The sequence below is a fragment of the Sphingobium sp. RSMS genome (genome assembly GCF_005406185.4).
Classification (GTDB): domain Bacteria; phylum Pseudomonadota; class Alphaproteobacteria; order Sphingomonadales; family Sphingomonadaceae; genus Sphingobium; species Sphingobium fuliginis.
In genome coordinates, this window is record NZ_CM191257.1 from 3,250,228 (window position 1) to 3,305,609 (window position 55,382).

General features: G+C 65.4%; 56 protein-coding genes, 1 tRNA gene, 2 pseudogenes and 1 riboswitch (2 of these 60 only partly in view). Of the genes and pseudogenes, 21 read left to right on the top strand and 38 right to left on the bottom strand.

Annotated elements, in window-relative coordinates:
* The 6 genes from EGM87_RS15820 to EGM87_RS15845 all read right to left on the bottom strand — a co-directional run.
* Positions 1-256, bottom strand: partial view of an undecaprenyl-diphosphate phosphatase gene (locus tag EGM87_RS15820; protein WP_137709602.1) — the start only. It extends 554 nt beyond the left edge of the window; 256 of the gene's 810 nt are visible here — the first part of the coding sequence; it begins with the start codon at positions 254-256; its stop codon lies beyond the left edge, outside the window.
* 157 nt (positions 257-413) lie between these two features.
* On the bottom strand, positions 414-1,352 hold the full coding sequence (locus EGM87_RS15825) for a complex I NDUFA9 subunit family protein (RefSeq protein ID WP_137709601.1): 939 nt from the start codon (positions 1,350-1,352) through the stop codon (positions 414-416).
* Positions 1,353-1,455: 103 nt separating this feature from the next.
* Positions 1,456-2,034: a TMEM165/GDT1 family protein gene (locus EGM87_RS15830; protein WP_137709600.1), complete on the bottom strand. Its 579-nt coding sequence runs from the start codon at positions 2,032-2,034 to the stop codon at positions 1,456-1,458.
* Between the two features lie 94 nt (positions 2,035-2,128).
* Positions 2,129-2,246: riboswitch (yybP-ykoY riboswitch) on the bottom strand.
* A gap of 111 nt (positions 2,247-2,357) precedes the next feature.
* Entirely contained in the window at positions 2,358-3,257 is a 900-nt protein-coding gene (locus tag EGM87_RS15835; protein WP_025549942.1) for a UTP--glucose-1-phosphate uridylyltransferase, read from the bottom strand.
* Between the two features lie 87 nt (positions 3,258-3,344).
* The gene (locus EGM87_RS15840; RefSeq protein WP_025549941.1) at positions 3,345-3,773 is read right to left on the bottom strand and encodes a hypothetical protein; all 429 of its coding nucleotides are present in this window, start codon (positions 3,771-3,773) and stop codon (positions 3,345-3,347) included.
* A 198-nt stretch (positions 3,774-3,971) separates the two neighbouring features.
* Positions 3,972-4,145 (bottom strand): DUF1674 domain-containing protein, encoded by a 174-nt coding sequence (locus EGM87_RS15845; protein ID WP_064485884.1) that lies wholly within the window; start codon positions 4,143-4,145, stop codon positions 3,972-3,974.
* A 104-nt stretch (positions 4,146-4,249) separates the two neighbouring features.
* Here EGM87_RS15845 and htpX point away from each other — a divergent pair, with 104 nt between their 5' ends.
* Entirely contained in the window at positions 4,250-5,182 is a 933-nt protein-coding gene (gene htpX, locus EGM87_RS15850; protein WP_171010011.1) for a zinc metalloprotease HtpX, read from the top strand.
* A 145-nt stretch (positions 5,183-5,327) separates the two neighbouring features.
* On the opposite strand, the gene EGM87_RS15855 is transcribed toward htpX, so the two are convergent.
* From EGM87_RS15855 to EGM87_RS15880, 6 genes are all read right to left on the bottom strand, one after another.
* Positions 5,328-6,563 carry a murein hydrolase activator EnvC family protein gene (locus tag EGM87_RS15855; protein ID WP_137709599.1) on the bottom strand — a complete coding sequence of 412 codons (1,236 nt, stop codon included), beginning with the start codon at positions 6,561-6,563 and terminating at the stop codon, positions 5,328-5,330.
* A gap of 154 nt (positions 6,564-6,717) precedes the next feature.
* Positions 6,718-7,140, bottom strand: coding sequence for a 23S rRNA (pseudouridine(1915)-N(3))-methyltransferase RlmH (locus EGM87_RS15860; RefSeq protein ID WP_061939557.1), 423 nt, complete (start codon positions 7,138-7,140; stop codon positions 6,718-6,720).
* Positions 7,141-7,298: 158 nt separating this feature from the next.
* Positions 7,299-7,688: a ribosome silencing factor gene (rsfS, locus tag EGM87_RS15865; RefSeq protein ID WP_044661265.1), complete on the bottom strand. Its 390-nt coding sequence runs from the start codon at positions 7,686-7,688 to the stop codon at positions 7,299-7,301.
* 12 nt (positions 7,689-7,700) lie between these two features.
* A complete protein-coding gene (locus tag EGM87_RS15870; RefSeq protein WP_255309038.1) occupies positions 7,701-8,333 on the bottom strand; it encodes a nicotinate-nucleotide adenylyltransferase in 633 nt (210 codons plus the stop codon).
* A 190-nt stretch (positions 8,334-8,523) separates the two neighbouring features.
* Positions 8,524-9,957, bottom strand: coding sequence for a DNA recombination protein RmuC (locus EGM87_RS15875; RefSeq protein WP_048577402.1), 1,434 nt, complete (start codon positions 9,955-9,957; stop codon positions 8,524-8,526).
* A gap of 86 nt (positions 9,958-10,043) precedes the next feature.
* Positions 10,044-11,231: an aminotransferase gene (locus EGM87_RS15880; protein ID WP_137709598.1), complete on the bottom strand. Its 1,188-nt coding sequence runs from the start codon at positions 11,229-11,231 to the stop codon at positions 10,044-10,046.
* Between the two features lie 103 nt (positions 11,232-11,334).
* Between EGM87_RS15880 and EGM87_RS15885 the strand changes: the two genes are divergently transcribed.
* Positions 11,335-11,595 carry a DUF6356 family protein gene (locus EGM87_RS15885; RefSeq protein ID WP_137709597.1) on the top strand — a complete coding sequence of 87 codons (261 nt, stop codon included), beginning with the start codon at positions 11,335-11,337 and terminating at the stop codon, positions 11,593-11,595.
* A 178-nt stretch (positions 11,596-11,773) separates the two neighbouring features.
* Here EGM87_RS15885 and guaA read toward each other — a convergent pair whose 3' ends face one another.
* The 10 genes from guaA to rpsM all read right to left on the bottom strand — a co-directional run bounded on the left by guaA (position 11,774) and on the right by rpsM (position 21,646).
* A complete protein-coding gene (guaA, locus tag EGM87_RS15890) occupies positions 11,774-13,333 on the bottom strand; it encodes a glutamine-hydrolyzing GMP synthase (RefSeq protein WP_044661270.1) in 1,560 nt (519 codons plus the stop codon).
* A gap of 42 nt (positions 13,334-13,375) precedes the next feature.
* The gene (locus EGM87_RS15895; protein ID WP_137709596.1) at positions 13,376-14,629 is read right to left on the bottom strand and encodes a TCR/Tet family MFS transporter; all 1,254 of its coding nucleotides are present in this window, start codon (positions 14,627-14,629) and stop codon (positions 13,376-13,378) included.
* 145 nt (positions 14,630-14,774) lie between these two features.
* A complete protein-coding gene (locus EGM87_RS15900; protein WP_137709595.1) occupies positions 14,775-15,422 on the bottom strand; it encodes a YoaK family protein in 648 nt (215 codons plus the stop codon).
* Positions 15,409-15,822 (bottom strand): OB-fold-containig protein, encoded by a 414-nt coding sequence (locus EGM87_RS15905; RefSeq protein WP_253719090.1) that lies wholly within the window; start codon positions 15,820-15,822, stop codon positions 15,409-15,411. The genes EGM87_RS15900 and EGM87_RS15905 overlap by 14 nt, the downstream gene beginning before the upstream one ends.
* Before the next feature lie 89 nt (positions 15,823-15,911).
* Positions 15,912-16,454, bottom strand: coding sequence for a hypothetical protein (locus EGM87_RS15910; RefSeq protein WP_137709594.1), 543 nt, complete (start codon positions 16,452-16,454; stop codon positions 15,912-15,914).
* Between the two features lie 136 nt (positions 16,455-16,590).
* Positions 16,591-18,783 (bottom strand): prolyl oligopeptidase family serine peptidase, encoded by a 2,193-nt coding sequence (locus EGM87_RS15915; protein ID WP_503345416.1) that lies wholly within the window; start codon positions 18,781-18,783, stop codon positions 16,591-16,593.
* Between the two features lie 209 nt (positions 18,784-18,992).
* The gene (gene rplQ / locus EGM87_RS15920; RefSeq protein ID WP_044661277.1) at positions 18,993-19,418 is read right to left on the bottom strand and encodes a 50S ribosomal protein L17; all 426 of its coding nucleotides are present in this window, start codon (positions 19,416-19,418) and stop codon (positions 18,993-18,995) included.
* 182 nt (positions 19,419-19,600) lie between these two features.
* Positions 19,601-20,665 (bottom strand): DNA-directed RNA polymerase subunit alpha, encoded by a 1,065-nt coding sequence (locus EGM87_RS15925; RefSeq protein ID WP_044661278.1) that lies wholly within the window; start codon positions 20,663-20,665, stop codon positions 19,601-19,603.
* A gap of 122 nt (positions 20,666-20,787) precedes the next feature.
* Complete coding sequence (rpsK, locus tag EGM87_RS15930) at positions 20,788-21,177, bottom strand: 30S ribosomal protein S11 (RefSeq protein ID WP_004208752.1); 390 nt, start codon at positions 21,175-21,177, stop codon at positions 20,788-20,790.
* 100 nt (positions 21,178-21,277) lie between these two features.
* Entirely contained in the window at positions 21,278-21,646 is a 369-nt protein-coding gene (gene rpsM, locus EGM87_RS15935; RefSeq protein WP_025552414.1) for a 30S ribosomal protein S13, read from the bottom strand.
* 316 nt (positions 21,647-21,962) lie between these two features.
* On the opposite strand from rpsM, the gene EGM87_RS15940 reads away from it, so the two are divergent.
* Entirely contained in the window at positions 21,963-22,502 is a 540-nt protein-coding gene (locus EGM87_RS15940) for a hypothetical protein (RefSeq protein ID WP_137709593.1), read from the top strand.
* Between the two features lie 644 nt (positions 22,503-23,146).
* Here the strand turns inward: EGM87_RS15940 and scpC are convergent.
* Positions 23,147-24,658, bottom strand: coding sequence for a succinyl-CoA:acetate CoA-transferase ScpC (scpC, locus tag EGM87_RS15945; protein ID WP_137709592.1), 1,512 nt, complete (start codon positions 24,656-24,658; stop codon positions 23,147-23,149).
* A gap of 100 nt (positions 24,659-24,758) precedes the next feature.
* Here scpC and EGM87_RS15950 point away from each other — a divergent pair, with 100 nt between their 5' ends.
* Positions 24,759-25,661 carry a LysR family transcriptional regulator gene (locus tag EGM87_RS15950; RefSeq protein ID WP_137709591.1) on the top strand — a complete coding sequence of 301 codons (903 nt, stop codon included), beginning with the start codon at positions 24,759-24,761 and terminating at the stop codon, positions 25,659-25,661.
* Between the two features lie 143 nt (positions 25,662-25,804).
* Here the strand turns inward: EGM87_RS15950 and EGM87_RS15955 are convergent, their stop codons facing one another.
* From EGM87_RS15955 to EGM87_RS15965, 3 genes are all read right to left on the bottom strand, one after another.
* On the bottom strand, positions 25,805-26,074 hold the full coding sequence (locus tag EGM87_RS15955) for a 3TM-type holin (protein ID WP_044661281.1): 270 nt from the start codon (positions 26,072-26,074) through the stop codon (positions 25,805-25,807).
* A gap of 9 nt (positions 26,075-26,083) precedes the next feature.
* Positions 26,084-26,623 carry a glycoside hydrolase family 108 protein gene (locus tag EGM87_RS15960; RefSeq protein ID WP_044661282.1) on the bottom strand — a complete coding sequence of 180 codons (540 nt, stop codon included), beginning with the start codon at positions 26,621-26,623 and terminating at the stop codon, positions 26,084-26,086.
* Positions 26,624-26,763: 140 nt separating this feature from the next.
* A tRNA-Pro gene (locus EGM87_RS15965) sits at positions 26,764-26,840 on the bottom strand.
* Between the two features lie 189 nt (positions 26,841-27,029).
* On the opposite strand from EGM87_RS15965, the gene yajC reads away from it, so the two are divergent.
* The 10 genes and pseudogenes from yajC to EGM87_RS16015 all read left to right on the top strand — a co-directional run bounded on the left by yajC (position 27,030) and on the right by EGM87_RS16015 (position 35,625).
* The gene (yajC, locus tag EGM87_RS15970) at positions 27,030-27,365 is read left to right on the top strand and encodes a preprotein translocase subunit YajC (protein WP_044661323.1); all 336 of its coding nucleotides are present in this window, start codon (positions 27,030-27,032) and stop codon (positions 27,363-27,365) included.
* Positions 27,366-27,374: 9 nt separating this feature from the next.
* Entirely contained in the window at positions 27,375-28,976 is a 1,602-nt protein-coding gene (gene secD, locus EGM87_RS15975) for a protein translocase subunit SecD (protein ID WP_025551592.1), read from the top strand.
* A gap of 15 nt (positions 28,977-28,991) precedes the next feature.
* Positions 28,992-29,978: a protein translocase subunit SecF gene (gene secF, locus EGM87_RS15980; RefSeq protein ID WP_025551591.1), complete on the top strand. Its 987-nt coding sequence runs from the start codon at positions 28,992-28,994 to the stop codon at positions 29,976-29,978.
* A gap of 53 nt (positions 29,979-30,031) precedes the next feature.
* Positions 30,032-30,376, top strand: coding sequence for an MTH938/NDUFAF3 family protein (locus EGM87_RS15985; protein ID WP_076605755.1), 345 nt, complete (start codon positions 30,032-30,034; stop codon positions 30,374-30,376).
* 103 nt (positions 30,377-30,479) lie between these two features.
* The gene (locus EGM87_RS15990; protein WP_025551587.1) at positions 30,480-31,598 is read left to right on the top strand and encodes a Ppx/GppA phosphatase family protein; all 1,119 of its coding nucleotides are present in this window, start codon (positions 30,480-30,482) and stop codon (positions 31,596-31,598) included.
* 10 nt (positions 31,599-31,608) lie between these two features.
* On the top strand, positions 31,609-32,280 hold the full coding sequence (locus EGM87_RS15995; protein WP_044661324.1) for an RlmE family RNA methyltransferase: 672 nt from the start codon (positions 31,609-31,611) through the stop codon (positions 32,278-32,280).
* Positions 32,281-32,414: 134 nt separating this feature from the next.
* Positions 32,415-33,053: pseudogene (locus EGM87_RS16000) on the top strand (magnesium chelatase domain-containing protein); the annotation flags it as partial.
* 50 nt (positions 33,054-33,103) lie between these two features.
* On the top strand, positions 33,104-34,717 hold the full coding sequence (locus tag EGM87_RS16005) for a recombinase family protein (protein WP_503345424.1): 1,614 nt from the start codon (positions 33,104-33,106) through the stop codon (positions 34,715-34,717).
* A gap of 60 nt (positions 34,718-34,777) precedes the next feature.
* Positions 34,778-35,104, top strand: coding sequence for a hypothetical protein (locus tag EGM87_RS16010; RefSeq protein ID WP_137709589.1), 327 nt, complete (start codon positions 34,778-34,780; stop codon positions 35,102-35,104).
* Positions 35,105-35,118: 14 nt separating this feature from the next.
* Complete coding sequence (locus EGM87_RS16015; protein ID WP_171010009.1) at positions 35,119-35,625, top strand: hypothetical protein; 507 nt, start codon at positions 35,119-35,121, stop codon at positions 35,623-35,625.
* A 723-nt stretch (positions 35,626-36,348) separates the two neighbouring features.
* Here EGM87_RS16015 and EGM87_RS16020 read toward each other — a convergent pair.
* From EGM87_RS16020 to EGM87_RS16030, 3 genes are all read right to left on the bottom strand, one after another.
* The gene (locus EGM87_RS16020) at positions 36,349-38,727 is read right to left on the bottom strand and encodes a hypothetical protein (RefSeq protein WP_137709587.1); all 2,379 of its coding nucleotides are present in this window, start codon (positions 38,725-38,727) and stop codon (positions 36,349-36,351) included.
* Between the two features lie 3 nt (positions 38,728-38,730).
* Positions 38,731-39,411, bottom strand: a complete 681-nt coding sequence (locus EGM87_RS16025; protein WP_137709586.1) for a hypothetical protein — start codon at positions 39,409-39,411, stop codon at positions 38,731-38,733.
* Positions 39,412-39,704: 293 nt separating this feature from the next.
* Positions 39,705-40,268: a BRO-N domain-containing protein gene (locus EGM87_RS16030; protein WP_137709585.1), complete on the bottom strand. Its 564-nt coding sequence runs from the start codon at positions 40,266-40,268 to the stop codon at positions 39,705-39,707.
* A 713-nt stretch (positions 40,269-40,981) separates the two neighbouring features.
* Between EGM87_RS16030 and EGM87_RS16035 the strand changes: the two genes are divergently transcribed.
* Positions 40,982-41,539 (top strand): recombinase family protein, encoded by a 558-nt coding sequence (locus EGM87_RS16035; RefSeq protein WP_137709584.1) that lies wholly within the window; start codon positions 40,982-40,984, stop codon positions 41,537-41,539.
* Positions 41,540-41,722: 183 nt separating this feature from the next.
* Here the strand turns inward: EGM87_RS16035 and EGM87_RS16040 are convergent, their stop codons facing one another.
* Positions 41,723-43,042 (bottom strand): hypothetical protein, encoded by a 1,320-nt coding sequence (locus EGM87_RS16040; protein ID WP_137709583.1) that lies wholly within the window; start codon positions 43,040-43,042, stop codon positions 41,723-41,725.
* 216 nt (positions 43,043-43,258) lie between these two features.
* Between EGM87_RS16040 and EGM87_RS16045 the strand changes: the two genes are divergently transcribed.
* Positions 43,259-43,558: an excalibur calcium-binding domain-containing protein gene (locus EGM87_RS16045; RefSeq protein ID WP_253719091.1), complete on the top strand. Its 300-nt coding sequence runs from the start codon at positions 43,259-43,261 to the stop codon at positions 43,556-43,558.
* A gap of 301 nt (positions 43,559-43,859) precedes the next feature.
* Entirely contained in the window at positions 43,860-44,069 is a 210-nt protein-coding gene (locus EGM87_RS16050; RefSeq protein ID WP_137709581.1) for a hypothetical protein, read from the top strand.
* Between the two features lie 199 nt (positions 44,070-44,268).
* On the opposite strand, the gene EGM87_RS16055 is transcribed toward EGM87_RS16050, so the two are convergent.
* Positions 44,269-44,547 carry a hypothetical protein gene (locus EGM87_RS16055; RefSeq protein WP_137709580.1) on the bottom strand — a complete coding sequence of 93 codons (279 nt, stop codon included), beginning with the start codon at positions 44,545-44,547 and terminating at the stop codon, positions 44,269-44,271.
* A gap of 388 nt (positions 44,548-44,935) precedes the next feature.
* The gene (locus tag EGM87_RS16060) at positions 44,936-45,724 is read right to left on the bottom strand and encodes an MltR family transcriptional regulator (RefSeq protein ID WP_216614566.1); all 789 of its coding nucleotides are present in this window, start codon (positions 45,722-45,724) and stop codon (positions 44,936-44,938) included.
* Positions 45,725-45,901: 177 nt separating this feature from the next.
* On the opposite strand from EGM87_RS16060, the gene EGM87_RS16065 reads away from it, so the two are divergent.
* Positions 45,902-46,309, top strand: a complete 408-nt coding sequence (locus EGM87_RS16065; protein WP_137709579.1) for a hypothetical protein — start codon at positions 45,902-45,904, stop codon at positions 46,307-46,309.
* A 32-nt stretch (positions 46,310-46,341) separates the two neighbouring features.
* Here the strand turns inward: EGM87_RS16065 and EGM87_RS16070 are convergent, their stop codons facing one another.
* The gene (locus tag EGM87_RS16070; protein ID WP_137709578.1) at positions 46,342-46,863 is read right to left on the bottom strand and encodes a hypothetical protein; all 522 of its coding nucleotides are present in this window, start codon (positions 46,861-46,863) and stop codon (positions 46,342-46,344) included.
* 269 nt (positions 46,864-47,132) lie between these two features.
* On the opposite strand from EGM87_RS16070, the gene EGM87_RS16075 reads away from it, so the two are divergent.
* Together EGM87_RS16075 and EGM87_RS16080 are read left to right on the top strand one after the other, a co-directional pair.
* The gene (locus EGM87_RS16075) at positions 47,133-47,588 is read left to right on the top strand and encodes a hypothetical protein (protein ID WP_137709577.1); all 456 of its coding nucleotides are present in this window, start codon (positions 47,133-47,135) and stop codon (positions 47,586-47,588) included.
* Between the two features lie 349 nt (positions 47,589-47,937).
* Positions 47,938-48,816 (top strand): annotated as a pseudogene (locus tag EGM87_RS16080) (YifB family Mg chelatase-like AAA ATPase); the annotation flags it as partial.
* A gap of 24 nt (positions 48,817-48,840) precedes the next feature.
* Here EGM87_RS16080 and EGM87_RS16085 read toward each other — a convergent pair.
* The 5 genes from EGM87_RS16085 to EGM87_RS16105 are packed head-to-tail and all read right to left on the bottom strand — an operon-like array spanning position 48,841 to position 54,937.
* Entirely contained in the window at positions 48,841-49,596 is a 756-nt protein-coding gene (locus EGM87_RS16085) for a FadR/GntR family transcriptional regulator (protein ID WP_025551582.1), read from the bottom strand.
* An 18-nt stretch (positions 49,597-49,614) separates the two neighbouring features.
* Positions 49,615-50,538 carry a Gfo/Idh/MocA family protein gene (locus EGM87_RS16090; RefSeq protein WP_137709575.1) on the bottom strand — a complete coding sequence of 308 codons (924 nt, stop codon included), beginning with the start codon at positions 50,536-50,538 and terminating at the stop codon, positions 49,615-49,617.
* Entirely contained in the window at positions 50,535-51,512 is a 978-nt protein-coding gene (gene araD1, locus EGM87_RS16095; protein ID WP_137709730.1) for an AraD1 family protein, read from the bottom strand. Before araD1 ends, EGM87_RS16090 begins: the two co-directional genes overlap by 4 nt.
* A gap of 20 nt (positions 51,513-51,532) precedes the next feature.
* Positions 51,533-53,110: an aldehyde dehydrogenase (NADP(+)) gene (locus EGM87_RS16100; RefSeq protein ID WP_137709574.1), complete on the bottom strand. Its 1,578-nt coding sequence runs from the start codon at positions 53,108-53,110 to the stop codon at positions 51,533-51,535.
* Between the two features lie 24 nt (positions 53,111-53,134).
* Positions 53,135-54,937 (bottom strand): IlvD/Edd family dehydratase, encoded by a 1,803-nt coding sequence (locus EGM87_RS16105; RefSeq protein WP_099186380.1) that lies wholly within the window; start codon positions 54,935-54,937, stop codon positions 53,135-53,137.
* 122 nt (positions 54,938-55,059) lie between these two features.
* On the opposite strand from EGM87_RS16105, the gene EGM87_RS16110 reads away from it, so the two are divergent.
* Positions 55,060-55,382, top strand: partial view of a 2-dehydro-3-deoxygalactonokinase gene (locus EGM87_RS16110; RefSeq protein ID WP_137709729.1) — the 5' portion only. The gene runs 580 nt beyond the window's last position; the window shows 323 of its 903 coding nt (coding positions 1-323); it begins with the start codon at positions 55,060-55,062; its stop codon lies beyond the right edge, outside the window.

Here is a 55,382-nt window from a genome sequence, read left to right on the forward strand (position 1 = left end):
TGCGCAGGAAACGCCAGCTCGTCGGCTCCTTGCGCAGCAGGCCCATGCCCACCGCCCAGAATGTGCGCCAGTACAGCACCACCACCGCCAGGATCGCGCCCAACTGGATGATGACGTTGAACATCGCCCAGGTGGACGCGTCATAACCCAGCAATTCGCTCGCCAGGATCAGGTGGCCGGTCGAGGATACGGGCAGGAACTCGGTCAACCCCTCGACGACGCCAAGCAGGATGACTGTCAGATAATGCAGGTCCATGGAGGGATGCAGTCCTTATGGGGCGAACAAAGGGAAACCCTCCCCCGGGGCGGGAGAGGGCGTTGGGTGCGTTGCGCCCATTGTGCAGAAGCGAATGGCCCGCGCAAGACGGCCCGTCGCGGCCCGGTGTCGGTCCGGCTGATCGGATTCCGGCCGATCAGGCCTGAACCCGGCCCGCGAAACGGCCATGCTTGCGGTAGCGGACCAGCCATTTCTCCGCGACGGCCGGCATCGGCGTGGGCGCGACGCCCAGTTCGGCCAGCCCGTCCGCGCCGGGCGCGACGACATTGTCCTTGGCCAGCATGGACAACTGGTCCCGCGTGATCGGTCCGCCCGGCAGCATGGCGATCAGCGAGGCGACCGAAGCGGGAACGGCGCACAGGCTGCGATCGCGGCCGATGGTCCTGGCGATCCAGGCGTTGAGTTCCCGCATCGTATAGGTCTGCGGCCCGCCCAGTTCATAGGTCTTGCCGCCATGCTCGCCGGGATTTTCGGCGGCGTTGGCGACGGCCTGCGCCACGTCCGCGACATAGACCGGCTGGAACCGGGTGTCGGCGGCGATCACCGGCACCACCGGGGCGATGCGGACGATCTCCGCAAAGCGATTGAGGAACCGGTCCTCCGGTCCGAAAATGATCGAGGGGCGCAGGATGGTCGCATTGGGGAAGGCGGCCTTGACCGCCGCCTCGCCCTCGGCCTTCGACCGGCCATAGGCGGAGGGGCTCTGCGCATCCGCGCCGATGGCGGAGATGTGGACGAGCGCCTGGACGCCCGCGTCCGCCGCCGCCCTGGCGACGTTCGCCGCGCCGTCATGGTGCGAACCCTGGAAATCGCCGGAGAGCACCCCCACCAGATTGATGACGATGTCGCTGCCGGCAATGGCGCGGGCGACGCTTTCGGGCTTGCGGATGTCCGCCGCGACGAACTGCGTCTGGCCAAGGGCGCCCAGCGGCTTGACGCGCACGGCGGTCGACAGATCGCGCTGCGCCACGCGCACCCGGGCGCCGCGCGCCATCAGCGCCTGGGCGACCTGCCGCCCCACAAAGCCGCCGCCGCCGAACACCGTAACCAGACTGTCCTTCATCACGCGTCCCATGCCTGTCTGTTCAAAGGGAATGACTCTGCGCATCCCCTGTCATCCGATAAGGAATGGCTTTCCGCCATCCCCTTGCAACAGCCGCGGCCCGCTGACAACTGCTTTACCCGATCCAGCCCCGCAAATCAGCAATCATCCACAGGCCCAGGCCCAGGAACAGCAGGGCCGCCCCGATCTGGAGCGCGCGCATCGGCACCTTCTTCGCCAGCACCTCGCCGAACAGCACGGCGGGCACGTTGGCGATCATCATGCCCAGCGTCGTGCCCGCGGTGACCGCCAGCACATTGTCGAACCGCGCGCCCAGCATCACCGTCGCCACCTGCGTCTTGTCCCCCATCTCCACCAGGAAGAAGGCGACCAGCGTGGTCAGGAATACCCCCGCCTTCGACGGCGCGCGCGCCGGCTCATCCTCGTCGATCCTGTCGGGGATCAGCGTCCACGCGGCCATCGCGACGAAGCTGGCGGCGACGGCATAGTGGAACCATGGCTCCGTCAGCACGCCGGCGACCGAATGGCCCACCAGCGCGGCGAGGAAATGATTGGCCAGGGTGGCGGCGAATATGCCCGCTATGATGGGCGCCGGCTTGCGAAAGCGGGTGGCGAGCAGCATCGCCAGCAATTGCGTCTTGTCCCCCATTTCCGCGAGCGCGACGAGGGCGGTGGAGGTGAGAAATGCTTCCATCAGGGTCTGTCCGGGCCGGGCGAAGGTGAAGACGCAATGCCACCATCCCCTCCCGCCCGGCTGGACGGAGAAGATGATGCCATTGGTCTCGCCCGATGCGGAAGGACGTTGAAGGTCTCCCGCATCCCGCCCGCCATGGCCTCTCGGCCAAATATGTTGACGAACGGCCCGCTCCCTCGGGAACGGCTGGCTACTCCCCAGATGACGCAGGGGCCCATAGGATGAATCGGCGGCAGAGGCAAGACCGCCCGGCGCTGTTGCCGCGCGCCGCAGAAACGGGAAAGGCGTAGCGGCCGGCCACGCCTTTCCTCTCCATCGCCCTGTCAGGCCGCGGCGGCGATCCCGCTGACGCCCAGTTCGGCCAATGCGAACTTGCGGATATGCTCGCCCATATCCTCGCGGTCCAGCGCGAGGGCGAGGTTCGCCTCGATATATCCTGCCTTCGATCCGCAGTCGAAGCGGCGTCCATCGAAGGTCACGCCATGGAAGGGCTGGGTGCCGATCATCGACGCCATCGCATCGGTAAGCTGAATCTCGCCGCCGGCGCCCTTCTCCTGCGTCTCCAGGATCTTCATCACTTCGGGCTGGAGGATATAGCGGCCCGGCAGGATCAGGTTGGACGGCGCCGTGCCCGGCGCGGGCTTTTCCACCAGTCCCTTCACCTCGGTCAGCGCGCCGTCGCGCTGGCCCGGATCGATCACGCCATAGCTCGGCGTGTCGGCCATCGGCACTTCCAGCGCGCAGACCAGATTGCCGCCGACCCTGTCATAGGCATCGACCATCTGCTTCAGGCATCCCCGGCCCGGCGCGCCCTTCATGAATTCGTCGGGCAGCAGGATCGCGAAAGGCTCATCGCCGACAATGTCCCGCGCACACCAGATGGCGTGGCCCAGGCCCAGCGGCTCCTGCTGGCGCAGGAACACCGCATTGCCCGGCGACAGCCGCGTGCCGTCCAGCGCGGACAGGTCCTTGCCCCGCTCGCGCTGCGTCGCCTCGGCCTCGAAGGCCATGTCGAAATAATCCTCGATCGCGCCCTTGCCGCGGCCGGTCACGAAGATCATCTGCTCGATCCCCGCCTCCCGCGCTTCGTCCACCGCATATTGGATCAGCGGACGGTCGACCACCGGCAGCAATTCCTTGGGCACCGACTTGGTCGCCGGAAGAAAGCGCGTGCCAAGACCCGCGACAGGGAAAACGGCTTTGCGAATCGGTTTGTAGGACATGAGGCTCCTGTTTCTTGGCTCGCGCGCGGAATGAAGGCTTCGCCCTCCGCCGCATAAAGATCAAGCGTGGAAGATTACTTAACCCGTTCAAACAGCCAGCAGGCGCTGCGCCACCCTTTCGAGGGAAGCAATTTCCGCTTCCAGTTGCTCAAGCGAGACATGCGTCTGATTGTTCCGCGCATCGCGGCATGTGAAGCCGCCGGGCGCGGGCTGCTGAAAGCCGCCGATGATGAGCGACCGGAACCGGTCGATCCTCTGCATGTCGCGCTCGATATCCGCTATTTCCGTCAATGCGCCGGCATTGCGCCTGTCCCGCATCGACACCATGGTCCGCAGTTCGGTCATCAGCTTCGTCATGCCCGGACGGGTCCGGGCACCCACGGTCCGCACATCCCCCATGGCTTCCCGCATCATCGCGATCTTCGCCTCCAGGCTCTGTTCCAGCATCGTCCAGGCACAGACCAGACGACCCACTGCACACAGAAGCGCCGCATCCTCCGGCGCGTAATCCGACACTGACCTCACATTGACTTCGGCAACCACGTTCACTTCATCCGCGCCCCGGTATGTTATGCTTTCCGCTCGGATAAAAGCCTGCCCGTTTTGCAGCGCAAAAGGCTAGGGGGGCGTTCGGTGCCGCCCGCATCCGCGGCACAGGCCATCGCCAACTGTGCCCAAACAGCGATGAACCGTTAACCGTCTTTCGCGGCCGGATCAGAAATCGATAGCGATTCCCTTGCGTTCCCAGTCGCCGTAGCGAACGGGGCTCAATAACTCGTCATGGCGGGAGGGACTGTCGATCGGGTCGGGCTGCGGCACCGGCGGGCTCTTGGAAAGGTGCGCGGGCGGCTTCACATGCGCGGGGCGCTTGCCGTTGAAGGTTCCCATCGGTCCATCCTTTCGATTGCGGGGGCGTCATCGCCACCCCATATTCAGGGCGCCCCATATTCAGAGTAAGGCCGCTATCTGGGCCGTAAAGGAGACTTTCGCAAGTGAGTGGGATGAAGACGGTGATGCTGCTGTCGGCGCTGACGGCGCTGTTCATGGCATTGGGCTACACGCTGGGCGGCGGCGGCGGCGCGGCGATCGCGCTGCTGGTGGCGGCGGGCATGAACCTGTTCACCTTCTGGAACGCCGACAGGATCGTGCTGTCGATGCATCATGCGCGGGAGGTGGATGCGCGGAGCGCGCCCGAATTCTACAGCCTCGTCGCGGACCTCGCCCGCCGCGCCGATCTCCCCATGCCGCGCGTCTATCTGATCGATGAGCCGCACCCCAATGCCTTCGCGACGGGCCGCGACCCGAAGCATGCGGCCGTAGCCGCCACCACCGGCCTGCTGTCGATGCTCAGCCGGGACGAAGTGGCGGGCGTGATGGCGCATGAACTGGGCCATGTTCGCAACCGCGACACGCTGATCATGACGATGGTGGCGACCATTGCGGGCGCGATCTCCATGCTCGCCAATTTCGGCCTGTTCTTCCGCGGCGGCAATCATGACAACGGCCATGGCAATGTCGCCGCGACGCTGCTGGCGGTGATCGTCGCGCCTTTCGCCGCGATGATCGTGCAGATGGCGATCAGCCGCACGCGCGAATATGGCGCCGACCGCGCCGGCGCGGAGATCAGCGGCAATCCCCGCGCGCTCGCCTCCGCCCTCGCCAAGATTTCCGGCCGTGCGGAGGCGATTCCCAATCCGGTGGCCGAACGCAATCCCGCCGCGGCCCAGCTCTATATCGTGCCGGTGTATGTCAGCGAGCTTTTCTCCACCCACCCGGCAACGGAAAAGCGCATCGCCGCGCTGGAGGAGATGGCGGGCGGCCCATCCCTGCCGCCGCGCGCATCCGCCCTATCCCCGTCAGTCCAGTCCCCGGCAGCGACCCGAGCCCGCAAGTCGAGCGCGCTCGATCCGCTGCGCCGCGATTAAGCATCGCACGCCGCTGGCATCCTTGCACCCCGTTCCCACGAGCCGCTTGTCCCGTGGGAGTGCGCGGCCTGCGTCCGATTTAACGCAGCGCGCTCTGGCGCCGCCATTCCGGGACAGGGGATCACCTCCCGACTTGCGCGACGGATCAGTCAGCGCCCACCAGCGGCACGATGTCGACAGGGCGGCCGTTCCGTCGCAGTTCGACGGTGATGCTGGGCCGCCCGGGCCCGGCATTGCCGAGCGGATCGCCTTGCCGCACCACATCCCCCACGGCGGCGTTGAGGCGCAGCAGGCCGGTGATCAGCGTCGTCCAGCCGCCGCCATGGTCGATGATGACGATCTGCCCATAGCCGCGATAGGGGCCGGCAAAGACGACGCGACCGGCCGTCGGCGCCACGGCCAGAGCATCGGGGCGCGTGGCGATGGTCAGGCCGCGTGAGCGGACGCCGCCTTCCGACACTTCGCCCATGCCCGTCACCAGCTGGCCGACGACCGGCAGGCGATAGGGCGGCGGCGCGCCAGGGCTGCGCGGACGGGCCGGTGCGGACGCGCGCGCCTGATCGGGCCGGGCGGGGCGCAGCAGGGGACCGGGCAGGGCAGCCAGCCGGTCGCGCAGGTCGCCCGCCTCCTCCAGCCTGTCCATCAGGTCGACGATGTCGCGCGCCCGCTCGCCAAGGGCAAGCGCGCGGTCGCTTTCCAGATCGGCATTGGCCCTGTAATCCTGCGCTGCCAGCCGCTTCTGCGTTTCCAGCCTTTGCAGGGCCGCCTGCCGCTGCTTCAGGTCCCGCTGGCTTTGCGCAAGCGAATCCGCCGCCTGCTCGGCCGTCGCGCGCAGGGCGCGGCTGCGCTCCAGTTCCGCGCGCAGGCCGGCGGTCCGCTCCCGGATGACGGGCAGCACCTGCCCCAGCACGGCGCGCATATGGATGGCGTCGTCGATCGATCCCGGCTGGACCAGCGCCAGCGCCAGCGGCCGCTGCGCCATCATCTGCAAGGCGGCGGTCAAGCGGACGACCGGCTCCTGCCTCGCGGCCAGGCGAACGGCCTGTGCGCGCTGGAGCCGGGCGACGATGGCGATGCGGGCCTGCGCGGCCTGTATGTCCGCCTCCGCCTGCTGGATGCGGGCGGCCATGGCGGCGGCGCGGCGGCGGGCCTGGTCGGCTTCGTTGCGGGCGGCGGCGGCCTGCCGTTCCAGCCGTTCGGAGCGCGACCGCGCTTCCTCCGACTGGCGGCGCGCGGCCTTCAGGGCGGCCTGTTCCTCGCTGAGGCTGGTGCCGCCAGTGCCGGTCAGGATGATGGCCTGCCCCTCGGCGGCGGGCAGGCGCGATCCGGCGAGCGCTGCCGCGCCGGCAAGAAAGGCCGCGATGATCGCCGTCCGTTTCAACTAAAACCCCCTGCCGGTTCCGCGGTTCGGCGCCGACCGTCCCTGACTAGGCTGTGTTCCGGCGGAATGAAAGAACCTCCATTCCCACAGGTTCCTGCGCAGGCAGCAACCCGGCTCTTGCGCTCCCTGTTCAGAGCAGGAGAAACTTCAGACCCTACCCTTCGCGATGATAGGGATGCCCGGCCAGGATCGAGCAGGCCCGCCACAATTGCTCGGCCAGCATGGCGCGGGCCATCATATGGGGCCATGTCATCGCGCCAAAGGCGATCAGCAGGTCCGCATTGTGCCGATCCGCATCGTCGAAGCCGTCCGCCGCGCCGATCAGGAAGCGGCATTCGCGCTTGCCGGAATCGCGCCACCCCTCGATGCGGCGGGCGAAATCGATGGAACTGAGCTGCCGGCCCTTTTCGTCCAGCATGACGGTGACGGTGCCCGGCGGGGCCGGCGGCAGCTTGCCGCCCCGATCGGGCAGTTCGGTGATCCTGAACGGCATGGTCAGCCGCTTCGCATAACGGTCGACCAGTTCCGCCTCGGGCGAGCGCCCGATCTTTCCGCGCGCGATGATGTGGAGGAGCATGGTCTGCCCCCTTAGAGCATCGTGCAGAAAAATCGTGCAGAAAAGTGGGAACCGGTTTCCGCTTAATGATGCGACGACGAAAATTAGGGCGCGCGACCTGCGCCCGATGGAACGCAGCGCGCTCTAACAAGGCGGGACGCGCTTGTCGAAGCGGCGGGTCAGGCGGTTCCCGCCACCGGCGCGTCGACGAAGCCCCACATCCGCTCCAGATTGTAGAAGCTGCGCACCTCCGGCCGGAACAGATGGACGATCACGTCGCCGGCATCGATCAACACCCAATCGGCCACGGGCAGGCCCTCTATGCGGGCGGAGCGCCCGGTCGCCTGCTTGATCCGCTCAGCCAGCTTCTGCGCCATCGACGCCACCTGACGGGACGAACGCCCGCTGGCGATCACCATGTGATCGGCGATGCTGCTTTTGCCTTCAAGGGGGATGGAGATGGTTTCCTGCGCCTGGTCGTCGTCAAGCGACTTCAAGACAAGGTCATGCAGGGCGGCAACGCTGTCGGCATTATGAGCCGTGTCGTTGGCGGGATGCGGTCTGGTCAAAGATGCTCCATTCTAGACAATCAACCGGCGCGTGAGCGGGTCGCGCACGCGTTTGTGTTCATATTCGCGATGCCAGAGGGGGTCTGCCTGCCGCAGCAGGGTCGCCGATCTTGGATCAGGGCGAAAGCGCAGAAGCACAAGCGCCGGCGGTCTCCAATCCGTCCATGCTGCACTCTGGCGTGCGGGCCGGACGAAGCGCCGCAGCCAGCCCATGGCCGGTGAGCCACGGGCGGCCTCATCATAGCCGGGCCGGGCGATCACGGCAATGGGCATAATCCGGGCTATGCCGCGCCAGTCCCTCCACTGGCCGAATTGCGCGAGATTGTCCGCCCCCATCAGCCAAAGGAACCGGTGGCGCGGATAGCGCCTTCGCAAGGCCTTCACCGTGTCGATGGTGTAGCGGGTGCGCAGCTGCGTTTCTATGGCCGTGGGCCGGATGAGGTTGCGCCGCGCGACTTTTCGGGCGTGGGCGAGACGGGCGGGGAGGGGCGCCATGCCGGCCCGGGGCTTCAGCGGATTGCCCGGCGAAACCAGCCACCAGACTTCATCCAGCCGCAAGGCGTGGATCGCGAACCGGGAAATGTCCCGATGCCCGTCATGCGCCGGATTGAAGGAGCCGCCGAGAAGGCCGATGCGTTTCATGATTCGCCCATGCCATTTGGCGGGGCGGGGAGCAAATTTCCTGCCGAGCGGGCATGATGCTTAGCCAGCTAATAAATAGATCGAGCGACAAACAGGCCTACTTCGGTTCGTGCTGCTGAGACGGCAGCAGCCCAGTTCCCGAATCCCGCTTCATCCCAAAATAATTAGCCTCCTAACCTCATGCGCAGGAAATCTACTCCGCCGCATCCGGCAGCGCCTCCGGCAAAGCCCGCACGGCCTCAGCCGAGGACGGTTCGCGAACCAGCGCCTCCACGGGCTCCAGTTCTTCCAGTTCCTTGCCCCCCGTCTCGATATTCAGGTCGCGCAGCTTGCGGCCCGTCACCAGCACGCGACCCTCGAAGCTGCCGACGAAGCTGTTATAATCCGCAACGGCCCCGTTCAGCCGATTGCCCAGCTTCTTGAGGGACGCCGCCGCTCCGGCCAGCCGCTCGTAAAGCTCCTTGCCCAGCATGCCGATCCGCTTGGCCTCATCCGCCATCTTCTCCTGCCGCCAAACCGCCGCGACGGTCCGGGCAATGGCGATGAGATTGGTCGGCGTGGCCAGCAGCACCCGCTTCCCGAAGGCATGGTCCCAAAGCTGCGGATCATGCTCCAGCGCGGCGGAGAGGAAATGTTCGCCGGGCACGAACATGATCACATAATCGGGCGCTTCGTCGAACTGGTCGGCATAGCTTTTCCGCCCCAGCGTCTCGACATGCGCGCGCATCGCAGCCGCATGGGCGGACAGGAGCCGCTTCCTCTCCTCCTCGCCCTCCGCGCCATAGGCGTCCTGATAGGCATTCAACGACACCTTGGCGTCAATCACCAGCGCCCGCCCGCCCGGCACGCGCAGGATCGCGTCGGGGCGCAGCCGGCCGTCCTCGCCCTCCACGCTCACCTCGGTCCGGAAATCCACATGCTCGGAAAGGCCGCATGTCTCCAGGACATTGCGCAATTGCTGCTCGCCCCAGCGGCCCCGCGCCTTGGGCGCATGGCGCAGCGAATCGACCAGCCGCTGCGCCTCGGCCCGCACCGCCTCCTGCCCCGACTTCATCGATTCGATCTCGCCGCGCAGTATGCCATAGGCCTCCGTCCGCTGCTGCTCGATCTGGGTGATCTTCTGGTCGTAACGCTGGATCGTCTCGTTGACCGGATGCAGCAATTGCCTCAGCTGCGCCTCACTCTTCTCATGCGCCTGCATCATGCGCTGGTCGGCGCGTTCCAGGAAATGGCTCTGCGCCTGGTGCAGCAGCTTGCCGCCAATTTCGCTGAACTGGGCCGAAAGCTGCTCCTTCGCATCTTTGAGCGCCGCGATCTGCGCTTCGAAGGCTTCCGCCCGCGCCTGCGTGTCGGATCGCAAGGCCGCCAGTTCCCGCGCCGCCGCTTCGCGCGCCGTGCGCTCCGCCTCCAGCTTCTGCGCCAGATCCGCCGCCTGCGCCGCGCGCTCCTGCGCCACCACCAGTTCCTGGATCGCGGCGTTGCGCTGGGCCGCCGCCATGTCCAGCTTGCCCGCCAGATCGGCCTTTTCCGTCAGCAGCGGCGCCACGGACCGGCCCCGCGCCAGCCAGCCGATCGCCAGCCCCGCGACCAGAGCGACAATGATGAGAATGGCGGCAAGGCTGTCCATATATGCCCCTTTGCAGAACGAAAGGTGAACCTAGCCGCATGACGTCACCGCCGCAAGCGGCATGCGGCATCCGCCGGCCAGGCGTTTCAGGTCAGGGACGTTCGGAAAGCCGCCAGCCGCGCCACCGCCTCGTCCAATATTTCATCCGCCTTGGAAAAGCACAGGCGGACGAGATGCGTCACCGGCTCTGCGGGATAGAAGGCGGAAATCGGGATCGCCGCCACGCCCGCTTCGTCGATGATCCGCTCGCAAAAGGCGACGTCGTCCATGTCGATGCCGGAAGCGGGCAGGTCGACGGTCACGAACCATGTCGCCGTGCTGGAATTGACGACATAGCCTGCCCCGCGCAGCCCGGCGACGAGGCGATCGCGCGAAGCCTGATAGGCGGCGCGCATCGCGTCGAACCAGCTTTCCGGCTTGGCCAGCCCCTCGGCCACCGCCCATTGCAGATGGGGCGGGGTGGTGAAGGTGATGAACTGGTGCGCGCGGGCAAGCAGCGTCGCCAGCGGCGGGGCGGCGCACATCCATCCGACCTTCCATCCGGTGACGGAGAAGATCTTGCCCGCCGACCCGATCTTCACCGTCCGATCCCGCATGCCGGGAAAGCCGATCAGCGGCTTGTGGGCGATGCCGTCATAGGCGATATGCTCCCACACCTCGTCGCAAATGGCGATCAGGTCGTTTTCCACGCAAAATTCGGCCAGCAGCGCCAGTTCCTCTTCGCGCAGGGCGATGCCCGTCGGGTTCACCGGATTGTTCATCAGCAGGAACCGGGTTTTTGGCGTGACCGCCGCCGCCAGCGCCTGCCGCCCGATCCGCCATTCGGGCGGGGTGAGCCGCAGCACCCGCGCCGCCCCGCCCGCCCGCTCGATCAGCGGCAGATAGGCGTCGTAGAGCGGCGCCAGCACCAGCACCTCGTCGCCGGGCCGGACCAGCGCCAGCAGGCTGGCCGCGATCGCCTCCGTCGCGCCGGAGGTGACGATCACCTCCTGCGGCGACAGGTCCAGCCCCTGATGCCGCGCATAATGCGCCGCCACCGCCTCGCGCAGTTCGGCAAGGCCCGCCATGGGCGGATATTGGTTGGACCGGGTCAGCAGCGCGTCGGCGGCGGCGCGGAGTATCTCTTCCGGCCCCTGGGCGTCGGGAAAGCCCTGCCCCAGGTTGATCGCACCGGTCTCCCGCGCGCGGCCGGACATTTTCTCGAAGATGGTGGTGGGCATGTTCCGATAGACGGGATGGCCGAGAGGATCGCGTTCGCTCATGCCGGTGGACATGCCGGTTTTCGGGGTGGGGGGTCAAGTTCCGTGCAATCGGCCCTCTGCTTCGGCCCGCTTATGTATTAGAATGCCGCTTTCCCATGGCCATGAGCGAGCAGACATGATCGACCGCCTGTTCCTGAAGCATCCCAGAGAGGTCAATGAAAGCTATGGCGAGCATTTGGAGGTGGCGACGCGCTTCGGCTTCCTGATGGTGCGGGCGGGGCTTGCCTGCATGATCCACGGGCTGGTCCCGGCTTTCTTCACCCGCACCGGCAGCGCAACGGTGAAGCGGCTGTGCGATGAAATGCGCCAACGCCAGCCGGACCTTCCCGAACCCGCTTATCTCAACCCGAAATGGCGCCCGGAATATGAGATTTGAAGGAAGAAGGCGACCGGCAGGGCGCGGCTTCGCTTATAGGGCGACGCGCTCCTGCCAAGGCGGGAGCCCAGTCCTGACGGTGCGCTAAAACGGCGACGCTTGGACTGGCTCCGCCCTTCGCAGGCGCAGTTGCATCTATTTCCCCGGCGCTCTGCAACCGCTCCGGCGCCGCACGGCTTTACTCCCACTCGATCGTCCCCGGCGGCTTGGAGGTGTAGTCGTAAACCACCCGGTTGATGCCCTTCACCTCATTGATGATCCGCGTCGCCACCCGGCTCAGGAAGGCGGCGTCGAAGGGATAGATGTCCGCCGTCATGCCGTCGGTCGACGTCACCGCCCGCAGGGCGCACACGCTGTCATAGGTGCGGTGATCGCCCATCACGCCCACGGTGCGGACGGGCAGCAGCACGGCGAAGGCCTGCCAGATCGCATCGTACAGCCCGGCGCTCCGGATTTCCTCCAGATAGATGGCGTCGGCCTTGCGCAGAATGTCGCAGCGCTCCTTCGACACTTCGCCCGGAATGCGGATGGCGAGGCCGGGACCGGGGAAGGGGTGCCGCCCGACGAAAATCTCCGGCAGCCCCAGTTCGCGGCCCAGCACGCGCACCTCGTCCTTGAACAGTTCGCGCAAGGGTTCGACCAGCTTCATGTTCATGCGCTCGGGCAGGCCGCCGACATTATGGTGCGACTTGATCGTCACCGAAGGCCCGCCGGTGAAGGACACGGACTCGATCACGTCCGGATAGAGCGTCCCCTGCGCCAGGAAGTCCGCCCCGCCGATCTTCTTCGCTTCCTCCTCGAACACGGCGATGAACTCGCCGCCGATGAATTTCCGCTTCTTCTCGGGGTCGGTCAGGCCCGCCAGCCCGCCCAGGAAGCGTTCCTCGGCATTCACATGGACCAGCTTGATGCCATAATGCTCGCGGAACAGGCTCACCACCTGCTCCGCCTCGCCCAGCCGCATCAGGCCATGGTCGACGAACACGCAGGTCAACTGATCGCCGATCGCCTCATGGATCAGCACCGCCGCGACGGCACTGTCGACGCCGCCGGACAGACCGCAGATCACCCGGCCTTCGCCCACCTGCGCCCGGATGTCCGCGATCTTGGTCGCGCGGAATTCCGCCATGGTCCAGTCGCCCTTGAGGCCGCAGACATGGCGCACGAAATTGGCGAGCAGCTTCGCGCCATCCGGCGTATGCACGACCTCGGGGTGGAATTGCGTCGCGTAGAAACGCTTTTCCTCATTCGCCGTGATCGCATAGGGCGCGCCCTCGCTGACCGCCACCACCTCGAAACCGGGGGCGAGCCGCGTCACCTTGTCGCCATGGCTCATCCAGACCTGATGGCGCTCGCCCTCCGTCCAGAGGCCGTCGAACAGCGCGCAGCCCTTCTTCACCTCGATAAAGGCGCGGCCGAACTCGCCGCTCTCGCCGCCTTCGACATGGCCGCCAAGCTGCTGCATCATCGTCTGCTGGCCGTAGCATATGCCCAGGATCGGAATGCCCGCCTCGAAGAAATGCTGGGGCGCGCGGGGGCTGTCCTCCCACATGACGGAGGAGGGGCCGCCGGAAAGGATGATGCCCTTGGGCTTCAGCCGTTCGAAGGCTTCGGCGGCGCTGTTGAACGGCGCGATCTCGGAATAGACGCCCGCCTCGCGCACCCGCCGGGCGATGAGCTGCGTCACCTGGCTGCCGAAATCCACGATAAGGATGGAATCCTGAAGGGGCAGCGTCATCGAATCGCCTTTATATGTCCAGAGGAAGGGATTCGCGCCCGGTTAGTGCGCTTGCGCCCCCTTGTCCAGCGAAGCCGCGTCCTCGCGCCGCCCCGCCGCCCATCCCAGCACGGCCCCGCCCGCCAGCACCGCCGCGGCGATCAGGAAGGCGCTGCCGATGAAGGGCAGCAGCGGCTTCGCGCCCACCGACAGGGAATAGACCGTGCCGAAGAACAGCGGCGACACGATGCCCGCGATGGAGCCGACGCTGTTGTTCGCGCCCTGCAACTGGCCCTGTTCGGATTCCGACACGCGCTGCGTCATCAGCGACTGGATGGTCGGCATGGCAAGGCCCCAGAGCGCGTTGGGGAACATCGCCGCGACGAACAGCCAGCCGGTCGGCGCCAGCCCCATCGCGAAAATCCCGACCGCGCCGAAGCCAAGCCCGATCACCATGGTTGTGCGGTCGCCCAGCCGCTTCACCACCGGCCCGACCAATATTCCCTGCACGCCCATGTCCATCAGGCCCACCAGCGCCAGCAGCGTCCCCACCTGCCACGCCCCCCAGCCATAGCGGTCCCCCGCATAAAGCACGAACACGGCGGAGAAGAGGTGATGCGCGAAATAAAGCAGGAAATTGACCACCGCCAGGCTCGACAGCTCGGGATGCGACCGCAGCAGCCGCAGCGCCCCGAACGGATTGGCCCGCCTCCACGAAAAATCCATCCGCTTGTCGGTGGCCAGCGATTCCGGCAGCACGAACAGCCCGTAGAAAAAGGCCAGCCCCGACAGCCCCGCCGCCGCCCAGAAGGGCGCCCGCAGCGAAATCTCCCCCAGCACCCCGCCCAGCAGCGGCCCGGCGACGAAGCCGCCGCTGAACGCCGCCCCGATCAGCCCATAACCCCGCGCCCGGTCTTCGGGCGGGGTGATGTCGGCCATATAGGCGAAGGTGGAGGTGAAGCTGGACGACGTCACGCCCCCCAGCATCCGCCCCACCGCCAGCCACCACAGATTGGGCGCGATCGCCATCAGCAGGAAATCGAGCGCGAGTCCCGCGACCGAGACCAGGATCACCGGTCGCCGCCCGAACCGGTCGGACAGCGATCCGATGACCGGCGAACAGAGGAACTGCATCCCGGCCCACAGCGCGACGAACAACCCGTTCCACATCCCCGCCGCCCTGCCGGAACCCGACAGCGTCTCGACCAGTTGCGGCAGCACCGGGATGACGATCCCCATCGACATCACGTCGAGCAGCGCCGTCACCAATATGAAGGCGATCGCGGCCTTGCGGCGATGGGATGGGCGCGGTGACATGATGGACTCCTGGGTGTCGATCGGGACAGAGCTTGTTCCGAGCCGACTGCATCGGATCGAATGCCACAGCCTGATGTTTTACCGCGTTTTTCGAGCCGGCAGATGATTCCTTCTGCTTGCAAAGGGCTCTAGGCGCTGCGCCCGGTCATGCCAAGTCCAACGGTCCCAGGCGGCCGCTCCACAGCAGCAACAGCCCGGAAAAGGCCAGGGCGACCCACAGCGCATGCAGGCCCATCAGCGCGAAGAGGGCACCCCCCGCCACCGCGCCCGCCACCAGCCCCAGCCACAGCAGCAGATAGGGCAGCCAGTTCCATCGCGGCCCGCCGGTCAGCGCCACCGCCAGTTGCTGGCCCAGCTTCACCAGCGCGCCGGTCATATAGGTGACGCCGATGCTGACTTCGCCGTCGCGCTGGAAGACGTTGTTCACCGCGCCCATCGCCGCCGCCATCAGCAGCGTCAGCCCGGAGCCCGGCCGGTCCGGCAGGGCCAGCAACGCGGCGCAGAACAGCAGCGCGGTCGCAAGGCCCAGCACCGCCTGCTTGCGCCAGCGGCCCGCCCGGCGCGCGACCAGCGCACCGGCCAGCACGCCGCCGACAAAGGCCCCGACCAGTCCCGCCGCCATCCCGGCGACCGCTGCGCCCTTGGCCAGCCCCACGCCCAGCCGGGTGGAATTGCCGCTCATGAAGGAAACGAACAGCCCGCCCAGCTTCAGGAATCCCAGCGCATCGATGAACCCCGCCTGCGCCGCCAGTCCGATGGCCAGCATGTGGCGGGAAGCATCATATCCGCGCATGCGCTGACCCTCGCACCATCAGCGCGTCCAGCGGAACGGCGCTGCTCTGGTCGCGGGGAAGCAGGGGGGCAAGCCATCGCGCGGCAAGGCCGGTCGCAGGCAGGCTGGCGATCAGGGCGGCGGGTGCGGCGATCAGCGGCGGCAGCATCGCACCGGTCAGATCGAGCAGCAGATGCTGCCCGATCAGCCCGATCATGCCGAACAGCGCCAGGAATATCGCCAGCAGCATCAACAGCGGCAGGCGACCGACGCCCAGCCAGCCCAGCAGGTCCGCATCGCCGTCAATGTCGAGATCGAAGTCGCCCGCGATGCCGATGGCCTGCACCGCCCCGATGAGCAGCATCAGGACGATCGCTGAGACGAAAACGACATTCTCGGTCGCGAAAAGGAACGCGGCCACCCCTGACTCCCCTGATTCGCGCCGATGCTAATGGATTGACGTAAAACAGGATAGGGCAAAGCGTGGCCGCGATGCGGCGGACCGAGCGCCTATCGGGCGGCGCGATCCCGCCGGAAATAAAGGTCCGCGATCCGGCCATTCTGCACCGAACAGGTGAAGTGGCGCGACCGTCCATCCTGCGCCCGCCAGCCGGACCGGACCTCGACATCGCCCTCCACATCATAGCCGTTGCGGGTCTCGCGGGGCTCCTGCACCTGCCGCACCTCGGCGTAGCCGCCCTCCCGCTCGGCCTCGTCGCGGGCGGCGAGGGCGCAATAGGTGATCGCATCCTCGCCATCCCGGTCGGCGGGCGCCTCCGCCAGATCGCCCCGCCCGCCGTCGCTGTCAGGGGATCGGGCGCCGGCATGGTCCTGATCCGCCGCCACGACATCGGAAAAATCCTCGTCGGCGCGCGTAGGGCTCGCTCGGTCGTCCGGGGCGGCGTCATCGGCGGGCGGCTGCGCTTCGTCCGACAGGTCATCCTGTTCCTGCGGCACGCCTTGCCGCGGCTGATAGGCCTGCGCCGACGCGACGCCGCCCGCCAGCAGGGCCGTCGCGATCAGCGATCCCGTCATCCACCTCATCTTGTTCATGACCCTCGTCCCTCAGCCGAAATTTGCCGATGGCTAGGCGATCATGGCTGTCGGAGGCCTGAACGCGAGTGCGCCGCCACCGGCGGCCATGGACGCATCCGCTCCCGAACCGGTAAGCGCCCGCCCTGCTGCCCGGCTATCGCGGCTGCGCGTCCAGTTTCAGCCCGGTATAATAGGCCGCAAAGGCATAGCTGTCGGCATATTCGTCGATCAGCTTGTCCACCGGCTTGCCCGCCCCATGCCCGGCCTTGGTGTCGATCCGGATCAGGCGGGGCTTCGGCCCCAGTTCCGCCGCCTGCAAGGCCGCGGCATATTTGAAGCTGTGCGCCGGCACCACCCGGTCGTCGGTGTCGCCCGTGGTGACGAGGATCGCCGGATACTCCTTCCCGCCCGCGATGTTGTGATAGGGCGAATAGGCGTAGAGCAGGCGGAAATCCTCCTCCCGGTCGGGCGATCCATAGTCGTCGATCCAGTAGCGGCCGGCGGTGAAACGGTCGAAGCGCAGCATGTCCATCACGCCCACGGCGGGCAGGGCGGCGGCGAACAGATCTGGCCGCTGGTTCACCACCGCGCCGACCAGCAACCCGCCATTGGACCGCCCCTCGATGGCAAGGCCGTCCTTCGTCGTATAGCCATTGGCCTTCAGATATTCGGCCGCCGCGATGAAATCGTCGAACACATTCTGCTTGTTGGCGAGCCGCCCCGCATCGTGCCATGCCTTGCCGAACTCGCCGCCGCCGCGCAGATTGGCGATGGCATAGACGCCGCCCTGCTCCAGCCACGCCATGCGCGTAGCCGAATAGCCGGGCGTCAGTGCGATGTTGAAGCCGCCATAGCCATAGAGGATGGTGGGCGCGGGCGCTTTGGAAAGGGCCAGCGCCTTCTTTCGGATCACCGTCATCGGGATCATCGTGCCGTCCTTCGACGGATAGCTGACCTGCTCTATGCCGTAATCGTCGGGATTGAAGGGCAGCTCCGGCCGCGCGAACAGCTCGTAACGCAGCGTCGCCGTGTCGAAGCGGTAGATGCTCGACGGCGTGGTGAAGCCCGAAAAGCTGAAGAAGGTTTCCGGATCGCCGTCGCGCCCGCCGAAACCGGCCGCCGTGCCCAGGCCGGGCAGCGGCACGTCGCTGACCTTTCGCCCGTTGAGGTCGATCAGCTCCGCCACGCTTTCCGCATCGGACAGATAGGCCAGGATCAGCCGGTCCCCGACCAGCGACCCGCCCGCCAGCGTGTCCATGCGCTCCGCCACCACCTGCCTGGCGCCGCGCCGGGGGAAGCGGGCGTCGATGCTGACGACGCGCAGATGCGGGGCATATTGGTCGGTGATGAAATAGAGCGTCGGCCCGCGGCTGCCGATCAGCCGCCAGTCGTTGGTCATGCCCTTCACCAGCGGGCGGACCTTCACCTTGCCGCCGGTCAGTTCGGCCAGATGCAGTTCGCGGCGCGGGTCGGTGCCCTGGAAGCTGCTGATGACCAGCCAGCGCCCGTCCTGCGTCACCTGCGCGGTGTGGCTGAGGCGCGGCTGGTCCGGAGTCGCGTAGATAAGCTGATCCTGCGCCTGCGGCGTGCCGAGGCGGTGATAATGAAGTTCCTGCCCCACTGTGGAGGATTGCAGGCCGGCGCCTTCCTGCGGCGCGGCGAAGCGCGAATAGAAGAAACCCTGTCCTTGCCCGTCCCAGGCAAGCTGGGAGAATTTCACCCATTGCACGACATCGTCGAGCGGCCGGGCGGTGGCGACGTCCAGAACCTTCAGCGTGCGCCAGTCGCTCCCGGCCTCCTGCACGGCATAGAGCAGGAACCGGCCGTCGGGGGAGGGCGCCCATTCCGCCAGCGCGTCCGACCCGTCCTCCGCCCAGTCATTCGGGTCGATCAGCAGCCGCTGCGCACCGTTCAGGCCGTCGCGCACATAGAGCGGCGTCTGGTTCTGGAGCCCCTTGTTATAGCCGTAGAAATAGCGCCCGCCCGCCTTGCGCGGGATGGTGTAGCGGCCATGGGCGAACAGCGCCTGCATGCGTTTCTTGAGCGCCTCGCGACCCGGCAGCCCGTCGATATGGCGGCGCGTGAGGCGGTTTTCCTGTCCCACCCAGTCGCGGACGGCGGGATCGCTGCGCAGGTCGTTTTCCAGCCAGCGATAGGGATCGGTCACCTTGACCCCGAAATGATCCTCCACCAGGTCCAGCCTTTTGGCGGCGGGATAGCGCAGTCCTGAAGCGCCAGCGACCGCCGCATCCGGCTCCGCCTGCGCTGGGAGCGCCGCGAACAACAGCGCCGCCAAAGCAAAGCAGCCAAAGGCCCGCATCCGATCCCCCCGAATTCCCATTCCCATTCCCATTCTCTGGCGTTTCATGGCGCGGAAAGGCAAGAAAACAAAGAATATTTCCTATCTCCCCGCCCTTCAGGGGATGGCAGGGGGTGGGGGCCAACCGAATGGCTCAACGCCCCGCATATCCACGCCCCAAAAAAGAAAAAGGGCCGCGCCCCCTTCCGGAAGCCGCGGCCCTCTTCATCTGCCCGCTTGCGCGAGCCGTCAGCGGATCACGCCGCTTCCAGCTCGTCGGCGTCCGCACCCTGGACCGGACCGGAATCCTGACCCTTGGCGTCGACGTCGCGGTCCACCAGTTCGATGATCGCGATCGGCGCTGCGTCCGAAGCGCGGATGCCGGCCTTGATCACGCGGGTGTAGCCGCCATTGCGGTCCTTGTAGCGCTCGGCCAGAACGTCGAACAGCTTGGTGAGCTGCGCGTCGTCCTGCAGGCGGGCATGGGCCAGACGACGATTGGACAGGCCACCCTTCTTGGCGAGGGTGATCAGCTTCTCGACATAGGGGCGCAGTTCCTTCGCCTTGGGCGTGGTCGTCAGGATCTGCTCATGCTTGATGAGCGAGGCGGCGAGGTTGCGGAGCAGCGAGTTGCGATGCCCGGCGCTGCGCTGCAGCTTACGATGACCAACCTTGTGACGCATATGTCTTTCCTTCCGTTCGTTAAGGGGCCGTTTCAGGTACCCCAGACCAGGCGGCGTTTCAGGGCCGCCGCCCCTTTGCCCTGCCCCTTAAAAAGGGGCGAAGTTCACACCGTCCAAAGCGGACGCGAATCCGTGCTTTCCGGTGTCCAGCATCCCTCCGGGCGAACCGGAGGGAAGGCGGATCAGCCCAGCAGCTCCTGTTCGAGCTTCTTGGCCATTTCCTCGATATTCTCCGGCGGCCAGCCGGGGATGTCCATGCCCAGGCGCAGGCCCATGGACGACAGCACTTCCTTGATCTCGTTCAGCGACTTGCGGCCGAAATTGGGGGTGCGCAGCATCTCGGCCTCGGTCTTCTGGACCAGATCGCCGATATAGATGATGTTGTCGTTCTTGAGGCAGTTGGCGCTGCGGACCGACAGTTCCAGCTCGTCCACCTTCTTGAGCAGGTAGCGGTTGATCTGGTTCGCGTCGCTCTCGCCCTCGCTGGCCGAACCGCCGGCAGCGGCGCCGGCGGCCGGAGCGGCGACGGGCAGCGCGTCCTCGAAGTGGACGAACAGCTGGAGCTGGTCCTGCAGGATGCGGGCGGCATAGGCCACCGCGTCTTCCGGCGTGACGGTGCCGTCGGTCTCGACGGTCAGCGACAGCTTGTCATAGTCCAGTTCCTGGCCGACGCGGGTATTGTCGACCTTGTAGGCGACCTGACGCACCGGCGAATAGAGCGCGTCGACCGGGATCAGGCCAATCGGGGCGTCGGCCGGACGGTTGGCGACGGCGGGGACATAGCCCTTGCCGACGTCGGCGGTCAGTTCCATGTTCAGCGTCGCGCCCTGGTCCAGGTGGCAGATCACCAGGTCGGGGTTCATCACTTCGATGTCGCCCACGGTGGTGATGTCGCCCGCGCGCACTTCGGCGGGGCCGGTGGCGGAAAGCTGGAGACGGCGTGGACCGTCGCCTTCCATTTTCAGCGCAACCTGCTTGATGTTGAGGACGATGTCCGTGACGTCCTCACGCACGCCCGCGAGCGAGGAGAATTCGTGGAGGACGTTCTCGATCTTGATCGAGGTGACCGCCGCGCCCTGGAGCGAGGACAGAAGAACCCGGCGCAGCGCGTTGCCAAGCGTCAGGCCGAAGCCGCGCTCCAGAGGTTCGGCGACGAAGGTCGCCTTGCGCTTGCCGTCGCCCGCGACCTTGATCTCAAGGCTGTTGGGCTTCTTCAATTCCTGCCAGTTCTTCATGTTGACAGTCATGTATTTCCCCTGGGGATGAGGCCGAAACGTTCAAAAATCCTGACCCGACAGGACGTTCCGACCGATGCAGATGGGTGAGCGGGCGACGCGTCCGCCGCCCGCCGACAAGCCGCGCGTCGTTGTTAGACGCGGCGGCGCTTGGAAGGGCGCACGCCGTTGTGCGGGATCGGCGTCACGTCGCGGATGGAGGTGATGTGGAAGCCGACGGCCTGCAGCGCGCGCAGGGCCGATTCACGGCCCGAGCCCGGACCCTTCACTTCGACTTCCAGGGTGCGCACGCCATGTTCGGCCGCCTTGCGGCCGGCGTCTTCGGCGCAGACCTGCGCGGCATAGGGCGTCGACTTGCGGCTGCCCTTGAAGCCCATCATGCCCGCCGAGGACCAGCTGATCGCATTGCCCTGGGCGTCGGTGATGGTCACCATGGTGTTGTTGAAGCTGGCGTTGACGTGCGCGACGCCGGCCGAGATGTTCTTGCGTTCGCGGCGCTTGATGCGCTGGGGTTCGCGTGCCATTTTTGCTCTATCCTACTGAAATCTTGTGTTCCGGGAGGCTGCGCCCAGGTAGGGCTGCCTCCGGCGGAGAAGAAGATGAAATAGTCCCCCGGACTATTTCTTACTTCTTCTTGCCGGCAATCGGCTTCGCCTTGCCCTTGCGGGTGCGCGCATTGGTGTGCGTGCGCTGGCCGCGGACCGGCAGGCCCTTGCGGTGACGCAGGCCGCGATAGCAGGCCAGGTCCATCAGGCGCTTGATGTTCATCGCGGTTTCGCGGCGCAGGTCGCCCTCGACCGTGTGGTCGGCGTCGATGGCTTCGCGGATCTGCAGCACTTCGGCGTCGGACAGGTCCTGCACGCGGCGGCTGTGATCGATGCCTAGCTTGTCGGCGATGTCGACGGCGGTCTTGCGGCCGATGCCGTGGATGTAGGTGAGCGCGATGATCACGCGCTTGTTGGTCGGGATGTTGACACCCGCAATACGTGCCATGGTATTCTGTACTCCTGCTCCACGGGGCGGTTGGCGCCGCCCCATCTCAAAGCGTCAGGGCTGAAGTCCTTAAGGAGACGACAGCCGATTCGATAGGCCCAAGACGCAAAAAAGACGGCCAGTGCCACTGCACTGCCGCTCGTCAGCGTGTCGGGAAGGGGTGCCCTTAGCGATTCGGCCTTCGGCTGTCAATGACGGGCAGGCGCGAAAGCGGCGAAATCCGGCGCTTCCGCCGCCCTTTCTTTCGACCGGTCCGGCATGTCGTCCCGCCCTTTTCGGGTTGATGCCATCCCCGTGCCTAAGGCATGGAGGCGGGATGCGCTTCACTCTGCCCTCCGCCATGCCGGCGGCCGCCTTCGTCCTGCTGGCTTCCTGCGTGGGCGCGCCCCAGCAGCGCGCGCCTGTTCCCGCACCTGCGCCCCGGCCGGCTCCCGCGGCCCGGCCCGCGCCCCCTCCGCCGCCGCCGGCCGACTGGCAGGACCGCGCGACGACCGCGGGCGACTGGCGCTATCAGGTCGACGGCGCCGGATCGGCCGCCCTGTTCGGCCCGGATGCGCAAGGCAGCCTGTTCGTCATCCGCTGCGACCGGACGACGCGCCGCGTCAGCCTTTTGCGGCCCGGCCCGGCGCAGGCGGCGATGACGGTGCGGACCAGCTATGGCGCGGTCAGCTGGCCGGCCGGCCCCGCCACCGGCGCCATCGCCGCGACCCAGGCGACCCGCGCCGCCAGCGACGCCACGCTCGATCAGATCGCCTACAGCCGGGGCCGTTTCGCGGTCGAGGTGCAGGGTCTGGAGATGCTGGTCCTGCCAAGCTGGGCGGAGGTCGGCCGCGTCGTGGAGGACTGCCGCGCCTAAGTCCTTGATTTCAGGCGAAAGGCGCTGGTTTCAGGGCAGATCGCCTGCAAAAGGCGGACGCAAAAGTATGATTCGAAAAAAGAATTTTACAAGCCTTGAAGTGGCGGCCGGTCTGATTCACATATCATTTCATAGACGGCGAAGGACCAGTACCGGGAACGGCTATAGGGGCTTCAACTAGCGAAAGGAGGTGATCCGATGTCTCATGGTTCAGCAATGGGGTCGGTCAAGTCCATTCGGGGAACGCGCCGCTGAGCGACGCCTTATGCGTCGGTTTTCCAGAATAGGGTGACTGTCGACCGCGGTTTCGCGATCGAGGCGCCGTATCTGGAAAATAGCGCGATCAACGTTTCCCTTGGGCGGCGCTTCCGGCCGCTGACCATGTCAATGATGGGCCGTCGGGGTTTAATCTACCCGGCGGCCCCTCTCATTTTTGATGGCGGTTTGATGGTTGGTTTCTTGCCATTAAGCCCCTCCCCTTCAGGGGAGGGGTTTGGGTGGGGGCGTGCCTCTACAGGCTTGGTTTTCCTTTGGGGCACGCCCCCACCCCTCAGTCCCCTCCCCTGAAGGGGAGGGGAAGCATTGACGTCCGCCATTGGCCAAATCGAGCCAGCCCGGCCACCTCATCCCCATCTCCCCAATCCCTACCCCCGCATCGTCCCCGTATCGATGAAGCGCTGGTGCCACGCCAGCGCCTCCCCCGGCAGCATGGGCGACTGCAACCCGTATGACCCCGCCAAAGCCCGCCGGAAATAGTCCTTCAGCATCGGCCGGAAGTCCGGATGCGCGCAATTCTCCATGATGACCTCCGCCCGCTGCCGGGGCGCCAGCCCGCGCAGGTCCGCCAGCCCCTGCTCGGTCACGATCACCTGCACATCCTGGTTGATATGGTCGACATGGCTGCAATGCGGCACGATGGCGGAGATCGCCCCACCCTTGGCCGTCGACGGCGTCATGAAGATCGACAGATAGGCATTGCGCGCAAAGTCCCCCGACCCGCCAATGCCGTTCTGGATGCGCGATCCCATCAGATGCGTCGAATTGACGTTGCCGTAGATGTCCGCCTCGATCAGCCCGTTCATCGCGATGCAGCCCAGCCGCCGCACCAGCTCGGGATGGTTGCTGATCTCCTGCGGCCGCAGGATCATCCGGTCCCGATAGCGCCCCATATCGGCATTCATCCGCGCCGCCGCCTCCGGGCTCAGGGAAAAGGCCGTCGCGCTCGCCATCCGCAGCTTGCCCGCGTCGAGCAGGTCCAGCATCCCGTCCTGGATCACCTCGGTAAAGGCGACCATGTCCTCGAACGGCGCGTCGACCAGGCCGGTCAGCACCGCATTGGCGATATTGCCGACCCCCGACTGCAACGGCAGCAGCGAAGCGGGCAACCGCCCCTTCTTCACCTCATGGCGCAGGAATTCCAGCAAATGCCCGGCAATCGCCCGCGCCTTGTCGTCCGGCGCCTTGAAGGGCGCGTTGCGATCCGGCGCATCCGTCTCGACCACCGCGATCACCTTGTCCGGATCGCAGCGGAAGGTCGGCTGGCCGATGCGCTGGTCCGCCCGCATCAGCGGGATCGGCTGGCGATGCGGCGGCAGCGCCGTGCCGTAATAAATGTCGTGCATCCCCTCCAGCGCGGGGTTCTGCCAGCGATTGACCTCCAGTATCACGCCCTTGGCCCGGTCGATCCACGTCTTGTTGTTGCCCACGGAGGCGGAGGGGATCAACTCGCCCCCGGCGGTGATCCCCGTCACCTCGACCACGGCAATGTCCAGATCGCCCAGGAAACCCTGCCACGCCATCGGCGCGACCTGACTTAGATGCATGTCGAAATATTGCATCTGGCCCTTGTTGATCCGCTCCCGGGCAATGGGATCGCTATTATAGGGCAGGCGGAACTCCACGCCGTCGGCCTGCGCCAGCGCCCCGTCCAGCTCCGGCCCGGTCGACGCGCCGGTCCACACCCTGACGCGGAAGGGCTCGCCCGCCGCATGCGCGTCGGTGATCCGCTTCGCCAGCGCCAGCGGCACCGCCTTGGGATAGCCCGACCCAGTAAAGCCGCTCATCCCCACGGCCATCCCGTTGCGGATCAGCGCCGCGGCCTCCTCCGCCGTCCGGCATTTGGCGGCCAGCCCGGCATGGGCGATGCGATCGGTCATGGCTATCCTCTTCCATCATTCCTTGCGCGCTGGCATCTGGCTTTTCGGCCGATCAGACAATAAGGATAAGCCGCACAATATCTGTGCGAGTATCGTGCAAATGTCCGATCTGTTGATCGCCCTGCGGACATTCGTCCGGCTATGCGAAAAACCCAACTTCTCCCGCGTGGCTGGAGAGATGCACGCCAGCCATACGACCATAGCCCGCCGGCTGGATCAGGTGGAATCGCATTTCGGCGCCATCCTCTTCCATCGCACCACCCGCCGGCTGATCGCCACGCCGGAGGCTGACCGCCTGCTGGTCCACGCCCGCGCGATGCTGGACGCGCTGGATGGGGCGGAACAGGAATTCGGCCCGGTCCGCGATCAACCGGGCGGCCTGGTGCGCATCGGCTTCACCACCGCGCTCGGCCTCTATTATGTCGAGCGCCTGGGCGATCTGACCGCGCGCTACCCCGCGCTCCAGCTCGATTGCGCGATGACGGACTGGCAACGCGACGTGGTGGAGGACCGCCTCGACCTTGCCCTGCGCGTCGGCCCCGTGGGCGACGACAGCCTGGTGGTTCATCCGCTGGGCGCGCTGCCCCGCCTGCTGGTCGCGCATCCCGCCTATCTTGCCGGCCGCGGCATGCCCTCGTCCGCCGAAGACCTTCCGGGGCATCAGTGCATCGCCTACGCTTATGGCGACGTGCCCGCCCGCTGGACCATCGACGGGCGGGAGAGGGTGGTGGGCGGCACCTTCCGCAGCGACAGCAGCGAAGCCGTCCACCGCGCCGCCCTCAGCGGCCTAGGCATCGCCCTGCTCCCCGCCATCCGGGTGCAGGGCGACATCGCGGCGGGACGGCTGGTCCCGGTCCTGCCGGAAAGCCATATCGCCCCGCTCGACATCTGGGCCGTCCACCCGTCCCACAAACGCCTGCCGCCAAGAGCGCGGGTGGTGCTGGACTTCCTCAAGGAGAATTTCCCCGGTGAACGGCCCTTAGAGCGCTGCGTCAAATCATAGGCCGCGCGCTCCAAGCTTTTGTTGTCGCATCCTTTTGAACGCAAAACCGGTTCCCACTTTTGCGCAGGATGCTCTGGCCTGAAGACCCGCCGCGCTCATTCGAGCGCCTTCGCAGGAACAGGATAAGGGGCAAGGGGCGCCTCTTACCGCTCTACCCCCTTCGCCTTCCCCCAGGCCCGCGCCGCCGTATAGCCCAGATAGCCCGTCCCGAAGAGCGCATAGAGCGGCTCCGGCAGGGCGTTGAAATAGGCTCGCATCGCCCGGATGATCCCCGCCGCCACATCGGGCCGCACCCCGCCGACCAGCCCCAGCGGCACCGACCACAGCAGCAACCCGTACATCATGTAGAGAAAGGCCGGCCGCGCCCGCAGCGTCCACCGGTCCCCCGCGACTCGCCTGCGTGAAGACGTCATCCCTGCCTCCTATCCGATCCGGTTGGCGAGCCAGCCATAGAGAAAGGCCTCATTGGCCGGCCTGCTCTCGGCCAGCGCCAGGTAGCGCTCGCCCTGAAGCGCTTCCAGCGCTTTCAGCAGCACCTTCTCGCCCGCCCGCCCGCGAACGGCCAGAAAGGCGCCCAGCGCGGAAAGCGTCTTCGCCCCCACCGCCTGATCCACCTTCAGGTCGGCATAGTCCCGCCCGTTGCGATTGAGCGCGTTCAACGCCCGCTGCAGGAAACCGCCGGCCGTGCCCGGCCCCATATTGACCGCCGTGTCGAACAGTTCCTCCGCCACCGCCGGCGCCAGTTCCGCGACGAAGGCGAAGCCCGGCTTCTCCCAATAGAGCCTGCGATAGATCGCCTCGGCCACCGTCCGGGGCATCGCCCGCATGTCGCCGCCATAGCCGTTGGCTCGCGCCACGGCCTGGGTGATGCCGAAATTGGTCGGTCCGCCGCGATCCGCCGGATGGTTGCCGTAGCCACCCTCCCGCGCGATGACTTCATCGATCAGAGCCGCAATATCCATGAAAACGCCCTCCTGTTCCGGAAAGGCGGGTCATTTATCCCATTTGGTTAGCTGTAGGACAGCGGAAAAGCGCTGGCGCGGGCGAAATGGATAAAAATGGGAAAAAGGCAGGCAAGCCGGAAAAGGCCCTGCCGGAAATTTGGTCGGGACGAGAGGATTCGAACCTCCGACCCCCACACCCCCAGTGTGATGCGCTACCAGGCTGCGCTACGTCCCGACCGGAGCGGCGCAATTAGAAGCAGTTTGGGGAATATGCAAGCCATTCGATGCAGGCTTTTTGCGCATTCGTCGGAAACCCTAATCATGTTGCCTCCGCCGTGCGATCTGTGTTAGCCGCGCGCCCTTGATCTGTGGGCGTTTATCGGCGCCCGCGACTGGACAAGAGAATAAGGCGAAAGTCCCAAGCATGTTCATATCTCCAGCCTTTGCCCAGACTGCGGGCGGGGAATCGTCCGGCGCCTCCATGCTGGTTCAGATGGCCCCGCTGGTCCTCATCTTCGTCGTCTTCTATTTCCTGCTGATCCGTCCGCAGCAAAAGAAGATGAAGGAGCACAAGGCCAAGATCGACGCCGTGAAGAAGGGCGATCAGGTCGTGACCGGCGGCGGTCTGGTCGGCAAGGTGGTGCGCGTCGACGAATTCTACGCCGAAGTCGAACTGGCGCCGGGCATGAAGGTGAAGGCGGTGAAGTCCACCCTGACCGACGTGATCGATCCCGCCACCGCCAAGCCCGCGAACGACTGAGCCCCACCCATGCTGAATTTCCCTCGCTGGGCGGTCGTCGCGATCCTGCTGCCGCTGTTGATCGGCATAGCCTGCGCCGTGCCGAGCTTCCTGCCGGACACGGTGGTCGGGCAACTGCCCAAATTCATGCAGACCCGCGTGAACCTGGGCCTCGACCTGTCGGGCGGCAGCCACCTGCTGCTCGAAGCCTCGACCCAGGACGTGGCGAAGCAGCGCATCGCCAATATGGAGGAGCAGGTCCGCACGGAACTGCGCCGGGGCGACACGAAGATCGCGATCGGGGATATTTCCAGCCGCGACGGGAAATTGAGCTTCATGGTGCGCAACCCGTCGCAGGTCGATGCCGCCGTCGAGCGCATCCGGCCGCTGACCCAGGGGGCGGGCCTCACCGGCCAGCGCGATTTCAATGTGGAGGTGGTGAACAGCTCCACCATCGTCATCACCCCGACCAAGGCGGGCATCGACAATGCGGTGAAGGGCGCGATGGAAGTCGCGACCGAGGTGATCCGCAAGCGCATCGACGAGATGGGCACGCGCGAACCGACCATCCAGCAGCAGGGCGACAACCGCATCGTCGTGCAGGTGCCCGGCCTTCAGGACCCCAGGGCGCTGAAGGACCTGCTGGGCCAGACCGCCAAGCTGGAATTCAAGCTTGTCGACGTCAACGCCAACCCCGCCGAGGTGGCGCAGGGCCGCGCGCCTGTGGGCAGCGAAGTGCTGCCCTATCCCACAAATCCCGCCGGCCCGCCGGTGATCGCCGTCTACCGGCAGGTCATGGTGTCGGGCGAGGATCTGACCGACGCGCAGCAGGGCTATAACCAGCAGGGCAACGAGCCGATCGTCAACATCCGCTTCAACGGTGCGGGCGGGCGCAAATTCGGCCAGGTGACGTCGCAGAACGTCAACCGTCCCTTCGCCATCATCCTCGACGGCAAGGTGCTGTCCGCCCCGAACATCAACGAGCCGATCCTGGGCGGCAGCGCGCAGATCAGCGGCAGCTTCACCGTCGAAAGCGCCAACCAGCTTGCGATCGCGCTGCGTTCGGGCAAGCTGCCCGTCGCGCTGACCGTGGTGGAGGAACGCACGGTCGGCCCGCAACTCGGCGCCGATTCGATCCGCGCGGGCCTGCTCGCCTCGGTGATCGCGGTGGCGGCGGTCGCGGCCTTCATGTTCATGAGCTATGGCCGCTTCGGCATGTACGCCAACCTCGCCGTCGCCATCAACGTGCTGGTGATCCTGGGCGTCATGGGCATATTGGGCGCGACGCTGACGCTGCCGGGCATTGCCGGCTTCGTGCTGACCATCGGCACGGCGGTCGACGCCAACGTGCTGATCTATGAGCGCATCCGCGAGGAGCGGCGGCGCGGGCGCGGGGTCGTGCAGGCCATCGAACATGGCTATAAGGAAGCCAGCCGCACGATCTTCGAAGCGAACGTGACCCACGCCATCGCCGGCGGCATCATGCTCGCTCTGGGGTCGGGACCGGTCAAGGGCTTCGCGATCGTGCTGCTGATCGGCATCGCGACCAGCGTGTTCACCGCCGTCACCTTCACGCGCCTGCTGGTGTCGCGTTGGGTCCGCGCCAAGCGCCCGACCGAAATCCACATCTGACGGGCGGAGAGAAACATGAAACTGCTTAAGCTCGTCCCGGACAACACCAATATCGGCTTCGTCAAGCTGCGCCACTGGGCCTTCGCCCTGACGGCGCTGCTGACGGTGCTGGCGGTCGGCGCGACCTTCTACAAGGGGCTGAACCTGGGCGTCGACTTTGTCGGCGGCCTGATGATCGAGGCGAAGTTCGAAACGCCGCCGCAGACCGACAAGGTGCGCACGGTAATCGACCGGCTGGGCGTCGGCGACGGTTCGCTCCAGCAGTTCGGCGATCCGAAAACGGTGCAGATCCGCCTCCCTCTGCCGGAACAGGGCGGCGCGGGCGCGGCCAACGCCATCGTCGAAAAGGCGCGCAAGGCGATGACGGCGGAATTCCCCGGCGTCACCTTCTCCCGCTACGACACGGTGTCGGGCAAGGTGTCGGGCGAACTGATCCAGAACGGCGTGCTGGCGGTGATGCTGGCGGTGATCGGCATCGCGATCTTCTCCTGGTTCCGCTATGAATGGCAGTTCGGCGTCTCGACCTTCGTCGCGATCATGCACGACGTGCTGATGACGCTGGGCTTCTTCGCCATCACCCAGCTCGAATTCGACCTCAACATCGTCGCCGCCGTGCTGACCATCGTGGGCTATTCGATCAACGACAAGATGGTGATCGACGACCGCATCCGCGAAAATATGCGCAAATATCGCAAGATGGACATGAAGTCGCTGATCGACCTGTCGGTGAACGAAACGCTGCCGCGCACGGTCATGACCTCGGTCACGGTGCTGCTGGCGCTGGGCGCGCTGCTGCTGCTGGGCGGCCATGTGCTGCGCGGCTTCACCGCGGCCATGATGCTGGGCATCATCGTCGGCACCTATTCGTCGGTCTATGTCTCCTCCTCGCTGCTCATCAGCCTGGGCCTGTCGCCTGCCACGGCGGAGAAGAAGGCGAGCAAGGTCAATATCGCCGCCCAGGCCGAGCGGATGGGCCCGCGCGACGACGGGGCGCGACCCTGAACGGGAACCGCTCCGGCATAGAGCTGCGCCGCGATGAATCGGGGCAGGGGCCGATCGTCACCGGCTTTCAGGGGCGGGGTTTCCGGGTCCGCGACGATGTTTTTCCCGAAGGCCTGCTGCTCTCCCCGGTGCGGGCGCTCGCCTGGCAGGATGCGCCGCCCGTCGACGCACTGACGGTGGCGCATCTGGGCGACCTGTTCGACCTCGACGTCCAGCCGGAATTCCTGCTGGTCGGCACGGGCGCCGCCCTGCGCCAGCCGCCGCGCGCCTTCGTGCGCGAACTGGAGGGGCGCGGCATCGGCGTGGAGGTGATGGACAGCCGCGCCGCCGCTCGCGCCTGGGGCGTGCTGCGCGCCGAGGAACGGTGGATCGTCGCGGCCCTCATGCCGCTTGTCTGAGGGGGCTGTCCGCCCCGCCTTGCGCTTTCCTGTTCCTTTGCCTACTCTTGTCGCCAAGTTCCGGCGCTTTTCGGCGCTGGCGAAGAAGAAAAGAGATACGGCCATGGTGCAGCACAGCCGCCCATCGCCGCAGAGTTCCGGCCCGGCCGGCGGAATTTCGGGCAAGGGGGTCCGTTCCGGTCAGGGCAATGGGAGCAAGGCTGCGGCCCTCACTCCCCCGTCGAAATCGCGGGGCCTTTTGCCTCATCCGCTGCGCGGACGCCGGTCCTACGCGGCCATCGACCTTGGCACCAATAATTGCCGCCTGCTGATCGCCAAGCCATCGGCGGACGGCTTCATCGTCGTCGACGCCTTTTCGCGAATCGTGCGGCTGGGGGAGGGGCTTGCCGCTTCCGGCCGGATCAGCGACGCCGCCATAGAGCGCGCGATTTCCGCCCTGTCGGTCTGCGCCGACAAGCTGCGCCGCCGGCACGTCACCCTGGCCCGCTCGGTCGCGACGGAGGCGTGCCGCCGCGCCTCCAACGGGGCCGAATTCATCCAGCGCGTCTATCGGGAAACCGGCATCGCCCTCGACATCATCAGCGCGCAGGAAGAGGCGCGGCTGGCGGTGCTCGGCTGCCACGCGCTGCTGGAGCCGGGCGACGGCCCCGCGCTCATCTTCGACATTGGCGGTGGCTCGACCGAACTGGTGCTGGTGGACGCCAATCGCGCCGGCGCGCCGCATATCGTCGATTGGGTGAGCGCCCCCTGGGGCGTGGTCTCCCTGACGGAGAGCGAGCCTTTCGACCATGCCGATCCCATGGACCGGCTGTCCGCCTATGCCCGGATGCGCGCCCGCGTGGCGGATGCCTTCGCGCCGCTGGCCCGCCGCCTGCCGGCTCCGCAGGCGGATATCCGCCTGCTCGGCACGTCGGGCACGGTGACGACGCTGGCCAGCCTGCATCTCGACCTGCCGCGCTACGACCGGCAGGCGATCGACGGGCTGATCGTGCCGTCGACGTCGATGCGGGCGATTTCGGCGCGGCTGTCCTCCATGCCCCTGGCGGAGCGGCAGAAGCTGCCCTGCATCGGGACGGAGCGGGCCGATCTGGTCGTGGCGGGCTGCGCCATCCTGGAATCCATCCTCGACATCTGGCCCGCCCAGCGCCTGGGCGTGGCCGATCGCGGCATTCGCGAGGGCATATTGCGCGGCCTGATGGACCGCGACGGAGTGAAGATGTGAGAGGCCCCCTGTGAGAGGTACCGGTGCCGGCAAGGTGCGGGTCAAGACGGCGAAGGGGCGGACGGCACAGTCCACCCGCTGGCTCGAACGCCAGTTGAACGACCCCTATGTCCGCCGCGCCAAGGCGGAGGGGTGGCGCAGCCGCGCCGCCTTCAAGCTGATCGAACTGGACGAGAAGTTCCACTTCGTGAAGGGGTCCCGCGCGGTGGTCGACCTGGGCGTGGCGCCCGGCGGCTGGGCGCAGGTGGTGCGGAAACTCTGCCCCAAGGCGAAGGTGGTGGGCATCGACCTGCTGCCGACCGATCCCATTCCGGGCGTCACCCTGTTCCAGATGGACTTCATGGACGACAGCGCGCCCGCCCTGCTGGCGGAGGCGCTGGGCGACGCGCCCGATCTGGTCATTTCCGACATGGCGGCGAACACCGTCGGCCATGCCGCGACCGACCATCTGCGCACCATGGGGCTGGTCGAGGCGGCGGCCATGTTCGCGGTGGAGAATCTGCGCAAGGGCGGCACCTTCGTGGCCAAGGTGTTCGCGGGCGGCACCGACGCCGACCTGCTCGCGATCCTCAAAAGGCATTTCACCACGATCAAGCATGCCAAGCCGCCCGCCAGCCGCAAGGGCAGCGTCGAATGGTATGTCGTGGCGCAGGGCTTCAAGGGCCGCCCGGAAGAGGGCTGATCCGTCCACCATCACCAAGAGATTGAAATGCCTCCCTGTTCCTGCGAAGGCAGGAACCCGGTTCGGCCCCTGACGCGGCACTCCTGCCCTCGCGGGAGCGCCATGGAGGCCGTCCGGGGCATGGGGGAACATCATTGGTTTCGACGGTATCGACGGTCGCCTATCTGGGGCTGGAAGCGCGCGGCGTGGAGGTTCAGTGCCAGCTCGTTCCCGGCCTTCCCAATTTCATCGTCGTCGGCCTGCCGGACAAGGCGGTCGCGGAAAGCCGGGAGCGGGTGCGCAACGCCATCGCCGCCATCGGCCTTTCGCTGCCGCCCAAGCGGATCACCGTGAACCTCTCGCCCGCCGACCTTCCCAAGGAGGGGTCGCATTTCGACCTCCCCATCGCGCTGGCCCTGCTCGGCGCCATGGGCGTGATCGATGCCGAGACGCTGGCGGGCTATGTCGTCGTGGGCGAGCTGGGTCTGGACGGCCGCATCGCCCCGACGCCCGGCGTGCTGCTCGCCGCGCTCCATGCGGGGGAGCGGGAACTGGGCCTCGTCTGCCCGGTGGCGCAGGGCGCCGAAGCCGCCTGGGCCGGTCAGGTGGAGGTGATCGCCGCGCCCGACCTGCTGGCCATCCTCAACCATTTCAAGGGCGCCGCCGCCCTCTCGCCGCCGCAGCCCGGGCAGGTGGAGCCGCCGATCCGGACCGCGGACCTCAGGCAGGTCAAGGGGCAGGAAAGCGCCAAGCGCGCGTTGGAGATCGCGGCGGCGGGCGGCCATAATCTGCTCAGGTTATAGACACAAGACCCCACGCCGGGTAGCCTACTCAGATGGTCGAAATGAACCCAAACCCGCTCAATACGCCTCACCGAAAGGCCTACTCTTACTTACGGTTTAGTACGCCGGAGCAGAGCAAGGGCGACAGTCGTCGGCGGCAAACAGATATGGCAGCCAAATACGCCCGCGACCATAATCTAGAGCTGGATACGGTTCTCACCTTCCACGATGAGGGCATATCGGGTTTTCGGGGCCGTAATGCAGAGGTGGGGCGGCTCGCGGACTTCCTCGAAGCTGTGCGGGTCGGGCTAGTTCCGCAAGGCTCTGTGCTACTGGTCGAGCAACTTGATCGCTTAAGCCGTCTGGTTCCTCGTAAGGCTATGCGGGTTCTAGAGGACATTGTGGAAGCCGGAGTTTCGGTCGTAACCCTTAATGATGGGCGCGAGTACACGCCAGACTCGCTGGATCGGGACCCAACAGACCTCCTGGTTGCCGTGCTGACCTTCATGCGGGCGAATGATGAGAGTGCCACCAAGGCGAAGCGCCTTTCTGCAGCCTGGGAAGCTAAAAGAGCAAACGTTGCCTCCAAGCCGCTGACCGGCATCGTTCCTGCGTGGCTTAAGTTGGATAAACAGACCCAGAGGATCATGGTGATCCCCGAGCGGGCTGCTATCGTGCGCCGTATCTTCGCAATGACTTTAGAGGGAACAGGACAGCACTCGATCGCGGCGGCCTTGAATGGCGAAGACGTGGAGCCTTGGGGCACTGGAAAGCGCAAGGGCATCCACTGGCATCGCTCCTATATCGCAAAGATACTCACGAATCCGGCCGTTGTCGGCGTCCTCCATCCGCATCGGACCGAATACGTCAACGGCAAGAAAACGCGGATTCCATTGGAGCCTGTGCCAAACTATTTCCCTGCCGTGATTACACCGGAGACTTGGGCCGACGTTCAGGCCCTCATGGGGACTAAAGGCGCACCTAGGGGGCGACAAGCTATCGCTCCCCTCTCCAATGTTCTCTCCAGACTTGCCGCCTGCCCCAAGTGTGGCGGGACAATGACGCGTGTACAGAAAGGCTCCTTGGCAAAGGCGGGCTATCCTTCTCTCGTATGCGCGGCCGCCAAGGCGGGGGCAGGATGTGAGTACAAGTCTGTCCGGTACGAGACAATTGAACGCCGCCTCCTCCAAGTCCTCCCAGGGATCATCCGGGGCCGTGAGGGCATCGACGAGAGCGAGGATATTGAGGCCCAAATCGGGGAGCTTGAGGACGCCTTACACGCGCAACGCGAGGACATTGAGGTCCTCGTGGACGAACTTCTCCAAGGACCTTCGACAGCCTTATCCGCTCGCCTGCGCGAAAAAGAGCGAGAAGTCGCGGACATGCAGAGCGTCCTGGCCAGTCTCAAGGAACATCGGGACGTTATGGCAGGCCCTGTCGTCGGCTCACGAATTGAAAGGGCCATTAATGCCTTGCAGCCGAGCGAAGGCGGCGAGTTAGATCGAGTAGAGGCCAACGCAGCACTGCGGGGCATATTCAAGCGAGCCACCATCAACTGGCCTGCCGGAACCATAGATTTAGAATGGCACGTTGGGGGCGTCTGCCGGGTGACTTATGGATGGACTGAAGGCCCCTGGCCTCCCCCTGCATCAAAGGAAATTGCGCCGAACGCCTGACGCGGTCTCGGCACCAGAGGCAAGCCCATGGGGGGCGTGCGATTACACGGGAATGATGCAATGACGTACATGACGGAAGTGACCCTTCAGCCTGCCCCGGTGAAGCTAGAGGACGGCAGGGCCGAATATATGGGGGGAGGCCTGTTTGTCGTTCTACAGAAGGATCAGACAGTCCGGCGCCACAAGTGGCAGAACGTCGTTGTTTCCAGGTCGGACCTCGCTACCCTTAAGGCCATTCCGGCCCATACAGTGCCCTTTGACGACGGCACGGCCGAATATGTCGGCGATGGATACTGGAGGCTCCTGCAGATGGACCACCTGGCCCAGCGGATGCACAACGTCGTCCTCAGTGGGCAGGACGTTGAGGCGCTCCTGAAGGCAGCCTGAGGCCTGACGGCTCGATGTCCGCCGATCTCTTCTTGCACCTCCTCGGGGGCCTCACGGTCCTCGCGGTAGTCGGCTGGGCCGGGTGGCGCTGGTGGGACCCTCCACAGCCCCTCACGCCTGCCGTGCTGGAGACCGGAGAGGACAGCGAGCCGGAGCCTGAGGAGTGGCCCAGGTCTCGCCGCGTCGTCTGGATCACGGAGGCCGAAATGGATCGGCAGGGCATCCCCTGGAAGCAGCGCGTGGCGGACCCCAAGGCCAAAGCGATTTGGGCCTGCCGCACTCTAGCCGATGAGGTCTCAGAAGCCGCGCCGTACCTCCCCGCCCTCGGCGCGTTCTTGGGGAGCCTTGAGGCCTGGAAGGAAGCTCCAGGGCAGGCTTCTCCGTTGGGCTGGCGGGTCTTTCGGGACCTCGGGAGGCTTGAGAAGGCGATGGGAAAGCGCCTGCCGCAGCATGTCTCCCAGACGGTCCTAAAAGCCATCTCCGCTATCCCACCCAAAGCGCAGAAATCAAAGGAGGTTTAGGCAGATGTTTTTCAGTTGGTCACTCGCAGAGGCCTGGGCGTGGCTCGTCCAGCTGCCGTATCTGGGCGGCGCGGTCGTGACAGTGATGGCTTATGTCAGCCTAATCTTACTCATGAACCTCACTTTACTCCTGGGAAGCAAGAGGGCGAGGTGATCGGCTGAGATGGGTGGGTAGCGGACTATCCGCTTTCGGAGCATAAAGGGGGTGAACCGGACAGAGGCCCAATCGCAAATGTTTTGGGAATCAAACCCATGGAAGGCGGGCTTTTTGCGATCTCGTTCTATGAAGAAGGGGTATCGCGAACGCGCAAGCTGGCCACTTACTTGGCGGCGTGCGGGCTTAACCGACTGGCCCGCAATATCCGCACTCGGAGACGACCACGATTGGGCGCGAAAGATGGGAACGGGGTTCGTTGCCGAGTTTGGCAACGAAACCTTGTTTTTGATTGATCGGGATTGGTTTGGCTGGCCTGATCCACCCCAATGGGGACTGGCATCGTTTGATGCAGCTAAGGGTGAGTGGAACTTGTGGGGTAATTTTTCAGATTTGCCCTCTGCGTGGACTGTTCCCGACCCCTTGTATGGGCCGGAATGAAATCCAGTTCAGTCCGGTCATGGAGCAGATTTATTTACAATTGAATGACTGACTTTGGTCGTTAGCGGAAGTGATCGAAAAAGAACCCCCAGTCCCACGCGGGGACCAGGGGTAGTCTTCGGGCTTCTTTACTCGGCCCGCTCAATCATGCCCTGACCGAACAGGCTACCGACAATGCGGCCTCCCTTCAGGGTTCCGGCAGTGACCCGCCTGTCTACCTGGGAGCGCCGGAGCCTCTCCTGGGCGATCTCTTCGACCGTGCGGAGGACGGACGCCATATCCGTATCGCCCAGCTTGCGGGCTACCTCGCCCTTGATGGCCCCTTCGTTTCGACCGGACGCGAAGCCCTTCAGAGCCTGGACGGCCCCTCCCAGTGGATTCCCGGCGACCATTTGGAGCACCCCCGATGCCGTGTTGCCTGCCCGCTCACCCTGGCCTGCCATTTCGGCCAGCCTATCAGCGGTTGCAGAGTTTCCACGGATGGTCCGGAATGTCTGGTGGGCTTCGTGCTCGCCCAGCGTCCGCTCTAAAAGACCGTCCGCTAGATCGCCATGGACGGTCTTGAGGTTGGCCCTCTTGTTTTCGCTCCCTGCGATCCTGGCGGCCACGTTAGCGCCGTCCTCGGCTTTCCTGACGTCTCCTGCGAGGCCCGAGCGGTGCCCGAGGCGGAAGAAGTCCTGGTTGAGGCCGGTCACTTCGTTGAAGGCGTTCGTGACTTCGTCAGCCTTGTCGCCCACCTTCTCCTTGCCCAGCTCCAGTGCCTGCTTGGCCTGGATAGGACCGGCGTAGGCGTCCCTTGCGGGCTTCCAGAAGGGGTTGAGTCCTTCGGGCGGGATCGCGCTCTCACGGGGTCCCTGAGGGGCCTGTGGAGGCGCTTCCGGGAATATCCGCTGACTCGGTGCCTCATAAGGGACCGGGAAGGGATTGCCGGGTTGCGGGTCGGGTGCCCCAGGTGCCGGAAGACGCGGGAGGTCCGTAGCAGCCTGCGGGGGCGGCTTAGGGAGGCCGGGGAAGGCCTCGGGAGCCTGTGGGGTCGGCTGGATCGCTCCGGGTCCCTGCGGGAGACCCTCGGGTGCCTGGTGTACACGGGGTCCGCTGCCGTCGCCGTCCATGATCTCTAGGAGACGCTGGCGGATGGTGTTGGCACCTCGGGCGCCACGCCGTTCGGCCGAAGAGGCCATGGGGTTGCTCAGAGGCTGGACCATGTCGTCCAGGGCCGTCTTGGCGTAGTCGTAGGCCTTCATGGTCGGGGTCTTGCCCAGCTCCCAAATGCCATCTGCGCCTTCGATCAGGCCCAGCTCTCGGGGGTCGATGCCTTCGTCCTTAATGATGCCTCCGGCGTTCGCCAGGGCGTCACGGGCACTCGGGCGCTGGAACAGTTCTTGCAGTTCCTGGACGAGTGGGATGGGTTGAGCATCACTGATCTCGTAGAGGGGCCGCGAGGCTTCTCTGGCGTACCGTTGGAGGTCCTCCGCCTGCTGCCCGACGTTCGTGGTCTGGCCAAGCGTCTCGTTGATATGCTGGACCATGCGGGCCGAGGATTGCTCCTGGCGCCGATCGATCGCGGCCCTGACGGCGGCCGTGGCTGGGCCAGGAGACCGGGCGGCCGAGCCGAAGGACCGGCGAGCGGACTCGTGGACGTCTGCGGGCGCTGCGGGGATGCCACGAGCTTGGCGCTGACGGACTGCCTCGGCGACCTCTTCGGGAGTGAAGAACTTGCCGGTCGCCGGGTTGATGGCGGCGCGGAGGTCCTGGTCCACGATGTTGTTTGCGGCGGCCTGGATCGGATCGCGGGAGAGCTGCTGGCCCTCCTTCCTCGCCCAGTTGCTCAGGCCACTCGGCAGGACGTCGGCAAGCCCCTCAAGGCCCCGTCCTGCTATGCGGGTGACAGGCTGGGATAAAGGCCGGATTGGCGCTGCAAGGGTTCCGGCAGCCTTGAGAGCGACGGGCAGCCCAGCCCCAACCACGGACGACAGAGCGCCGGAGCTGATCGCGTCCGCTGCCCTCCCCGTGAGCGTGTCCTTATCGGAACTCATGGCCCCCGAGAGGAGGCCGTAGGCACCTGCGGTCTTTGCACCTGCCAGAGCCTTTCCGGCCAGCGAGGCACCCTCTACGACCTTCGCGGATGGAAGGAGCAAGCTGGATGCCAGTCCCCCAGTCTGGGCGATAGCCGAGGCCGTGGGATGCTGCTGAACGGCGGCCCTGTTCCGTGCCCTCTGGAAGGCCCTCCCCTTGTTGTAACTGTCCATCGGGTGGAAATCGACGTTGTCGCTGAAGGGAGCCTGGACGGCGTTCACCGCCACCTCGCGGGCACCCCGGATGAACTCTGAGGCCCCCGGCAAGATGCCTTCAGCCCACAGGCCCGCGATGCCCCCCAGAGTGTTCTTGGTGGACCGCTCCACCTTGGGGTTGTTCCGACCGTAGGTGTGGGCAATCTGGGCGGCCCGCTTGGGGTCATCCGTTTGCACGTCAATGCGGCGGCCATCAGGGAGCGTTACCGTAATCATGGTTTAGTCTCCGAAGATGATGGAAAGCAACTCGGCGTCGGACTGCTCGGAGATGGGCTTGTGGCTGCCCTTTCCTCCTGAGCCTGAGCCGCGCTTGGCGAGCGCAGCCTGGGCGATGCCGATACGCTGTTGCCCTTGCGAAATGGAGGCGTCAGCTCGTCTTTGTGCAATGCCAACCATCTCGCGGCGCAATCCTAGGGCAGCTTGTCGAGCAGCCTCGGCCTGATCGGCATTAGATGCCGCCTGATCGCGGGTCCGTGCCTGGGATACGGTCATACCCATGTTGCTTGTGATCGCGGCGAACTGCGGGTCCCAGGTATGCGGCAGGTTTCGCGTATCAACTCCGAACGTATCAGGACCCGACAACCAGCGCGAATATGCGCCTGGGCGATCAGCTTCCGGCAGTTGCAAGATACTGTACATCGCACGCCCTAATAGGTCCGCTTGATCGGCGGGGTCGAAACGCTTCTGAGTCTGGTAGTCGATCGCGGCCTGGATAGGCTTGAAGACGTGCTCGCCGGTCTGCGGGTCAGTGTAGATTTCGAAGGCATCGTCTGGACCACCTAGGGTCGGACGGCCTTCCTGGCGGATCATGTCGTTCTGGTTGTAGATCGACTTGGCCGCATTGGCGAGGCCATCACCGAAGTTGTTGGACCCGAAAAATCCTGCAGCGATTGCCAGCATGGTCTGCTGGTAGTGATCGTCGTCGAAGGCGCTCGCCTTGCGCTTAGGCGGAGGAGGCGCCGGGAGGTCTGCAACGATGCCGCCCCCCTGTCCCGGCTGGGCGATGTCGGGGAGGTTCGGTAGGTCCCAACCGCTTTCAGACCTGCCCGGAGCCGGAGGAGCCTTCGGAAGGTGCATAAGGGGGTTTGTGTCCGTACCGCCTTCAGGCGTCACGCGGGCGTTAGGAAGATTGGGGACGCGAAAGATTGACCGGGACAGCCTAGAGGGTTGATCGATACTGTGGTCCATCCAATTCATGCGTTTGCCTCCAGCCGAGCCGCTTCGGCCTCGGCGATAAGCCGCGCCTGACGTTCGGCTCTTGAGGGTTGAGAGGGGTGGAGACCGAAACGGAACTGCCGATATTCCTCGGAGTCCTTCAGTTCTCGCCACTCTCCAAGCCTACCTGAATACTTCGCGGGCGTTGGCGGGAGCTGCCCCTCTGCGGTGAGGGTGAGAAAGAACCTGGGGTCCTTCGGCATGGGGTTTGGGTGGAGCCTCAAGGCTTCCTTTTTAGCCCAGTTGGCAAGATGCTGGCCCCTGTAGGCGTCGAGGATCGCCGTGAAGTGCCAAACGCCCACGGGAGAGAGGACGGTCGTAGCCTTCTGGCCCTCTCCGGTTTCCTCCAGGCACTCCATGCGGGCGTGCTCGGGAAAGCTGCTGTGAAAAGCCCGCTTTGCGGACAGTTGGGTATAGCCCAGCGCTTCAGTGACGTCTTCGAGAGAGAACCAGGGGACCTCGTCCACGATAACAATGCGGATGGGGTGCTCTTTGAACATCAATGTTTGAGCCTGGGTGGCCGTAGCCGGTTGGGTGGTCATTGTATTTCCGTCTGCGGAAGTTGAGAGATGGCCGTCCGAAGGGGAAGCGGCCGGTGGTGTTCTCCGGTCTGTTAGGGACCGGCAGGAATTTGAATGTGCGCCTGGGTGCCTGCCGTTCTCGCGGAGGCGAGCCGGATGGAACCGGATCGGGCAGGATGGGACCCTAGGGACCCCCGTGCCGATTTTGGCGCGGGGTGCCTTTGGAGGCGCGGTAATTGTTACGAGTATGGAACCTTATCGGCCTATGGGACCCTGCGCGGGTCTGAGGGAAAATCTCAGGAGAAGCGGTGGCGTGCTCAGGGTCTGACGTTTTTATGAGCGCGTCGAGCGAAGCCGCCAGTTTCCAATTGGATTGGCTAATGGCCCTCGACGGGAACCCGCCGCTCCGACAGGGGACCCACAGGGGTCCCAAAGGCCCGCAGTGGCCGGGATGTCGCTGCCGCCCGCCTTCCTGCCGAGGAGGATCGTCTCTATCCATGGCCTAGCGAGTGGAGCGGGTGAGTGCCGCCGGGGGGATTGCGCGGGGTCCAGCCTCTCCGCCGTCCGGATTGCAGACATTCGGCCGCCCGTCCTGCTGTCCACTAAGGTACACCCAGGGTGGACGTACACTGACGGCCGTGGAATTGTGCACTTTGGGTGGTTTAATTAAATAGTTGACACTTTTTGGTCAGGGTCTTAGACCTTAGTACACACTCAAGCGAGGACGCTATTCCATGAGCATGATCGGCTACGCACGCGTTTCCACCTCCAGCCAGTCCACGGACATCCAGGTCGCCAAGCTGAAGGAGGCAGGGTGCAGCGTCGTCCGCATGGAGAAGGTGTCCGGCCGGAGCCGTGAGGGCCGTTCGGAGCTGGAGACCATCATGGACTTCATCCAGGACGGCGACACTCTCGTGGTAGCCAAGCTGGACCGCCTTGGCCGCTCGACCCGTGACGTGCTCAACCTCGTCCATGAACTGGAGGAGCGCGGGGCAGCCCTGCGGGTCCTGGAGCCTGCGATCGACACATCTGGCCCCATGGGCAAAGTCGTGCTGACGGTCCTGGGCATGGTCTCCGAGATGGAGCTGGGCTTTATCCGTGAGCGCCAGAAGGACGGCATCGAGAAGGCAAAGGCTGAGGGGCGTTACAAGGGCCGCCCGGTTACGCTGGACGCGGAAGAGCTGCGGCGACTGAAGGCTGAGGGACTAGGCGCAACTGAGATTGCCCGCCGCATGAACTGCTCTCGCAGCGCGGTCTATAAGGTCCTCAACGGCTCGCTTGTGGAGGCGTGAAGGTCCACCCGTGAGGTGAAAATAATCGGGGGCCGAAATCACACTCAGGTGGCGGGATCATCCCTGTCTATCAACATCTTAGTGCCCTCCCTTCTAGCCGTTGGTCAGATTCAGTAGTGTTTTGCTACTTATCTATGTGCGCCTCCGGATGAGAGGCCAGAGGGACCTTAGAGCCACGCAGCCTCACCTGACCCTGGGGAGGATGGCGGGCAGTCCCAAAGCCTCAAAGTGCCCCTGGAAAGCCTTGCGGATAGCCTGGGCGGCGATCTCCTCGTTCCCCTTTGCTACCATCAGGGCATCATGGACCGGCAAGAAGCCGATGTCGTAGTTGTCCATCAGGTCCAGCATCGCCCGCCGCATGATCTCCGCCTCGTGGTACTGCAAGTCCAGCGAGGAAATCCCTATGGTCGGCAGGTCCCCTAGAAATGGATAGCGGCCCAGACCGGCAGCTCTTGGCTTCCTGAGGCTCCATCCACCTGCCTGGGGATCGGAGGCACCCAAGGCTAAGGTCAGCCAGCGTTTCACCCTGTCTCGGTCCACCCCCGGCAGGTCATAGGGGTCCTGCGAGGGATCGAAGGGCAGATGCAGAAGGCCGTGAAGGACGGTGAGATGCGCGGCGCTGATGTCCACCTCCACCACCGCCTTGCCGTCGATCCTGATGACCTTGGCGCGGGCCTCGCTGCCGCCCTCCATGTTCTCGTATGCGTCCGCCCCAGGCATGGAGTAGAACCGGCCATGCCACTGCCAGTCAAAGCCGGGCTGGTCGGCATCGCTGAAGATGCGTCGGATACCTGCAAAGGCTATCCCGCTGACCCGTCCGTCCTCCAGCAAGAAGCCGTTTAGTCGCTCTAGGTCCCCCAGAATTGCGGCTGCCTTTGGGTCTCTAGGGTCCACCGGGAGGCGCTTCGCTTTGTCCTTCTTTGTGCCCTTGGCCGCTCGGGCTTCCAGAGCCTGCGCAGCAACCGGCTTCTTCGCCTTGCTGGGCCTGAAGTGAGCCTCAAAGTCCTCCAGCCGGACGCCATGATCCCCTGCCAACTTAAGAAGCTGCGAGGATGGACGGAAGCTGGTGGGCTGGGAAACCGTAACTATCTCACCGAATTGTTCGAAGGACCGTCGATAACCTCCAAGCTCATTCAGGAGACCGGCATCGGCCATGGCAGCCCGCATGGCCTTGAAAGCCTCCGAGCCTCCTGGGTAGGACGGAAGCGCATTGGTGTTGGTGGCAAGCTGACTCCACCTATTAGCCCTTGCGGCGTCCAGGAGGTCCGTCAGGAATGGACCCGTGATCTCGTGGTACTTGCGGACGGACGAGGTCCGGAGCTGTCCTTGGCGAGCCTTGAACGGACAGACGACTGTATTGACGATAGCAGTAACCAGAGCTGACGCCTCAGGGGACATTGGCGATCCCAGGAGGAGCATGGACCTGCCAAAGGTGCGGGCATCCCTGCGAGCCGATAAGCCCTCAGGGCCACCCAAGGCATCCATGGAAGTGGAGCCGTGCATGGTGTGTATCCTTGTGATGAAATCAGTTTGAATATGTCCGTAAGGGACTTATCGGCTCACGGGCACCTTACCGTACCCTATAGTCCATTCTGGTAGGAAATCTCCGGTCGCCACTTGGCAGAGCATATCGGAGAGAGGGATAAGCTCGCCTTCACCTTTCCGCATTAGCGTCACCGCATCGAAAGAAGGCGGACTTGACGAATGAAGCACTGGACAATGGCCGTGGTGGCCCTCCTCACCTCAGAGGCGCTTTACGCCCATGGAGGCGGACTCGCGGCCGATGGGTGTCATAACGACCGGAAGAATGGCGGGAGACATTGTCATCGTGCCCCGTCCAGTAGCTCCGGTCCCGCAAGGGCGTTCGGGTTAGCCGGAGGCGGCGGGTCCGGAGGGTCGAGGGGCGCTTTCCCAAACTGCACGGCCGCACGGGCAGCCGGGGCAGCTCCCGTCCGTAGAGGCGATCCTGGCTACGGTTCGCACCTGGACCGCGACAATGATGGTATCGGGTGCGAGTAGGTGCGGAGCGTTCGGATACGCACAGGTGGAGGGTAAATAAGTGGGGAACGGCGGGTCAGATGAGGAGGTCCGCCAAACGGCCGAATATTCTACTGATGAGCACTAAATCACGAGGTCCTCAAAGGCACTGCCAGACGCCAAGGCGCATTTCAGGTGGGTCAGCACGTCGGAATTTCGTTCGGCGCTGTAAGGGGCCTTTGCGGGCAATCTACAGGGGCGCACATTTGTCGGCATTTCGCAAAAAGGTGGGGGATTTCACACGGCTGCTAGCCCGCTAAGAAGCCTGCAAGGGGGAACGACCATGATCAAAAGCTGGGAAGCATCTGAATGGCTCTTGCTGGCCGTGCTGGTCCTCTGGGCCTTGCGGCTGGCCTACAAGTTCGGCCGGGAGACCGGCAGGGACGAGATGGCCGCTCTTGTTCGGGAGGACCCCCAGTTCGCCTTGCGGTCCGTCGAAGCCGAGAGGGCCGCTGAAGGACGTTTCCGCAGGTGGGCGAGAGGACGGAACTAACCGCCACTCCCACGCTCCTTCAGTGCCCTGATTATCCCTGCGATCCCGCTGAGGACCGCTGCTACGCCCACGAGGAAAGCTCCGTCGAAAACAACCATGCGACTCATCCTTTCCCTCGCATGTTCCATTTTTGTTCTCGTGTAGGAAAGAGGAAATTTCCTAGCCGGTCGTTGCGGCCTCTTACGTTGTCCTTCCTGCTTCACTGGTCCCGAATGGCGTCCCGCAGCCTGGCCTTGAAGGACCTTCCCCGGCTCGCAAGGCGGATGGTGTCCACTCCTTCCTTGCCACTCCGCCACCAGATGATCTGGCGATGCTGCCTCCAGTTGTTCGGCTCGCCAGTGAGGGCCTTGAGAGTCCCGAGCGTCACGGCCGGGGGGATCGCCTTCAGGCGTTGGCAATAAACCTCGGGGCTCAGGTCCTCGTCTTTCATGACTTCCAGGATCACGGCGGCAGCCTCAAAGCTGAGCTTGTCGCCCATGAGAGCATGAAGTTCCACCACGACCCGACTAACCGCACCTAGCTCCGCTTCGCCCATCGTTTCCCCCAACTTCCTTCATTTGGAACCTCGGGATAACGAAACGGGACAACTCGCGCAAAACGCACCGGATTTTTGGTGGGGTATCCGGTACATTCCCCCACCCCTTTTGGCGGGCCGTGGAAGGGTCCCAAACGGCTGCCCGACAGCCCCGATTTGAGGGACAGATATGCATACGTAAGTACTAAATGCCCCGATCAGCCAATTTTCGGTAGTTTTCTGCGGGTTTCATCGGTTTTCCTGGCCGGAGCGCCGGTACGGGCCATTTTGGGACGCGAAGACGACTGCCGGACCGGGAGGGCGCTACCGGATTTGTGGTGGGGAATTTCGCTTAACGAGGCCCACGTTCTGCACCCGCGATCTCCGCCCTTAGGGAGTCGAGAAGCGTTGAGAATTGCGGTCGGTTCTCCGGGGAGGCATTCCTCACAGCGATGTTTAGCCGGTCCAGCCAGCGATCTCGCAGCAGCCGCAGAAAAGCCTTTTCCCGCCCTTGGGCTGAGGACAACCGTTCCCTCAGTCGATCCAGGTCGGAGCGCGCCCTTACAATCTGATCTTCCTCCGAGCCGCCGAGGCCCGCGATCAGCCTCGTGCCGATCAGCCGAAGTCGCCGCCCCCCTGTTTCGATGTTGTTGGTCACGACCCGCAGCTCGATAAGAATGGCGGCGATGGACGTTCTCAGTCGATCGGCAAGCGTTGCAGGGTACTCGTCGTCGATGCTGCTATATGACAGGTTAAGTATTCGGTCCTTCACCTGGGCCGCCTCGAAATTGATTGCCTCCCAAGTGTGGGAGAACGCATTGCGGATTTTTCTGAGGTTCTCCAAGTCGTCAAACTGATCGTCGGTGAGGAGTCCAAGGGCATGGGCGGCCTTGATCCGTGCCGAGAATGTACCGAGTGGGGCGTTGAAACCGTCGAGAAGCTGATTGGCCGCAGCGCCCACGCGCATGAAGGCCCGTAAAAGCTCCCGCAGGCTATCATCCGCGAAGGCCGCAAGGGAAAGCACTAGGCCACGATCGTCCAAGTCCCTCAGGCGAGCATTAAGTCGATTAAACTCGTCGAAGCTGTCCCGCCGCCTATCCAGCTTGATTTCTTCCCCCAAGATTTTGCTGCCCTTTTTCAATCTCATTTTCCTTGCCACCGCACCACCCGGGGAAAAACGTTGGCACCGGATGGGCAGCTCTGCAACTCTCGTGATCGGCGTCCGCCCCTGAATAGTATCACGCAAAGCTGTTCCATATGTTCTCTTTTTGTTCTAACTTCCAAGCAGCCCCTGAGTCGCCTTGGAGGAACCTGAACTATGAACGTAATGAGCGCCCTTGCTGTACCCTCACAGCGCCACCACACAATCCCGCTGGACCAAATCAATGCTGTGGAGCTGACCGGCGATATTCTCGTGGACGCCTTCGCGGCCGTGCAGGGTCCGATGGAAACCCAACGCGCCCGCCTACATCGATTTGCGGCCCACCAGCGCTTAAAGCGACCCGCCATCGCAGCGGAGGCCCTTTCAGTCCGCATGGCGCTCCTTGGCGCTCTGATGGACTCCTGCGGCATTGTTGAGGGAGAGTGGCTTGCCACCTGTGAGGCCGTAGCAAGGATCAGGCTGGAGGACGGAAGAAACCTTGCGATGCCTTGGGGAGACGCTGGGGTCTCGTATGACGAAGCGATGCTTCAGGAGATGATTTGGGCCTACGGGGAGAAGCGATGAGCCGGAAAGTGACGCTTCCCGGCCCCGCAGCTTCAGATGGCAGCAGTTCGGGCTTGGGAGGCGTTGTGACCTCCGTTCCGATACAGGACTTCACGCACTCGCCCAGCGTCTACTCCCGCATCAGCGACTGTGACGAGGACAGCCCCGTCTTTTAGTCGCCCGCCGTAATAGTCAGCATCTTCCTTGCTGACGCCGTGCTTCGTCAGCACTTCATTAAGGCTTCCGCCAATAGCACCCAACGCCGCGCCGATGCCAACTGCCTCAGGAACCGCAGAAGCGGCGATAGCACCTGCGGCCGCGAGTGGTCCCACACCGGGAATAGCCAGTGCCGCAACGCCTAGGCCAGCGCCAAGAGCACCACCTCCAAGGATACCGCGAAGGACGTTCCTGTGGTGCTCGTCCGTGATTTCGCCATCGCCGCTGGTGGTCGTGGTCGTGCCGCCATGGTGGGCAATGACTGAAAGGTCACTGTCGTTCACACCAAGCGCCCGAAGTTCCGATACCGCGCGTTCTGCTTCTGCATGTGAGTCAAAAATTGCTGATGCTTGCACCATGGTCGAGTCCTTTCAGGGGTCCTGCCGCGCGATCGCAGCTAAAGCAGAACCTGACCTCATCGCCGATGTTCCGGGACCTAGTGATCTTCTCAGACAGGTCGGTCATGTTTGCCGATCAGCATGGTCGATAAGGTCTCAAAGGCCGAGCTGGACGCCCTAGCGCGGGCTTGGAACGTCAGCGCTGGGGACCTTGTGGCCTCGATGCCCGATAAGGAGCTGGTGATAGAGTGACGTATTTCTATGCGCGGCCCAGATGGTATAGATGAAAGATGGAATTGAAGGACTATCCGGCTTGGCGCCGAGCGAACCTGTTTGTTTTCCTGTTCATCGTGGCTTGCGCCTTAGTCCACATGATCCCCGAACGTGCAGTATGGTTCGGGCTCGTGAGCGGCGAGAACCTACGGTTGACCCTGACAGTGGGAGGAAGCGTCTATATCAGCCGATTGGCGGATTACTTCATCCGGGCGATAGAACAATATCAGCCCCACACTCCTATCCAAGCGAAACGAGCGAACGAACAGATTAAGCTCACCGCTACGTTTGCTAATATTATTGCCGGGGCGCTAATAAGCGTCGTTGCTTTGCGTCAGTCTATTTCTGAAACTGCATCGGAACAGGGCATATCAGCTTTCACTGCAATGTTGTTTGCGGCTCTCATACATATGGGCGCCCGGAGCATCGTAGGGCTGATTAAAGACGAGAACCTAGTCGCGGCAGCAGAGTGACTCTTTTCCGACAAGGCCGTATTAATGCCTCCATGGTTGGAGAGCTGGACGACATTAAGGCCCAGGTGGACTGCCCGAAGTGCGGCAAGGAACTGAGCGTCCCTTATCGGGTCATCAGGCTCCAGAAGACTGTAGGGTGCTCCTGTGGCGCCATAATCCGGCTTGTGGACGATACGCACATAGGGGCCCTTCAGCGCCTCATAGACGAAGAGAACCCGCCTGAAGCCGAGAACGATTAGACGGCCTCTAGCGCCCGGTAGCCTGAAGCCTCGCCTCATAACGCCTGTAGCATTCTGCTATGATTTCGCACTCTAACTGCCGCACTTCAAAAAGAGGGTCTTGTAGAGATAACGGGCTGATGGTCGGCCCGCCCGGCGCGGGCAAGTCGCTGATGGCGAGCTGCCTGCCCGGCATCCTGCCCGAACTGACGCCGGGCGAGGCGCTGGAAACCTCCATGGTGGCCAGCGTCGCCGGCACGCTGGAGGGCGGCCGGATCAGCCGCGCCCGTCCCTTTCGCAATCCGCATCACAGCGCCTCCATGGCGGCGCTGGTCGGCGGCGGGCACAAGGCGCGGCCGGGCGAGGTCAGCATGGCGCATCTGGGCGTGCTGTTCCTCGACGAACTGCCCGAATTCCAGCGGACGGTGCTCGATTCGCTGCGGCAGCCCCTGGAGACGGGGGAAGTCACCGTGGCGCGGGCCAATGCGCATGTCACCTTCCCGGCGCGGGTGCAGCTGGTGGCGGCGATGAACCCCTGCCGCTGCGGCCATCTGGGCGATCCGGCGCTGGCCTGTTCCCGCGCCCCCCGCTGCGCGGCGGACTATCAGGCCAAGGTGTCGGGACCGCTGCTCGACCGCATCGACCTGCATGTGGAGGTGCAGGCGGTGACGGCGGCGGACCTGGTCCTGCCCCCGCCCGCCGAAGGATCGGCGGAGGTCGCGGTCCGGGTCGCCGCCGCGCGGGCCGTGCAGACGCGCCGCTATGAAGGGACGTCGCTGCGCACCAATGCGGAGGTCGATGGAGAGCGGCTGGAGGATGTCGCCGGGCCGGATCAGGCCGGGCGCGAACTGCTGGCGCAGGCGGCTGCGGCGATGAAGCTGTCGGCGCGGGGCTATACCCGCGTGCTGCGCGTGGCGCGGACCATCGCCGATCTGGCGGGGGCGGATCGCGTCGGGCGCGTCCATGTGGCCGAAGCGCTCAGCTACAGGCGGCGGGCCCCGGTGAACTGACGGCGCCCGCTTTTCTACGCCCTGTTAAAGCTTGCCGGGTTCCGTCATGACCACGTCCATGTCCGCCATGGCCAGCCGCAGCAACTCCACCATGCCGTTGCGCGCGGCGGCCGTGTCGCGGGTGGCGATGGCGCGATAGACCGCCTTGTGATCGGGCAGGGGATCGCGCGGCAGCAGCTTCTTGCGATGCTTGAAGGTGGTGGTCCAACTCACCGCCGCCCCCACCGAACTGGCCAGCGCGGCGAGCGCGTCATTATGCGTCGCCGCCAGCACCGCATGATGGAAACGCTGGTCCGCCGCCCGCCCTTCCGGCGTCGAAAGGCCGTGCTTTTCCATCTCGTCCAGCGCCTGCGCCATGATGGCCAGTTGCTCGTCGGTCCGCCGCCGCGCCGCGAATTCGGCCGCCGCCGGTTCGATCACGCCGCGCAGTTCGAACAGGTCGCGGATGAAGTCCCGGTCCGGCTCCCCCGCGAACATCCAGGCGAGCATTTCCGGGTCCAGCACATTCCATCGGCTGCGCGGCAGCACGCGGGTACCCGCCTTGGGCCGGCTTTCCAGCATCCCCTTGGCGATCAGGATGCGCACCGCCTCGCGATAGGCGGTGCGGGATACGTGAAGCCGCTCCGACGCCTCGATCTCCCCCTCGAACAGGTCGCCGGGCTTGTGGACGCCCATCAGGATCGCCGTGCCCAATTGCCGGGCGATGGCCTGATGGATGCGAAGCGAGCCTTCGTCCGTCGCGAATTTGCGTTCCGTTACGTCCTTGCGCTCGCTTCCCAATGTTCAGGCCCCCCCGGTTCAGTCCTCGAAGGCCGTCGTAGGGCAATGCCGCCCACAAAGGAAGGCGTCCGCCACCAAACGCAGCGGCGCGATGTCGGCGTCGATCGCCCGGTCCTCGACCAGCCCGACGAAGCGGCGATACATGGCCGGATATTCCTCGTCCGGCGCCTTGATCTGGATTTCCCCGTCCAGGCGCAGCATATTGCCGCCCTCCGACAGCAGCAGGCTGCCATTCGCCGTCTCGACCGCGATGTCCCATGTCTGCGGGCCCGTCTGGCGCCAGTCGAACACGGCCTCGACCGTCGCGCCCGACGCCGTCGCCATGCTCAGCGCGGCGCCGATGGGCGCGTCCCTGTTCTCCGGCACTTCCAGGCTGGCCGACAGCATCGTCACCGGCTCCGGCACGATCTCCGTCAGGATCGACAGGGCGTTGATGCCCGGATCGAACACGCCGAACCCGCCCGCTTCCCAGATCCACGGCTGGCCCGGATGCCAGTGGCGGACATCCTCGCGCCACTGGATGTCGATGTGCCGGATCGTGCGCTCCGCCACCCACGCCTTCGCCTGCGCGACCGCGGCGGCATAGCGGCTGTGCCAGCTTGCATAAAGGGTGACGCCCTGCGCGCGGGCGAGGGCGATCAGCGCCTCCACTTCCGACACGGTGGCGCCCGGCGGCTTTTCCAGAAAGACATGCTTGCCCGCCAGGATCGCCTGCCGCGCCGCCTGGTATCGGACCTGCGGCGGCTGGCAGAGGATCACGGCGTCCATGTCCGGCTCCCCCGCCAGCATCGCGTCCAGATCGGGATAGTTGTTCACGCCCTCGCCCCGCGCATTGCGGCTGGCGACGGCGACAAGGTCTATGCCGCCGGTCTTCGCGATGGCGGGAAGGTGCTGGTCGCGGGCGATCTTGCCCAGGCCCACAAGGCCTGCCCTGATGGTCATAGGACTTTCACCTTCGTCTTGCCCTCGTCCGCCGCGCGGCGCAGGCCGTTGCGCACGGGCAGGGTGAAGGGCGCGGCCTCCACCTCGAACACATCGCCTTCCTGCGCGGCGAAGCCTTCCGAAAAGGAAAGGGTGGCGGTGCCGAAGAAATGGACATGGATGTCGCCCGGACGGCGGAACAGGCCATATTTGAAATGATGATGTTCCAGATTGTCGATCCGGTGGGACATGTTGGTCTCGCCGGAAAGGAAGGGCTTCTCCCACACCGTCACGCCATTGCGGACGATGCGGCTGGTGCCGCGCAGGTCGTCGGGCAGGTCGCCCAGCAGCAGTTCGGGGCCCAGCGCCGCCTGACGCAGCTTGCTGTGCGCAAGCCACAGATAATTGCCGCGTTCGGTCACATGATCGGAAAATTCATTGCCGATGGCAAAGCCGAGGCGAACCGGCGCGCCGTCCCCGTCGATCAGGTAGATGCCGGCGACCTCCGGCTCCTCCCCGCCATCCTCCGCGAAGGCCGGCATGGTGAAATCCTCGCCGGGATGGACCAGTATCTGGCCGTCGCCCTTGTAGAACCATTCGGGCTGCGCGCCGATGCCGCCGTCGGCGGGCTTGCCGCCCTCCACGCCCATCAGGAACATGCGCATGCTGTCGGTCAGATCGCCCGACGCGGCCGCCTTGTGCATCTTGTCGCGGCCTTCCGCAGAGCCGAGATGGGTGAGGCCGGTGCCCGCGACCAGCAGGTGCGCGGCATCCTCATGGTCGATGGGGCAGAGCAGCCGGACGGCGGAAAGGTCCACCGCCCCGCCCAGCCGCGCTTCCGCCATGGCGGCCAGGCCCTGTCCGGCCGCGATCGCCTCCAGCGCCAGCGCGCGGGTGGAGCTTGCGCCCTCCACGCGCCGGGCCGCGCCGGTCCGGTCGAGGGCGGCGACGCCGCGGCGCCCATCTTCCTCGAACTGGACCAGCGACCGGATCATGGATTCATCCACGGACGGCATCACCGGGCGATCTCCAGCCTGCCCTCGATACGGCGGTTGAGCTTCCACGGATTGGCGGCCTGCAAGGCGGGCGGCAGCACCGCGTCGGCCACGTCCTGATAGCAGACCGGGCGCAGGAAGCGCATCATCGCCAGCGTGCCCACGGACGTCGAACGGCCGTCGGAGGTCGAGGGGAAGGGGCCGCCATGCACCATGGCATGGGTGACTTCCACCCCGGTCGGCCAACCATTCGCCAGCACGCGTCCGACCTTGCGGGACAGGGTGGGCAACAGCTTCGCGGCATCGGCCTGGTCGCTGTCGTCCATCTGGAGCGTCGCGGTCAACTGGCCCTCCATCCGGGCGATGGTGTCGATGACCTCCTCGATCGTCGCGCATTTGACGAGGATGGAGGAGGAACCGAACACTTCATGCGCCAGCGCCGGATTGGCGCGGAACTGCTCGCCGCTGGCGGCGAACAGCGCGTGCTGGCCGCGATTGACGCCGTCCGCCGCCGCGCCGCGCGCGATGGTGGTGACGCCCTCCGCCCCGGCCAGCGCCGCGACGCCCTTTTCATAGGCGGCATGGATGCCGGGCGTCAGCATGACCTGCGCCGCATTGGCCGACAGGGCCTGGGCCGCCGCAGCGACGAAACGGTCCAGATCGGGGCTGTCGAGCGCGATCACCAGCCCGGGATTGGTGCAGAACTGGCCCGAAAACAGCGTCAGCGACCCGACGAAGGCGGCGCCCAGCGCTTCGGCCCGGGCGGCCAGCGCGCCGGGCAGCAGCACGACCGGGTTGATGCTCGACATTTCGGCATAGACCGGGATCGGCTCGTCGCGCCCGGCCGCGATCTTCATGAGGGCAAGGCCGCCGCCGCGCGACCCGGTGAAGCCCACCGCCTTGATGCGCGGATCGGCCACCAGCGCGCCGCCCAGGTCGTTGGTCGTGCCGGGCAGGTAGGAAAACACGCCTTCATGCAGGCCGCTGGCCTCGACCGCCGCGGCGATGGCGCGGGCGACCAGTTCGCCGGTGCCGGGATGGGCCGGATGGCCCTTCACCACCACCGGGCAACCCGCCGCGAAGGCCGATGCGGTGTCGCCGCCCGCGACCGAGAAGGCGAGCGGGAAGTTGGACGCGCCGAACACCGCGACCGGTCCGACCGGCTGGTTGACGCGGCGCAGGTCGCTGCGCGGCAGCGGCTGCCGCTCCGGCAAGGCCTTGTCGATGGTGGCGTCCAGCCAGTCGCCCTGGCGGACATAGCCTGCGAACAGGCGAAGCTGGCCGACGGTGCGGCCCCGCTCGCCTTCCAGCCGCCCGCGCGGCAGGCCGGTCTCGCTCATGGCGGTGGTGATCAGCAGGTCGCCAATGGCCATGATCCCGTCGGCCACCGCCTCCAGAAAGGCGGCGCGGGCGTCGGGCGTCAGCGTGGAGAAGCTCTCGAACGCGGCATCGGCCAGCGCGCAGGCGTCCGCGACATCGGCGGCCGAGGCGTTGTGAAAGGCGATCCCGCCCTTCGCGCCGGTCGACGGGTCGATGGCGAAGAAGGGCTCGCCGCCCTGGCGCTCGCTCGCGCCGACAAGAATGGCTCCGTTGAACATGGGGATAAACTCCGAAATGGGGGATTAATGATTGTCGCGCGGCAGGCCCATGGTCTGGGCAATGCGCTGATATTTCTCCGCGCCCTCCAGGATCGCGCCGCTGTTCAGCTGGCCGACGACGGAGCGCTGGATTTCCTGCCACGGCGTCTGCGAGGCGGGATAGGGATAGCCGCCCTCCGCCTCCAGCGCCGCCCGGCGGCCGGCCAGTTCCTCGTCGGGAATGAGGACGTTCACCGTGCCCCTGTTCAGGTCCATCCGCACCCGGTCGCCGGTCCGCAGCAGCGCCAGGCCGCCCATGGCCGCTGCTTCGGGCGAGGCATTGAGGATGGAGGGACTGCCCGAAGTCCCCGACTGCCGCCCGTCCCCGATGCAGGGCAGGGCGGACACGCCCTCGGTGATGAGGTAGGCGGGCGGCCGCATGTTCACCACCTCCGCCGCGCCCGGATAGCCGACCGGGCCGGCGCCGCGCATGAACAGCAGCGTATCGGGCGTGATGCCGACGGCCGGATCGTCGATCCGCGCATGATAATCCTCCGGCCCGTCGAACACGACCGCCGGGCCTTCAAAGGCGTTGGGATCTTCGGGGTTGGACAGATAGCGCTGGCGGAACTCGTCCGAAATCACGCTGGTCTTCATCACCGCCGCGTCGAACAGATTGCCCGACAGCACCAGGAACCCGGCCTCCTCCTTCAGCGGCCGGGCGAAGGGACGGATGACCTTCTCGTCCTCGATCTCCGCGCCCCGGCAATTCTCGCCCATTGTCTTGCCGTTGACGGTCATCGCGCCCTCGCGGATCAGCCCCTGCGCGATCAGCTGGCCCACCACCGCCGGCACGCCGCCGGCGCGATAATAATCCTCGCCCAGATATTCGCCCGCGGGCTGGAGGTTCACCAGCAGCGGCACCTTGTGCCCCACCGTCTCCCAATCCTTGAGCGGCAGCTCCACCCCGACATGGCGCGCGATCGCCGCCAGGTGGATCGGCGCGTTGGTCGACCCGCCAATGGCCGAATTGACGACGATGGCGTTGTGAAACGCGTCCAGCGTCAGGATGTCGGACGGCTTCAGGTCCTCCGCCACCATCTCGACGATGCGCTTGCCGGTGAGGTAGGCGACCTCCTGCCGGTCGCGATAGGGCGCGGGGATCGCCGCCGATCCCGGCAGCATCATGCCCAGCGCCTCGGCCAGCGAGTTCATCGTCGTCGCCGTGCCCATGGTGTTGCAATAGCCGGTCGACGGCGCGGAGGACGCCACCAGCTTGATGAAGCCCTCATCGTCGATCTTGCCCGCGGCCAGCAATTGCCGCGCATGCCAGACGATGGTGCCCGAACCCGTCCGCTCGCCCTTGAACCAGCCGTTCAGCATCGGCCCGACCGACAGGGCGATGGCGGGGATGTTGACCGTCGCCGCCGCCATCAGCAGCGCGGGCGTCGTCTTGTCGCAGCCCGTGGTCAGCACCACCCCGTCCAGCGGATAGCCGTAGATCGCCTCGACCAGCCCCAGATAGGCCAGGTTGCGGTCCAGCCCCGCCGTCGGCCGCTTGCCGGTTTCCTGGATCGGGTGGACCGGAAACTCCAGCGCGATGCCGCCCATCTCCCGAATGCCCTCGCGCACGCGCTCGGCCAGCACCATATGATGGCGGTTGCAGGGCGACAGGTCGCTGCCGGTCTGGGCGATGCCGATGATCGGCTTGCCGCTGCGCAGTTCGTCCAGGCTCAGGCCGAAATTCAGATAACGCTCCAGATAGAGCGCGGTCATGTCTATATTGTCTGGGTTGTCGAACCAGGCGCGGCTGCGCAGCTTGTTGGCGGGCTTGGACGAATCGCTCATTGAGAAGGCACCCTGTCGAAGAAAATGGTCAATGGATTCTCGGGCACGTTGACGCGCTTGCCTCTCCGATATACTCATACAAATAGAAATTCAAGGATGGTTCGGGCCAGGTGACGAATTTGCTGAGCCGCTACGAGGTCATCGGGGACTGGGGCACCAGCCGCCTTCGGCTGTTCCGTATCGAGCAGGGCCGCGTCACCGCCCGCCATGACGGCCCCGGCATCGCTGCGGCGGCCGGGCAGGCGGAAGCGGCCTTCGCCGCCACCATCGCCCCCTGGCTGGAGGAAGCCGCGCCGACGGAAATACGCCTTTGCGGCATGGCCGGCGCCCGCGACGGCTGGGTGGAGGCGCCCTATGCGGATTGCCCCGCCGACGCCGCGACCTGGCGTGCGGCGGCGGCGCGGTTCGACTGGCGCGGCGTGCCCGTCGCGATCATGGCGGGCCT

Coding starts and splice junctions, on each gene's coding strand:
- EGM87_RS15825 (WP_137709601.1), bottom strand. CDS start 1,352: ATGGGACGCGTGATGAAGGACAGTCTGGTTACGGTGTTCGGCGGCGGC.
- EGM87_RS15830 (WP_137709600.1), bottom strand. CDS start 2,034: ATGGAAGCATTTCTCACCTCCACCGCCCTCGTCGCGCTCGCGGAAATG.
- EGM87_RS15835 (WP_025549942.1), bottom strand. CDS start 3,257: ATGTCCTACAAACCGATTCGCAAAGCCGTTTTCCCTGTCGCGGGTCTT.
- EGM87_RS15845 (WP_064485884.1), bottom strand. CDS start 4,145: ATGGGAACCTTCAACGGCAAGCGCCCCGCGCATGTGAAGCCGCCCGCG.
- EGM87_RS15860 (WP_061939557.1), bottom strand. CDS start 7,140: ATGCTCCTCCACATCATCGCGCGCGGAAAGATCGGGCGCTCGCCCGAG.
- EGM87_RS15875 (WP_048577402.1), bottom strand. CDS start 9,957: ATGGACAGCCTTGCCGCCATTCTCATCATTGTCGCTCTGGTCGCGGGG.
- EGM87_RS15880 (WP_137709598.1), bottom strand. CDS start 11,231: ATGTCCACCGGCATGAGCGAACGCGATCCTCTCGGCCATCCCGTCTAT.
- EGM87_RS15885 (WP_137709597.1), top strand. CDS start 11,335: ATGATCGACCGCCTGTTCCTGAAGCATCCCAGAGAGGTCAATGAAAGC.
- guaA (WP_044661270.1), bottom strand. CDS start 13,333: ATGACGCTGCCCCTTCAGGATTCCATCCTTATCGTGGATTTCGGCAGC.
- EGM87_RS15895 (WP_137709596.1), bottom strand. CDS start 14,629: ATGTCACCGCGCCCATCCCATCGCCGCAAGGCCGCGATCGCCTTCATA.
- EGM87_RS15900 (WP_137709595.1), bottom strand. CDS start 15,422: ATGCGCGGATATGATGCTTCCCGCCACATGCTGGCCATCGGACTGGCG.
- EGM87_RS15910 (WP_137709594.1), bottom strand. CDS start 16,454: ATGAACAAGATGAGGTGGATGACGGGATCGCTGATCGCGACGGCCCTG.
- EGM87_RS15915 (WP_503345416.1), bottom strand. CDS start 18,783: ATGGGAATGGGAATTCGGGGGGATCGGATGCGGGCCTTTGGCTGCTTT.
- rplQ (WP_044661277.1), bottom strand. CDS start 19,418: ATGCGTCACAAGGTTGGTCATCGTAAGCTGCAGCGCAGCGCCGGGCAT.
- EGM87_RS15925 (WP_044661278.1), bottom strand. CDS start 20,665: ATGACTGTCAACATGAAGAACTGGCAGGAATTGAAGAAGCCCAACAGC.
- rpsK (WP_004208752.1), bottom strand. CDS start 21,177: ATGGCACGCGAACCCCAGCGCATCAAGCGCCGCGAACGCAAGAACATC.
- rpsM (WP_025552414.1), bottom strand. CDS start 21,646: ATGGCACGTATTGCGGGTGTCAACATCCCGACCAACAAGCGCGTGATC.
- EGM87_RS15940 (WP_137709593.1), top strand. CDS start 21,963: ATGCGCTTCACTCTGCCCTCCGCCATGCCGGCGGCCGCCTTCGTCCTG.
- scpC (WP_137709592.1), bottom strand. CDS start 24,658: ATGACCGATCGCATCGCCCATGCCGGGCTGGCCGCCAAATGCCGGACG.
- EGM87_RS15950 (WP_137709591.1), top strand. CDS start 24,759: ATGTCCGATCTGTTGATCGCCCTGCGGACATTCGTCCGGCTATGCGAA.
- EGM87_RS15955 (WP_044661281.1), bottom strand. CDS start 26,074: ATGACGTCTTCACGCAGGCGAGTCGCGGGGGACCGGTGGACGCTGCGG.
- EGM87_RS15960 (WP_044661282.1), bottom strand. CDS start 26,623: ATGGATATTGCGGCTCTGATCGATGAAGTCATCGCGCGGGAGGGTGGC.
- yajC (WP_044661323.1), top strand. CDS start 27,030: ATGTTCATATCTCCAGCCTTTGCCCAGACTGCGGGCGGGGAATCGTCC.
- secD (WP_025551592.1), top strand. CDS start 27,375: ATGCTGAATTTCCCTCGCTGGGCGGTCGTCGCGATCCTGCTGCCGCTG.
- secF (WP_025551591.1), top strand. CDS start 28,992: ATGAAACTGCTTAAGCTCGTCCCGGACAACACCAATATCGGCTTCGTC.
- EGM87_RS15990 (WP_025551587.1), top strand. CDS start 30,480: ATGGTGCAGCACAGCCGCCCATCGCCGCAGAGTTCCGGCCCGGCCGGC.
- EGM87_RS16005 (WP_503345424.1), top strand. CDS start 33,104: ATGAACCCAAACCCGCTCAATACGCCTCACCGAAAGGCCTACTCTTAC.
- EGM87_RS16010 (WP_137709589.1), top strand. CDS start 34,778: ATGACGTACATGACGGAAGTGACCCTTCAGCCTGCCCCGGTGAAGCTA.
- EGM87_RS16015 (WP_171010009.1), top strand. CDS start 35,119: ATGTCCGCCGATCTCTTCTTGCACCTCCTCGGGGGCCTCACGGTCCTC.
- EGM87_RS16020 (WP_137709587.1), bottom strand. CDS start 38,727: ATGATTACGGTAACGCTCCCTGATGGCCGCCGCATTGACGTGCAAACG.
- EGM87_RS16025 (WP_137709586.1), bottom strand. CDS start 39,411: ATGCTGGCAATCGCTGCAGGATTTTTCGGGTCCAACAACTTCGGTGAT.
- EGM87_RS16030 (WP_137709585.1), bottom strand. CDS start 40,268: ATGACCACCCAACCGGCTACGGCCACCCAGGCTCAAACATTGATGTTC.
- EGM87_RS16035 (WP_137709584.1), top strand. CDS start 40,982: ATGAGCATGATCGGCTACGCACGCGTTTCCACCTCCAGCCAGTCCACG.
- EGM87_RS16040 (WP_137709583.1), bottom strand. CDS start 43,042: ATGCACGGCTCCACTTCCATGGATGCCTTGGGTGGCCCTGAGGGCTTA.
- EGM87_RS16045 (WP_253719091.1), top strand. CDS start 43,259: ATGGCCGTGGTGGCCCTCCTCACCTCAGAGGCGCTTTACGCCCATGGA.
- EGM87_RS16050 (WP_137709581.1), top strand. CDS start 43,860: ATGATCAAAAGCTGGGAAGCATCTGAATGGCTCTTGCTGGCCGTGCTG.
- EGM87_RS16055 (WP_137709580.1), bottom strand. CDS start 44,547: ATGGGCGACAAGCTCAGCTTTGAGGCTGCCGCCGTGATCCTGGAAGTC.
- EGM87_RS16065 (WP_137709579.1), top strand. CDS start 45,902: ATGAACGTAATGAGCGCCCTTGCTGTACCCTCACAGCGCCACCACACA.
- EGM87_RS16070 (WP_137709578.1), bottom strand. CDS start 46,863: ATGGTGCAAGCATCAGCAATTTTTGACTCACATGCAGAAGCAGAACGC.
- EGM87_RS16075 (WP_137709577.1), top strand. CDS start 47,133: ATGGAATTGAAGGACTATCCGGCTTGGCGCCGAGCGAACCTGTTTGTT.
- EGM87_RS16090 (WP_137709575.1), bottom strand. CDS start 50,538: ATGACCATCAGGGCAGGCCTTGTGGGCCTGGGCAAGATCGCCCGCGAC.
- araD1 (WP_137709730.1), bottom strand. CDS start 51,512: ATGATCCGGTCGCTGGTCCAGTTCGAGGAAGATGGGCGCCGCGGCGTC.
- EGM87_RS16100 (WP_137709574.1), bottom strand. CDS start 53,110: ATGTTCAACGGAGCCATTCTTGTCGGCGCGAGCGAGCGCCAGGGCGGC.
- EGM87_RS16105 (WP_099186380.1), bottom strand. CDS start 54,937: ATGAGCGATTCGTCCAAGCCCGCCAACAAGCTGCGCAGCCGCGCCTGG.